Origin of the sequence: Campylobacter sp. RM9333, assembly GCF_020137705.1 — a bacterium.
Classification (GTDB): domain Bacteria; phylum Campylobacterota; class Campylobacteria; order Campylobacterales; family Campylobacteraceae; genus Campylobacter_E.
In genome coordinates this window covers 1-52,157 of sequence record NZ_JACGAY010000011.1, presented here as the reverse complement: position 1 = coordinate 52,157, position 52,157 = coordinate 1, and the positions used below count along the sequence as shown (strand labels likewise).

The following is a 52,157-nucleotide window of genomic DNA, read 5'->3' as shown; positions in this document are numbered from 1 at the left end:
TACAAAGATTATTACAATAGTTTTAAAGGTGCAATGCACCTTTAAAAACGCATTAAAGATTATTGCGTTAATAATAGGAGTTTTTAAGGTGCTATCTTTAGCACCTTTTTTATAAAAATCAAATAAAATCAAAAAACTAGCATAAAAAATATTTATGATTGTTTTAAATTACTACCTTATTAAAAATATTTATCATTTTCTACTTTTTAATTTTGATTTAGATTTAAGATATTGCATAATTTTTGTAAGTGATATTGTTAAATTTGTTATACTTTATCTAGTTAATATATTATGAAGTTTTTTAAATATTATATGAAAAAATAAAGGAGTAAAATACCTATGAAAAAATATCCGTTAAATCAGATTTTATATGGAGCACCAGGGGTTGGTAAGACTTATGATACTATAAAAATAGCTTTAGAGATTTTGGGCGAAGATTTTTCAACTCAAACAAACGAAATTGACACAAGACAAGCAATGCAAAAAAAGTTTAAGGAGTATGTAGAAAACGGACAAATCGTATTTATCACTTTTCATCAAAGTTATGGATATGAAGAATTTGTAGAAGGAATTAGACCTATTTCTGAGAATGGTGAAATAAAATATGTTGTAGCTAATGGTATTTTTAAGAGTTTATGCGAACAAGCCAAAGGTAATACAGAGTTAATCAATAATTTTGATATTTTAATAGAAACATTAAAAGAAAAATCATCAATAGATTTAGCTGACCCTGAAAAGTATTTTAATATTCCAAATACAAAATATCATATTCAGTTTAGAGATGGTATAACTTTTAGAATTAAATTTGATGGTATGAGTGATAAGCATAAAGATTATCCAGTTAATATAGAATCAATAAAAGAGTTATATAAAAATCCAAAATACCAACTTTATAATTCTGCTTATGCTAAAGTAATCATAGATTATTTAAAAACTCTAGGTTTAAAAGAATATGTTGAAAATTCCATAAAAAAGCCTTATATAATCATTATTGATGAGATAAATCGTGGGAATATTAGTAAGATTTTTGGAGAGCTTATCACACTTATTGAACCTAGTAAAAGACTAGGAAATACTGAAGAGCTAGAAGTAGTGTTGCCATATAGTAAAGAGAGTTTTGGTGTGCCAAATAATGTTTATATAATAGGCACTATGAATACAGCTGATAAGAGTATCACTACCCTTGATACGGCATTAAGGCGTAGGTTTGAGTTTAAAAAGATGATGCCTAATAGTTTTCTTTTAAATTCTAATTGCGATGGGATAAATCTTCAAGAATTATTAAATAAAATGAATGAAAGAATTGAATGTTTAATAGGAGATGAAAAGCTTATCGGACATTCGTATTTTATGGGTATAAACAAAATTGATGAGCTTAAAGTTGTGTTTAGAAATAAGATTTTACCACTTTTAGAAGAGTATTTTTATAATGATTATTCGCAGATAAAATCGGTGCTTAATGATAATGAAGAATTGATAGTAAGTAAAAATATGTTAAATCAAGAAGTTTTACGCATAAATAATAAGTTTTTGGATAAATTAACAAAAGATTGGTTTAATAAAATCTATGGCAAATAAAATAGCCCACGAACACGAAATAATAAGCTCACTTGATAACGACGAGTTTTTAAATGAGCTTATGAGTTTTGCTGAAAATAACCCAAAGTTTTTAAAAATAGTCGGTAAAAATAAACTAAAAGCAAGAAATTATGTAGGACTTATAAAGACAAAAAGTGGGGTTTTAGAAATTTATCCTAAGGTTTCAAAACCAAGTAATGAGATAATGCCAAGAATAGATTTAAGCAAGGCTTATGAGCTAAAAGATGAGATGTTTAAGGATTGTAAAGAAAGAGAGTTAAATCCCAAGCAGCTACTTTTAGAACTTTTAAGAACTTTACAAAAAAGTCCGTTTAAAAAATCGCTTAAAGCAACGCTAAAAGATGAAAAAATGTCACTTTTTGAAGTCTTTGTTGAAATGTTTTTAGAAGAACTTTTCGTGCTTTTAAATAAAGGGCTTATGAGTGATTATATAAAAATAGCTGAAAATAGAACAACTTTAAAAGGCAAATTGCTTTTTAATGAGAATTTAAAACATAACTTAATTCATAAAGAGCGATTTTTTACCGAAAATGATGAATATATCATAGACAATGTGATAAATCAAACTATAAAAACTACATTATTTCATTTAAAAAAACTAAGTCAAAATAAAAAGATTTTAAAATATTTAAAGACTTTTGATGATATTAGTTTAATTGATATTAAAAAATGTGAATTTAGTGTAAAAAATAAGCATTATAGTTATTATGAAAACATACTTTTATGGTGTAAGTTATTTTTAAATGGTTTTAGTTTTACACCATTTGCGGGGGATAATAACGCTTATGCTTTGCTTTTTGATATGAATAGACTTTTTGAAGATTATGTAGCTTTTATGCTTAAAAAACACAATCCAAATATAAAAATAAGCACTCAATTATTAAAAAAACACTTAATAAAAGATGGTCAAAATGAGCGTTGTTTAATGCGACCTGATATTTTAATTGAGCTTAAAGATAAAACAATCATCGCTGATACAAAGTATAAAATCATAAATAAGTTAAGTGATATTAGCCAAGCTGATTTATATCAATTATTTGCCTATGCAATAGCTTTTAAAGTTAGTGAAGTTTGGCTTATATATCCACTTTTTGATGGTAGTTTAGGGTATAAAACACTAGAATATAACTTAGATTGCTTTAATACTAAGATAAAATTACAAATTCTTTTTGCTCCTTTAGGTTGATATTTTAGTTGCATTGTGATTTGTTATAATCTTAGGTTTTATGAATTTAAAATATGATTAGATATAAATAAAAAGCTTAATTATTAAGATAATAAATTTCAAGTTTAAAGATAGCTTTTACTATCTTTAAACATAGTTTAAAATTAAATTCCTAGATTTTCTAATGTTTTTTGAGCGTTTAGGAGTTGGGTTTTTACTGCGTTTTCTGATGTTCCACCATAAGAATTTCTTAAATCAACGCAAGTTTTTAAATCAATTGCTTTATAAATATCATCTTCAATTAAATCACACTCAAGCCTTAATTCATCTAAGCTTAATTCATCTAATTTAAGTTTTTTTGAGATTGCATAGCTTACTAATTTTCCCGTAATTTCGTGAGCTTTTCTAAATGGCACACCTTTTTTAGCTAAATAATCAGCCAAATCAGTAGCATTTGAATATCCATTAGCAGCTGCTCTTAGCATATTTTCTTTAATTGGTTTCATTTTTGCAATTAGTTTTGTAATTATTATTAGACTATCTTTTATGGTATCTTGAGTATCATAAACACTTGCTTTATCTTCGCTCATATCGGTATTATAAGCTAGTGGCAAACCTTTCATAATAGTTAGCATTGAGATTAGATTGCCATAAATTCTACCTGTTTTGCCACGCATTTTTTCGCATACATCGGGGTTTTTTTTCTGTGGCATTATGCTTGAACCCGTGCAAAAATCATCACTTAGCTCAATGAATTTATAATCATTTGAATTAAAAATAATTAGCTCTTCACAAAGGCGTGAAAGATGGCTAAAACAAATTGCACTAACACTACAAAACTCAAGCATATAATCTCTATTGCTAACACTATCAATACTATTTTCACTTGGCTTTGCAAAGCCAAGTTCATTTGCGCTAAAAAATCTATCTATATTAAAAGTAGTCCCCGCAAGTGCAGCCGAGCCTAACGGACATTCGTTTAATGAGTTGTATAGATTTAAAAATCTATCATAATCTCTTTTAAACATCCAAAAATACGCCATTATCCAATGCGAATATAAAATCGGTTGAGCGGTTTGAAGATGAGTAAAGCCTGGCATAATTAAGTCTAAATTGGTCTTAGCTTGGTTTAAAATCTCTTGCATTAATTCTTTTAAATTAGCTCTAATTCCTAATACAAATTCTTTCATTTGTAATATTCCATCTAGTGCGGTTTGGTCGTTTCTACTTCTTGCAGTGTGAAGTTTGCCAGCACTTGCACCTATTAAAATACTAAGTCTTTTTTCAATAGCCATATGAATATCTTCATCGCTTATATTAAACTCAAATTTATTTTCTATAAATTCGTTTTGAATAATTTCTAAGCCTTTTAAAATCTCTGCTAATTCTTGAGAGTTTATGATTTTTTGACGCTCAAGCATTTTTGCGTGTGCTATGCTTCCTTTTATATCTATTAAAGCAAGTCTGTTTTCAAGTGGCAAAGTCGCTGTGTAATTTTCTACTAATTTATCCGTAGCTTGGCTAAATCTACCGCCCCATAATTTTTTCATACTATTCTCCTAATAAAATTCCTTCTTTAAGCCCATAAGCTGAAATGATAAATTCAAAATCATCAAATAAAGTATCAATAAAATAAGCCCCGCAAAGCACTGCAAAATCTCTATTAACTCCTAGCATTAAATCTCTTTTTTCGGCATTATTTGTATTAATAAAATCAATTAATTTATATAATTCATCTTTATTTACAATGCTATTATGAAACTCTAAATCATCAATATCTTTATAAGCAATATTTTTTGCAATACTTTTTGCAAATATTCCCGTTTTTGATGCTAGAACAATTGGTCTTGGATAGCTTTTAAGCTCGTTTTTATAAGGGTTTAAAAGTGTATATGCGTAGTCTTTAATATCTAAGTTTTTTTCTTTTACGCTTTTATAAAAAGATAAAAGTCCTATATCAAGTAATAATTTTTTATCATTACTCGTAATTTCTGTTGAATACCCACCAACATCTACTAAAGTAAAATCACCTTGAATTGAAATTCCAACCCCTAATCTAGTAAGCCTTGCTTCTTCGTTTTGGCTTAATATTTTTAATTTAAAGCCATATTTTTGATAAAGCATATTAGCTATTAAATCAGCATTTTTACTTTTTCTAAAAATTGCAGTAGCAACTACTTTTGCCTTGCTTAAATCGTAATTTAGCTCATCAAGTGCATTGATTAAGACCTTAATTCCTTCATCATTTATACACTCGTTTTCATAAAATAGTCCTAAGTTTAAGACCTTTTCGTAGTTTTTTAAAACCTTATCAAATACAGCTATTTTAAGAGTATTTGAGCCTATATCAATTGCTAAATTCATTTAAAGTTGCCTTTATTAGCTTTAATAATTTTTCATTATCAATATCTTTTAAAACCTTTACTAGGTTTAACTTGCTTAAATCAATGCCTATATTCATATTAAGATTTTTATCATATCTTAAGCTTTTGCCCCTTGCTTCGCCACAAGTTTCTATATCTACATAATATTCATCGCTTTTACAAATGCTAGAATCTAGCAAATATGCAATTATTAAAGCATCGTGTATCCAAGTGCCAATGCTATTTCTTGTAAGCTCTGCATAGCTTATCCAAGGCTTAATACTTGTATATAAAAAATCACATAATTTATTATTAATTGCTTTTATTTCTTCTAAATCTTTATGAGTTAGGCTAGTTTGCATTGTGATATTGTAAGGTGCTAGAGTGATTTTTGCCCCACTTCTTAGCACAATCCTAGCAGCTTCTGGGTCAAAACCAAAATTAGTATCTTTAGGGTATTTACTCATATCAAATACCCCGCCCATAATTAAAATCTCTTTTACATTTTTTGCAAACTCATTATCTAAAATACAAGCTTGAGCTATGTTTGTAAGTGGTCCAATAGCACAAACAATAAGCTCATTTTTATAAACTCTTGCTAATTCGCATAATTTATAAACAGCGTTTAATTTGGCGTTTTTATAAATTTTAATAGGTTTAAAATCTTGCCATAAGTGTTCTAATTTAAAATTATAAACACTCTCATCAAGTCTTTTTCTCCACGGCGTTTCATCTTCTAATAAAGCCTTGCTTGAGCCTAAAAATACAGGAATTTTAATCCCTAATTTAGAAATTAAATTCCTTGCGACTGCATAAGCTTTATGATTTATCACATTTCCGCTTAGAGTTGTTATTGCTTTTAAATCAATCTTTTTACTAGCAATTGCAAGTGCTAGGGCTAAGCCATCATCAGTATTAGCCCCACAAATACCATTGCCTATATCAGTGTCAATTACGATTTTCATATAGCATCTTCAATAAGATTTAAATCTCTACCCCTAGTTTCAGGAGCAAAAAATGTAGTAACAAATCCAATTCCTGCCATAAATATAAAATAAGCAGCGATTAAATACCAATTATGAGTTAGATTTATAAAATAAGTTGCTAAAAATGGTGCAGTTCCACCTGATAAAATGCCACCGATTTCTTTAGCTAGTGCCATTTTTGTATAACGATTTTTGCACCCAAACATTTCAACTCCGTAAGCTGCTTGAACTCCAAAAATCCCTAAAGATGCAAGACACATTCCTACGACAATTACACAAATTACTATTATTTCATTTTTGCTATCAAGTAACATAAATGCAGGAACTGCATAAATCATTAATAATAAGCAAAATATCCTATACATAATGCGACGACCAAATTTATCGCTTAGCCATCCAGATAATGGAATAACTAAAAATCCTAAAAATGAAGCTATTAAAACCCCTGTTGTAGCTATTTGTTTATCTAATAATAAAATAGTATAAACATAACCTACTAAAAAGCTTTGAGCTATATAAGATGGGGCGTTTTCTCCCATTCTAAGACCTAGCATAATAAAAAATGATTTGTTTTTTTGCCAAAAAGTTTTGTTTTCGGTTTTGTGAGTTTTTAAATTTTGTTCTCGTTGTTTTTGCATTTGTTCTTTTTGTTTTGCAAATACAGGTGTTTCTCCTACAAAGCGTCTTAGATATAAGGCAAATGCAGCTATTAAAAAGCTAAATATAAATGGCAATCTCCAGCCCCATTCTAAAAAGTCTTTATCATCTAAAAATCCAAGTAAAAACCAAATTCCACTAGCAATTAAAGTCCCACTATTAGAGCCTAGTGCAATGATTGATGATACTAAACCACGATTTTTGCTAGGTGCGTATTCGCCTAACATAATAGCTCCACCGCTAAGCTCAGCTCCTGCTCCAAAACCTTGTAAAAATCTTAAAATTACTAATAATAAAGGTGCTAAAATGCCTATGCTATTATAAGATGGGATAAATCCTATTAAAGTAGTCGCTGCACCCATTAAAAATATAGTTATCATCATAACTTCTTTACGACCATATTTATCTCCTAATCTACCAAAAAAGAAAGCTCCAATAGGTCTAGCAATAAAGCCAACTCCATAGGTTGCAAAACTAAGCATTAGAGCGATTATAGGGGTTTGCTCTGGGTAAAAAACTTTACCAAAAACGGTTGCAGCCGCAAGGCCGTATAAAACAAAATCAGCATATTCCATAGCAGTTCCTAGCCAACAGCTAATGATTGCGTTTTTAAAGGATTTTTTGCCTTCTTTTGTCTTTAAAATATCATCTTGAATTTGATTCATTAAATCTCCTAAAATAAATAATAAAGTAAGCTTAAGAAAAATGCCGAAATTAAAGCACTAGCAGGTAAGGTTATCATCCACGCTAAGCCTATTGGCTTCATCATTTTCCAATTTGCGTTTTTGTTAAATACTCCAATTCCTAATACCGCACCTATTAGAATATGAGTTGAACTGATTGGAATTCCTAGTTGAGTTGCTAGAAGTATTACAATAGCTGAAGCAAACTCGGCACTAAAACCTGTGGTAGGCTTGATTTTTGCTAGGCTTTTGCCAACGGTTTTAATAACGCTTTTGCCTAAAAACCAAAGCCCAGCAACTAGTGAAATGCCAAATACTAACATTACAATAGTAGGCACTGCTGAAGTTGGATTTATTGTATTTGTGTGTAAAATATCTAAAATCGCAGCAAATGGTCCAACTGCGTTTGAAATATCGTTTGCTCCGTGAGAAAAGGCAAATGTGCAAGCAGTAAATATTTGAAACCATGAAAAAATACGATTTACTGCTTTTTTTGGTTCGCCTTTTTTCATAATATTAATAATTCCTACACAAATTATATAAGCACTAATACAAATTAATAAGATGATTAATCCTATACTAAAATGACTAAGTCCTGTATCAACATTATTTAAGGCTTTAAAAAATAACATAGATGAAATTACAAAAGCTATTAAAGTAGCTAAAACAGGTATGCGTTTGCTTAAAAATCCTGCTACATCAACTGCTTTTTCTTTTTTTGTAAATTCTTTTAATTTATTTGCGTATTCGCCTTTTTCGTTAAGCAAAATGCCGTAAAGCTCACTATATTGCTTAGATTTTTCGCTTTGCATAAATTCATCTATATATTGTTTTTTATACTCTGCTTTATCTTTTTTGATTTGCTTTAAAATATTTTCCTTTTCTTTAGTAGGAACTACAATGAATTTATAAACTAACGAATAAACAAAATAACTCAAAACCCCGCCTAATACAGGAGATATAAACCAACTAGCAACAATGGTTCCTATCCCACCCCAGCTAACTTGAGTAGCGTTATTTTCGGCTATGAAACCTAAAGCTAGTGCAGCACCTAAAATTCCGCCTACTATTGAATGAGTTGAACTAACTGGTAAAGATTTATAAGTAGCTATAAAAATCCAAACACTAGCAGCACACAAAGCACTCATCATAACATAAGCAAAGTGCATAGGTTCTATGTTTTCTTTAACGCTTACAATACCACTTCTAATAGTAGCAGTTACTTCAGCACCAGCAAAAAATGCTCCGCTAAATTCAAATATCGCAGCTATTATTAAAGCTTGTTTTATGCTAAGAGTTTTTGCTCCAACACTCGTTCCAAAAGCATTTGCAACATCGTTTGCACCTATATTGAATGCTAAAAATATTCCAAAAATTGCAGCAATTGTAAAGAATATATAATAATTTGTGGTGCTATAACCCCAAAACAAAAAGCCAACACAAACGATAGCAAAAAGTATCGTTATAATAATGTTTTCTCTTGCCATTACCTTTCCTTTTTAAAAAATTGGGCTAATTATAGACTAAAAAAAATTGTTAAGATTTCTACAATGTAAAATCTTTGTAAAATATGCTAAGATACGCAAAATTAAAAGGAGTGTTGATGAAAAAGTTTTTAGTATTGGTATTTTGTGTTAGTGCTTGTTTTGCTAATAATCAAGTAATTTGTAACAATGCGAATGATTGCTATAACATAGGAATTGCTAAGGCAAAAGAAATGCAAATAGCAGAATCTATTAAGTATTTAGAAAAGTCTTGCGAGCTTAATTATATGTCAGCTTGTATGGAATTAGGAACTGCTTATATTTATAGTGCTAAAAGTAAGGAAGAATTTACTAAAGGGATTAATTATTATATGTTAGCTTGTAATAATAATGAGCCTATATCGTGCCACAATATAGCGTATATGTTAGAGCAAAGCCAAAATCCTGCATTAATGAATGAAATAAAGAGTTATTATGAAAAATCTTGTAATTTAAGATATTTAAATGCTTGCACTAATTTAGGAAATATTTATTATACGAAAGAAAACAATAAAGAAAGAGCGAAAATGCTTTATGAAAAAGCTTGTAATTTAGGAGAGGCTATAGCTTGCAATAACTTAGGTAACTTTTATTATTATACCAATAAAAGCTTGGCTAAGGAATATGTAAGAAAAGCTTGTGATTTAGGCTATCAAGTAGCGTGTGAATATAAAATAGATTAAATTATAAAAAGTGCAAAATTAATTTTTCTAGCTAATTCCTTTTATTTTTGATAGTATGAAAATAAAAGGAATTTAAATTGGTAAGATTTTTTAATAAAGTTGATTTTTTTATTTTCGTATTGAGTGTAATTTTTACGCTTATTGTATTTTTGTATTTAAGCATTTAACTAATTTTTCAGCCTTAGATATAACTGCTAATTCTATATTTATTATATTTGCAAATGCTTATTATTTTTATCTGTATTTAAAAGATGAATTGTTATATGATTCGTTTTTTGTATTTATTGGCTCTTCTTTTATTTTAGTAATCTTAATATACGGCTGCATTATTTTATGAAGTATTGGAGTTGGAATTTAAAAGCGAGAATAAATCTCGCTTTTTATTTAACCTTGAATGATTTTTGGCTTAGAAAATGCTCTTAAAGGTCTAATAACACCTTTGAATTTTTCAATCTCTACTAAGGTTGTGTGAGCTGTGTTTGATTGAGCTAGTTTTGATGTTCCTTTATCACGAGTTAGCACATTTACGCATCCGTGCTGACAAAGTGATTTTTTCCCATAAACTTCAGGGTCATACCAAGCACCTTCACAAATTATAATAGTATCAGCCCTTACAATATCACTTACTAATGCACCTGCTAAAATTTCGCCCCTATCATTATATACTCTTACAATATCGCCTGTTTTAATACCTCTTGCTTTTGCAGTATCAGGATGAATTATCATAGGCTCTCTGCCATTTACTTCAGCATAATTTCTAATAAGTGAGTTATTTAGCTGAGAGTGTAGTCTAAATCTAGAATGAGGACTTACAACAGCAATTGGATATTTTTTAATTTGTTCTTTGTTACCAACCCACTCAAATGGTTCAAACCAAGCAGGATGACCTAAACAATCATCATAACCCATTTTTGCAATTGTTGGAGAGAAAATCTCAATCTTTCCACTTGGTGTTCCTAATCTATATTTATGCGGATTGCTTACAAAATCACTAAGTCTTGTGTAATACTCTGTATCTTTATTTACTTTATCAAATCTAACAAATCCTTTATTAAGTGCTTCGTCAAAAGTTGGCATATCATATCCTAATGTTTTTCCTTGTTGTAAAGCGTCGTTATAAATATATTTCATCCAATCAAGCTCGGTTGCTTTTCCTTCTGTAAATATTTCTTCTACTCCCCATCTTTTACAAATTTCTTTACAAATCCAAAAATCGCTTTTACTCTCTCCCATAGGTTCAATTACAGGCTTATTTAAGAAAATATATTCAGAATTTGTACTAGCTTCTATATCATAACGCTCAGGCTCAATAGCAACAGGTAAAACAATATCACTTAATTTTGCTTGTGAAGTCCAAAATGGTTCAGCTGTAATAATCGTATCAACCTTTTTAAATCCTTCAATAGCACGATTTACATCTTGATGGCGAGTAAAAAATGACCCACTAGCATTAAATGCTACTTTAATATGTGGAAGTTTTATTTTTTTACCATTTTGGTCAATTATTTTACCTGGGTTTAGCATAGCGTCAATACTTCTTGAACTTGGAATTGTTATGTTTTCAAATTTTTTCCAAGGACTATTTTCGTCTCCTAAATCATCGCTTGGAATAGATGAAAGTCCTTTTAAAGTAGGTGCTATAAATTTATCAGCACCTTGAGAATAATATCCTAAACTAAACTCAAATCCACAACCCTTGCTTCCTATATGCCCTAACATTGTTGCTAGTATTGTTATCATCCAATGTGCTTGCTCGCCGTGGTCTTGTCTTTGTATTGCACGACCTGCAATAATTATTGATTTATTATCGCATAAATCATCTGCTAATTTTTTTAATGTTGTTGTATCTACTCCACAAATATTGCTAGCCCAAGTTAAATCTTTTTTTATTCCATCATTTTCGCCCATAAAGTATTCTTTAAATTTATTAAAGCCAACCGTATATTTTTTAATAAAATCTTTTGCATATTTTCCACTTTCATATAAATAACAACACATTCCTATCATCATTGCAGTGTCTGTATTAGGGCGAACTGATATTAATTCACTTTCAATATAACGATTTGTATTATTAGCATATACATCTATGCTATAAGTTTTGATTTTTCCTGCTTTACTTAGTTCTTTTAATTTTGTGAAATATTCATAATTAGTGTGAGTTGGTGTGCCAACTGCAATTTGATTTGTTACTAGCGGGTCAGTTCCCCAAAATACAACACTTTTTGCATTTTCTAAAATACTTTTCCAAGTTGTAGGTGCTTCATAAACGGTGTTTGAGCCAAAAATATGTGGTAATATTACCATACCAGCACCGGTTGAATAGTCTCCACTTTCTTCAACATATCCACCTAGGATTTTTAGCATTCTATGAGCTGTGGTTCTTCCCCAGCTAATTTTACCCCAGCCACCCCACCAATAGCATTCGCCATATATAGCTTCAGGGCCATATTTGTCAAAATTTTCTTTAAGCGCTTTTGCTGCTAAATCAAGTGCTGTTTCCCAACTAACTCTTACAAATTCTTCTTCACCCCTTAAATCGTTTTTCTTTTTTCCTTCTAGGTAGCTTTTTCTAACACAAGGATATAAAACACGGCTTTCGTTTTGTGTTCTATCTGGAACACAATTATTCATAGTATTAGGGAATTTATCTCCTTCAAAAGGTGTAACGCTAACGATTTGAGAACTATTAATATTTGCGTAAAAACTACCAAACCTATCAGATACTAAAGCCTTTTTATCATCAAAAATTGTATCTTTGATACCTTCAATTTTGCTAGCTTGTAATCCAACTCCTGCTACTGCACTTAGTTTTAAAAAACTTCTTCTTTTCATATTCTTCTCCTTTATTTAATGTCTTTTGCGTGATTTTGTAAATATTTAATAATTAAGCTTTTTTCATCCTTGCTTAGCTCCACATAACCAGAACTTATCATGCTTTCAAGATTTGAAGGCCATTGATTTACCGAATATTCTTTAGTATCGTGCAACAAATGACAAGGCGAGCAAGTTTGCTCGTAAAAACTTTTTGCATTTTTAAAGATTTCATCTTTGCTAGCTACTAAATCATTTGAATTTACATCAAAAGTTATGCTTACTTTATGCCAATTTTCTCCATATTCATCTTGCAACACTTCAAGCATTTTAATGTATGGATTAGCGTCACCTTTGTATGTTGGATTGTCATTGTTATCGTGAAAACTCATATAATTTTCAATTTGAGAAAAACTTTTAACTATTTCTTCTTGATAATTATCATTAACATATCCAATTAGCTCAACTTTGCTAGTATCGTTATTGCTTGAAATGACTTTTACAGGTGCTAATAAACTAGCAGTTCCTATTATTTTACCATCAAGTTTAATTTCAACATCTTTATTTAAGTACATACTATTTGCTAATGCAAAAGATGATATAAGACAACTTATAAATAACTTTTTCATATAACTCCTTAAAATAAAATTAATTTTTATATTTAATATTTTAAACTAATAAACTTATGAAATTATTAAAAAGAATAATATTTATTATTCATTTTATTATGAGAATTTAAAACTTAATTTGATATATAAAAAATAATTCTTAAAGAATTTAAATTATCATATTATTTAATATTTATTATGATAATTAATTTAAATATAAGTTTGTTTTAATAATATTTATCATTCTCATAAAAAAGGATAAAAATGAATATTAAAACAACAATTTCTTTAAGTTTAGTTGCTGTTTGTGCCAATGCACTTAGTTTAGAACAATCAATAAAAAATGTAGATTTAGATGGGTTTTTAAGGTATCGCTATGATGCTACTAGAGTTAAGGATATTGCTTTAACTCAACCAGCACACAAAATTAGATTAGATTATAAATTAAGCCTAAATTTAGCTGATAATTACAAGGCTAATGCGGTGTTTAGATATGATACAAAATCTTTTAGTTATTCAAATAATGCTTATATTAAAACTAATGATAATTTTCATTTAAAAGAAGCGAATTTAACTTATACTAATTTTAATACAAGCTTTAGTTTTGGTAGATTAAAAGTGCCTAGTATGTTTAATGATGGGGTTTTGGTTACTTCGTTTTTGATTGATAATCATTCTTTAGATAATACAAATATAAATGCGTATTTTGTAGATAATTTTGATTTGAGTGAAAGTAGTTTGATAAACGAAAAAGCAATAAATCAAATATCTTATAAAATACCACTGAAAGCTACAAATCTGCCAAAGAATTTAAAATCACAAATCTATAATCAAAACCTTTATGGGCTAAATATTAATTATCATAATGATTTAATAAATCTTACTTTAGGTGCTGATTATCTTAATGATTTTGCTATTTTCTATGGAGTGGATTTGAAAAGTTATTTAGGAGATAAGAAGAGTTATCATTATTCTTTTAATTCTCAACTAACTAGCACATCATTAAAGCAAAATTACAAAACTTCTCTAAATGCAAGTAATTCTATATTTTATGGCGTTGAAATTCTAGTCGGATTTAAGAATTTTGATTTTGAGTTAGGCTATATAAATTATGGTAAAAAGGATAAAGCAAATTTTGTAACTTGGCATGATAAAGGATTGCTTTTGCATTCGGGAAAAACGATAATAGATGGATTTTATGGTGGAATAGGTAAAAGAGAATATTTGTATTCAAATATATCTTATAAATATGATAATTTTAATTTTTTATTTAGCATAATTGATGGCGGGGTAAAGCTTGATTTAGCTAAATATAAGCAAACAGAATTAATGCCAAAAATTGTTTATAAATATTCTAAGAAATTAAAATTTAGCGCATTTTATGATTATGCGATTACTAAAACCGATATGAAAAATATTAAAACTTATAAAACTAGATTAGAAGCTAAATACTCGTTTTAACTATATTAAGAATTGAATTTAGGAATTTAAAATAAATATATAGTTTTAAATTCCATTTTTTAATTAGTTTTTATATAAATTATATTTTAAGATTTAATGTTTTCTTTGATAGCTGCTTTGATAACTTCTACAAATTCTCTACTATCTAAATAATAGTTAGGATAGGCCTTCCTTAGTGTTTTAATTTTGTCTGATGATACAAGCACTACATCAGTATTGTTTGCATTTTTTGATTTTTGTTCTAAAAAATCATAATATTCTTTAGCTTTTTCAAAATCTGATTTTTTATATCCAGTAATCCTTAAACGCCTTGTATTCATATCAAGGTCTATTACAAAATAATAATGTATCTTTTTTTGAAATTCTTCAATGTTTTTGCTAGATACTAAAAGTCCAGAAAGCATTGCTAATATGTTGTATTTTTTATCTAGTTCTAAAATCTTTTGGCATATTTCTTGTTGTGTAAATTTATTATAATTTTCGTGAATTTTTGTTTGTTCTATCATACAAAACAAAGCACTTGATAATCTAAAAAATTCTTTATATTGTTCTTCCCCTTCACCTTGCTTGATTTTTGATTTACTAGTTATTCCTAAAACTTCCACTGCTGTAGCCCAAAAATGCTGCAATTGTGTTCTAAGTTGTAATTCTAAGGCTCTTTTTGTCGTATCTTGATATTCATAAATCTGATGGATTGAGCGGTATCCATCATCTTTTGGTTTATTGATATAATCACTAGTTCGTAAAAGTTTAAATTTTTTTATACCCTTAAGATAGGTTTGTTCCATAATTTGCTGAAAAGTTTTAGTATTGTCAAGATTGGTAAATACTATCCTAAGTCCTGCAATATCTTGCATTCTATCAAGCTTCATATCTGGAAATCTTTTTAACTTGTATTCAACAGAATTTAGCCTTTTTAATCTTCTTGCTACTACTATAGGGGTAATTTTATTTGTTTTTAGTTTTCTATTAATTGATGTTGCAAAGCTTGACATTATTTGAGCGTGAACACTTCTCCAAAAAGACACTATCTCATAGTCGTTTTCAGTGGCAATACCTATTCTTATATTATCTCCAGCTTTTCTTACTTGTTGTTTGGTTGCAATTATATCGTTTTCGCCCATTTTTACTCCTATTATTGTAATTTTTAATATCAAAATCAATGCTTTTTCGTAGTGTAGTATATCAAAAAGTAATTTAGTTAATATTAGAATTAAACAACATAACGAAATTTAAGACTATTTTGTGGATTTCATTATAGCTTGATTGTAAAAATTAAATAAGAATAAATAATAAATTGTAGGAATTTAAAATAAGAAATTTATTTTAAAATTCCTAATTTAAATTCTTAATACACCACATTACTTCCACCAACAGGAATGTAAATAATATCACTTTTTGAAATATCTGTAAAATTATTATTTGTTTTTGAAATTCTTCCTGTTAGAATTTGTTTTAAAGATTCTAAGCCTAATAATTTATTGCATAATTCACTTCTAGTTTTTAGTTTTTTTACCACTATAAAATAATCATCAGTAGTAACTTCTAAACAATCAGTATTTTTAATAGTAAAATACTTATCATCTTTTAGACTTTGAGAAGTCATATCCTTTAAATTACTGCTAAAATTTGTTTGGGTTGTATAATAAGAGCCTAAATCACTAATTAAAATAGCAAGGTTTTGAGATGATTTTACTATTTCAGCATCATCTCTTGTAGCATTTAGTTTAGGAATTGCAACTGCTGCTAATACACCTAATATTACAATAACAAATATAAGTTCTATCATTGTGAATGCTGTTTTCATTAACTTCCTTAAAGTAACTAACCTAGATTAGTTTCTAGGTTAAAAATTAACATTTCCGCCACCGAGTTTGATTTCATAGGCACTAGCTATTCCTTGATGATTTTTTATATCTTTATTTCCCATAGCTGCTCTTACACTATTAGTTGCGAAGAATGATTTGCAAACACCTTTATCAAAGTCCGGAGAAGCAAAAATTTTAATAGTGCTTCCACTTGATTCTGCATTGATTGTTACACAATTTAAATCTTTAATATACAAATAAGCTGTTGAAGTGTTTGATGTATGTGGTTGCATTACTACATTTGTCATATCTTGTATATTGGTAGCAAAACTTCCTTTAGCTGTGTAATAAGAAGCTATATCACTAAGAAGTGTTGAGAAATTACTAACACCTTTTGTAATTTCAGCGTCATCTCTCGTAGCATTTAGTTTAGGTATCGCGACTGCTGCTAAGATACCTAGAATAACTATTACGAAGATTAGTTCTATCATTGTAAAAGCTTTTTTCATCTTTGTCCTTTAAAATTTAAAAAAAGCTAAGCTTGGATTTTACCAAACTTAGCTTTGTAATATTCATCAAATAAAGTGAAATTAGAAAGAAATATTTCCGCCACCTAGTTTAATTTTATACCCATCACCAGTAGATACATAGGTTGATAATTTAGCATTACCTAGAATAGCAGCTATACTACTAACTTTATCAAATGAATCACAAATTGCATCAGTTATGTTAGCACCAGCTTTAATAACAACTTCACTTCCTGTATCAGGAGCTGTAATTGTTGCGCAAGTTTTACCTTTAATTTGGAATTCTCCATTTGTTCCTAAAGCAACATTAGTCATATCAGATAATTTTTTAGCAAACGAACCTTTAGCTGTGTAATAAGAAGTAATATCGCTTATTGCTGTTGAGAAATTGCTAGCTGCTTTAGCTATCTCTGCGTCATCTCTTGTAGCATTTAGTTTTGGAATTGCAACTGCTGCTAAAATTCCTAAAATTACGATTACGAAAATCAACTCAATCATTGTAAAGCCCTTTTTCATGGCTATCTCCTTAAAAAATAATTTCACTTTATTTACACAAATGTGAAATTAAAATCTATTAGATATATGAAAAATTCCATCGCAAAATCTAGCTAAATTAGACTTAGTTAAAATATTGATTTATTAATTTCGTAAAATAAAATCAAGATTTATAGACAATAAAAGAATTTAAATAGTATTTATTTAAATTCTTTTTAATAATCTTTGGTAAAACTATGTTTTTATCAAAGATTTTATAAAATAAAAAATCTCATTTATAAGCTTTAAGGACTAATATGAAAGATTATTCGCATACTTTATTTGATGTTTTGAGCGAGAGTGATTATGCTAAAAAATTAGCTAAATTTGATGATTTTTACGATGATTTTTTAAGCAATAACCTAGCTTATAATGAATACGAGCCTTTAGTTTTAGAAGAGCCAAGTTATGCAAAAAGCCTTGAGATTATTCACCCAACAAGGATTAAAAGACCAAAAGAACTAAGTTCTGATAATGCTTTAGCAAAGACCTTGCACCAAATAGCTCATATTGAATATTCAGCAATTGACCTTGCATTAGATGCTGCTTATAGATTTTATCATACCGGCGGGCTTTTGTTTGCGAGTGATTTTTTAGAAATAGCTAAAGAAGAATGCTTGCACTTTAGTCTATTAAACGACGCTTTAAATGAGCTAGGATATAAATACGGAGATTTTGGGGTGCATACTAATTTATTTGACGCTATGAGAGCTACTAATTCTAGTTTTAAGGTTAGAATGGGGGTTGTGCATAGGCATTTAGAAGCTTGTGGGCTTGATGCTAATCCTTTTGTGGTTAAAAAAATAAGCAGCACAAAACACCAAATAAAATCAAAATTATTAGAAGTTTTAAAAATCATCTTGCACGATGAAATAAGCCATGTAAATAAAGGCGATAGATGGTATAAAAACGCAGGTGGGACAAATGAGAATTTTTGTGATTTACTCTTAGAATACAAACACCTAATAAGACCTATTAAAAATATGAATGAAAACGCTAGAATTATGGCTGGATATACCCAAGATGAATTAGATGAAATAAAAAAGAATTTTAATTAATATGCTAGAGAAAATATCAAATCAAATATCAATTTTAAAAGACTTAGAACTAATTTATAATAATACTAAAATTAATTTTGCAAAAGGCTTTGAATTCGCCTTAGATTACGATGAATTATTAGCAAAATTAAATGATTATAATTTAGAAGAATTAGAGCAAATCTCAATTAATTTAGAATATTTGCAAAAAAATTATATAAATGAAATATTGTTTTTAGAAAATGCACTTAAGGATAAATAATGTTAATTTATGGATTAGATTATATAAAAAATCAATTTACAGCTTTAGAATTTGAATTAGGACTTAGTGTAAATAATGTAAGTTGTGTAAAATTTAGCGAAGAAATATTAGCAAAGCCAAATATTAAAAGAGCTATATTTTGCGATACTTTAAGTGAAGTTTTGCAATCAAATGCAGCACTTTGTGAATACATTATCCCAAATGCTAAAATCTTAAAAGACAGCGTATTTTTAGCAGAAAAATATTTATTTGATAGCAAGATTTTATCTTTTATAAAAGATACTAGCGATATTGAAAAAGCTGCTTTAATAGGTGTTGATGCGGTGCTTTTTTGCGATTTTAAAGACTGCAAGGATTATTATATTTAATCTAGGAATTTCCTAGATTAATTAGCAAAAATTCTAATCCCGACATCAATTACTACAAGTATTATTAATATACTTAATAAAGTAATTAATGCTGCGTTAGACTTAGGTTTTATCTCGCTTTTAGCTTTTTCAATTTTCTTTAATTTATCATTTAATTGATACTCAAATTTATTTTGCTCTTCGCTTAATTTTTTAATTTGTTCTTTTAACTCTTGATTTCTAGTTTTAAGCAAACTTGAAAGCTCGTTTTCTAATTCGTTGATAGTATTTGCATCAACTTTTATTAATTCTTTACTTGTTTTATCCATTTTAATCTCCTTTAATGTTTTTATTAAATTCTAAACAATGAAAATTATCGCTAAAGCCAAAAAATAGATATTTAATGGCATTTGCGTATTTAATATCGCTAAATTCATCTACTCCAAATTCCATCAAAGCTCTTGATTGTTTTTTAAAGCTATGTTTTAGATTAAGTTTATCAAAATAAAAGCACAATTCATCATAATTTACATTCCAAGTAATATCACAATTTGCAAATAATTCTTCTAAATTAGCGTTAAATGGGTCAATTAATTGATGATTTTTAAATATTCTTAAACTAAACTCATCATTTAAATATGTAGAAAAATAATCAAATGTTAAAAAATAAAATTCCTTACACTTCTTATCTAAAGCACTTAAAAAATCATATATCATAGGAGAAAATTCCAAGCGTTTTTCAAGTTTATCTTGTAAATATTCATAACTATTTTTATGCTCTTTAAAGATTATTTTGCCATTTTCAACGAAGCCAAATTTATGATTATCATAAAGCTCACAAGCAAAAGCGTCAAATAATTCATTTGCGATAAAAAAGGCATTATCACTACTAAAATCATCAAAATAATAATGTTTAAATTCCACATTCAAATTCTTTTTTTGTAAAGCCCTTAGATTGTCGTGTGGCTCTATGATTTTTACATTAATTTGCTTATAAATTTCAGGGCGTTTATCTTTTAAATATGTTAAAAAATCTTTTAATAAATACCCTTCATTTGCACCGATTTCTACTATATCAATAGGTAGTTTTAAAATCTTTTCATCAACTAAAAAAATAAATCTTTTAGCACACAAAAAGCCAAAAAGCTCTCCAACGCTAACAGCTGTATAAAAATCTCCATCTTTACCAACTTTTACACCTTTTTTATAATACTCTTTACTCCAAGTATCAAAATATTTGCTAAAAATCAATTAAAAGCCTTTGCGTTGAATTTATTTACAAAATCAAGTGGATCAACACTAACGCCTTTTATAGCAATTCCAAAATGAAGATGAGGTCCACTAACCCTGCCCGTATCTCCACTAAGTCCTATAATATCTGATTGTTTTACAAAATCACCCACTTTTACATTAATCTTGCTTAAATGATAATATTGCGAATAAACGCCGTATCCATGATCAATCACAACGCTACCACCTGAATAATATCTATCTTTTGCAATAACTACTACTCCATCATTACTAGCTGGAACGCTAACTCCAATTGCTGCTCTAAAATCAGTGCCTGAATGATAACTCTTAAGAGTGTTTTCAAACACCCTAGCACTTCCAAAAGGGCTTGTAATAACGCTATCTAAAGGGATTATGAAAGGCTTATTAATATATACTTTTTCGGTGCTTTTTGCATAGATTTTCACTGCTTCATCGTATTCTTTAGCAATTCTTTCTTGCAGCTTTTTGTTTGGCTTAATAATTGATGGCTTTGCAAGTTTAATTTGCTCTTTTTTATATTCTCCTTCAAGCACTTTAAGGCTATATTCTTGATTGTCTAAAGTAATATTTAAAGTTTTACCACTTGAGCGATAATTTGGGGCTAAAATTAATAAGGTTTTATTATTTATCGGATATTTTGTGTAAGTGATTTCGCTTTTACTAATTATTGGATTTTGAATGCTAATATCAACTTTACCATTTATTAGATTATTTGATAGCAAAAATGTTGTAAAAAATGAGATAAAAAATAATTTTTTCATAAAATTCCTTAGTAATTTAATATAGAAAAGATTAGCAAAATAGCATAAATATTGAGTTTTTGCCACTTTTTGATTATCATTATCTTATATATTTTATTTTATTTTAAGTTTTAGGGACTACAATCATTTTTGAAAACGAAAGGATTTTTAATGGATAAAGCTAAGGTTTTAAGTGAAGTTTTAGAATACATTACAATCACTCATCACACAAGTGGTAGATTAAGACTTGATATATCTAGCAAGATAAGAGAATTAAAAGACTTAGAAAACTACGACATTGATGAAGTTTTTAATCTAAAAGGGATTAATGAAGTTAAAGTTAATAAAATCTTAGGCAAGGTTACTATTTTATATGATGATAAAATCATATCAAAACAAAGCCTTGATAATTTAATCAATGCAAAAAACATTGATGAGATTAACCTAGCTTTAAAGGAGCTTAACATTGCTTGAGCTAAGATTTGAAAACCAAGAGTTTTTGCAAGAACTAGAAAACAGCGATATAAGAAGAGCTTTTGAGCTAGATTTAACTAGCATAAAATTATATGAGTATTATGCTAATTGCTTTAGTGATGGTATTTTAAAAGATATTTTAAATGCAAAAAAGCAATTAAATCAATTGTTAATTAGCGATAATAATGCTTTATTAGTTGAGTGCAGTTTAAATGATGCTTATTTGCTACTTTTAGCAAAAGAATTTGAAATCGTTCAAGCTTATAAAATAGCGGCTAATGTTTGCAAAGATGAAAAGCTAAAAGACCTTATTTTTAGACTTTGGGCTAGTTCGGTTAATGAGTATCAGGTGGCTTTAAGAAAAAGCCTTGCGACTAATGAATTTAATGTAGATTCTTTAGTTAGTAATTTTTTAAAAGATATTTTAAAATAAAGGAAGATTATCATGCCAATTCCATTCATATTAGGTGCAGCATTAGGCGTAGCTGCAGTGACAATTTATAATAAAAAAGATAGTATTAAAAAAAGTATAAGTGAGTTTAATTCTCAAGATTTTGCAAAAAGTGCAGGAAAAATGACAGAAAATGCAATTTTAAAAATCTCAAAACTTAAACCTTGTTGCAAATGCGAGAAAGAAGTAGCTAAAAAAAGCTCTAAGAAGTAAAAATTATGCTTACATCAAATAGGGTTCCGAGTGATCATTTATTAAGCTCTAGTCTTAATAATTTTTTTACAACTCAAGATTTAAAAGCAAGTTTAAAGGTAGGAGTTACTAGCTATTTTGCAATTAAAACAAGCAATGATATAGCTAGGAAAGATTATAAAAACGCAATAGTTTCTGGAATTAGTGGAATTTTAATTAATCAATTTTTAGGAGAAAATAAAATGACAAATAATAATAATCCATATTTAAACAATAATCAAAATTACAATGTTAATCAAGGATATAATAATCAAAATTATTCTTATAATCCATATTTAAATAATGTTTCAAACAATAATTTAAATAATACAGCAAACAATAATCAAAATACAGGCTTTTTAAGTTCGCTAACAACTCAAGGAACAGGGCTTTTTGGCTCTCCTTTAGTAAAAGGAATTTTAATTGGTGCTGCGGTTACTTATTTATTAAGCAATAAAGATGCAAAAGATACTTTAGCAAAAGGTGTTGCAAAAATTCAAAGTTTTGCTAGTGCTGCTATTGAAGAATTTAAAGAGCAAGTAGAAGATGCAAAAGCTTCAATGCAAGAATAATTGTAAGGTTATTCATCACTCTAAAAATCGTCTTAGAATTAGGCTAAATACGCTTAATAATCTAAGCGATAATCATTTATTAGTAAGTGAGTTTAATCTTAATTTTTCTGGTGTTTTTGTAAGTGTTAATAATGCTTCAAAAAGTTTAGTTTTTACAAGTTCAAAAGAAATTGATAATAATTTAGCTCAAAAAATATTAGATTTTTTTAGCACTTATGAAATTAAGCAATTAAAAAAAGCAAAAGAAACTCCAAGTAAGGCTATGATTTATTCATCTATTTTAGCTTTAGCAAATAGCTATAAAACAAGCCCTATTTATGATGGTTTTGTTTCTAGTGCAACTGCATTGCCTTTATTAAAAGAAGGAACTTTAGAACTTATTGAAAATGGTTTAACTTCAAAAGTATTAGAAGCAGCAGCGGTAGGAGTTTCTTTATATAGAAAAGATTATAAAGCAGCAAATAGCACTAATTTAATGCTAAATATTGGCGAATATATTGAAGAAAGCGTAGTGGCAAAAAGTGATGATTTGATAAAAGAACTAGCAAAACCACAAATAACTCACGCTTGGGTAGAAGTTAATCAAGAGCTTGTTAAAAAAAGTGCAAAAGATTTGGTAGTAGGGGATATTGTAGTGGTATCTCAAGGAGATAATATAGCGGTTGATGGTTATATTGTTGATGGGATTGCTAGTATTAATCAAGTTTCTATGACAGGAGAAGCCCAAGCAGTTACTAAAAGTCGTGGAGATAGGGTTTTAAGTGGAACCGTGGTAGTTGAAGGTCGTATTAAAATATGGGCTGAAAGCGTTGGAGAAAATACATCAACGGCTAAGATTTTACATTATATGAAAGATTGCTTAGAAGAAAAATCAAAAATAGGGCAAAAAGCTTATAAATTAGCAGATAGTTTAGTGCCTGTTACTTTAGGACTTGCTGGACTTGCATATTTATATAAAGGAAGTGCAGCGATGGCTAGTGTGCTTCAAGCTGATTATTCTTGTGCTTTAAAATTAGCAACTCCTGTGGCATTTAAAAGTGCTATTTCTTATGCAGGAAGAAGACAGATATTGCTTAAAGGTAGCACTGCTTTAGAGAATTTAAGCTCGGTTGATACTTTTGTATTTGATAAAACAGGCACATTAACTTATGGAGATTTAAAAGTTGAAAGCGTTCATGTATTTAGTCCAAAATATGATGAAAAAACCTTACTAAATCTTAGTGCAAGTGCTGAAGAGCATTATTTTCACCCTGTTGCAGAAGCTATAGTAAAGGCTGCTAAAGAGCGTGGATTTTCTCATATTAATCACGGAGAAGTGGAGTTTATAGTAGCACACGGCGTTAAAACTAGCATTGATAATGAAGAAGTAATAATTGGCTCAAGGCACTTTTTAGAAGATGATGAAGGTGTTGATTTTTCTAGGGCTAATGCAAATATTAAAGAACTTTTAGATAAAGGCTTAACTCTTTTATATGTAGCAAAATCTAAAGAATTATTAGGCGTAATTGCTATGAAAGATGAAATTAGAAGCAATGCTAAAGAAGTCTTAGCAAAGCTTAAGCAAAACGGCGTAAAAGAATTAGTAATGCTAACAGGCGATATTGAAAGTAGGGCTTTAGAAGTTGCAAAAGAACTTGGAATTGATAAGGTTTATGCAGAGCTTTTACCACAAGATAAAGCAAATATTTTAGCAAGTTTAAAAGCACAAGGCAAAAAAGTAGCCTTTATAGGCGATGGTATAAATGACGCTCCGTCGTTAGTTCAGGCTGATGTTGGAATTTCTATGCAAAAAGGTGCTGATTTAGCAAAAGCTAGTGCTGATATTGGATTACTAAGAGATGATTTTGCTTGTATTTTAGAAGCAAAAGTTATAGCTAATGAAACTATGAAAAAAATTGATAAAAACTTTAGCACAACGGTATGGGTTAATTCATTCATATTAGGTGCTGCAACACTTGGTTTATTAAGCCCAGCAGCTACTGCATTTGCTCATAATGGCACAACTATTGGCTTATTGGCTAATGCTATAAAACATAAGCAATTATTTTAAATTATATTAGGAATTTGATTTTAAATTCCTAATTTTTCTTTTTAATTATTCTTTAAAATTTAAATATTTTAATTTTTATAAAACATTAAAATAATTATGTGTAAAATTGGCATTTTAAAGGAGTTAAAATGAAAAACAAATATGTTTGGATTGTTGTAGCGATTTGCTTTTTGCTTTTTGCGAATGTTGTTGGATTTTTGGATTTAGCCATAGTTTTAGCGGCTATATTTTTAGGCGTTAGACTTGGTGGAATTGCGATTGGCTATACTGGTGGGATTGGAGTTATTTTATTAGGTATTTTGTGTGGTATAAAACCAGGCGAAATTCCAACTTCGGTAATTTTAATCATTATGTCAGTAATTGCAGCAATTTCGGCTATGCAATTAGCAGGCGGGCTTGATTATTTGGTGCATATTGCTGAAAAAATACTTAGGAAAAATCCTAAAAAAATCAATTATTTAGCTCCTAGTATTACTTATTTTTTAACTATTTTAGCAGGGACAGGGCATACTGCGTTTTCTATGATACCAGTAATTGTTGAGGTTGCAAAAGAGCAAAATATTAAGCCAAAAGCTCCACTTAGCCTTGCAGTTGTATCAAGTCAAATAGCAATTACTGCAAGTCCTGTTAGTGCAGCTGTTGTTTATCTTAGCGGTGTGCTTGAGCCTTTTGGGTATTCTTATTTAACATTATTAAGCATTTGGATAGGTAGCACTTATTTAGCTTGTATGCTTAGTGCTTTTTTGGTAACTAAGTTTTCAAATCTTGATTTAAGTTCTGATGAGTATTATCAAGAATTACTTAAAAAAGGCGAAATAGCAAAAAACAAAGCACTCAAAAAGAGATTATTAAAGGTGCTAAGACTAGCGTTGTGATTTTTGTTATCGGTGTTTTAGCTGTTGTTTGTTATGCGACTTATATTTCAGGCTTAAAAGCTGATGAGATAATTATTCCAAGAGATAGTGCTATTATGTGCGTAATGCTTAGCATTGCTACTTTTATTGTATTAAGCACTAAAATCAATACTTCAAAAATCATTGAAACAAGTGTATTTAAGAGCGGTATGAATGCTTGTGTTTGTGTTTTAGGTGTTGCGTGGCTAGGAGATACTTATGTAAGCGCTCATAGTAATGAAATAAAAGAATTTGCTAAAGGCTTAGTAGAACAATATCAATTCTTATTAGCTTTTGCCTTTTTCTTTGCTAGTATGCTTTTATATTCTCAAACAGCAACTGCTAAAGCAATAGTTCCATCAGTAATTGTTGCACTTGCATTAAATGAAAACCCAGAAAACGCAAAAATAATCATCGCTTCTTTTGCAGCAGTTTCAGCACTCTTTGTGTTACCAACTTACCCAACATTACTTGGTGCGGTTGGAATGGATGATACAAAAACTACTAGGATAGGAAAGTATGTATTTAACCATTCTTTCTTTATTCCAGGCGTTTTAATGATTGCTTTAAGCGTTGCTTTAGGATTTTTATTTGTGAAATTTATTTAAAAAAAACTTGAAATTATCATTATTTTTTGTATAAAATGTATCCTTTTTCAAAAAAGGATACATTATGAAACGACTTACTTGGAGTAATAGACTTACATATATTTTAACCGTTGCAGGTGCTACTATTGGATTTGGAGCTACTTGGAGATTTCCTTATATGGTAGGAGAAAATGGTGGTGGTGCTTATGTTTTATTATTTATAATAGCTATGTTTTTAGTCGGTGTTCCTATTATCTTAGTGGAAAATATAATAGGCAGAAGAATGCATAAAAATAGCGTTGATTGTTTTAGTAAAAAATGGCAATTTGTTGGGTATTTAGGGCTATTTGGAAGCTATGCGATTATGGCTTATTATATGGTTTTAGGTGCTTGGGTAATTAGCTATATTGTTAATATTATTATGTCTATGTTTAATTTAGGCGGGCTTGATTTAACTTCAGTAATTACAGCAGAGCAAACTAGCTTACATTATCAAAAAAATATAGAAAATGACCCTTTAATGATAGGAATTTATACATTTATTTTTGTATTTATTAATTGGATTATTTTAAGGCGTGGAGTTATTGATGGAATTGAGCGTTCTGTTAAGTATCTAATGCCGCTTTTGTTTTTATGTCTTATTGCTATGGTTATTAGAAATGTTACTTTAGATGGGGCAATTGAAGGGATTAAGTTTTATTTATATCCTGATTTTAGCAAGATTACACCTAGTATATTTTTATATGTTATAGGACAAGTATTTTTTGCTTTATCGCTTGGATTTGGGGTTATGATTACATTATCAAGTTACCTTGATAAAGGCGAGGATTTATTAAAAACAGCAATTATTACAGGTATTGTAAATACTCTTGTAGCGGTTTTAGCAGGATTTATGATATTTCCTTCTTTATTTTCTTTTGGATTAAGTCCTGATGCTGGTCCATCATTAGTATTTAAAACCTTACCAATAGTGTTTTCTCATATGCATTTTGGGGATTTCTTTGCTATAGTGTTTTTTGTTTTATTATTAACAGCTGCACTTACTACGAGTTTGCCTATTTATCAAGTAATTATTTCTGTATTAGAAGAAAAATTTAAAATCTCAAAAAATACAGCGATTAATTTAGTTTTAGGTGGAATTTTTATATTAGGAAATATTCCTGCTTTATTAAGTTATGGAGTGCTTGATAATGTTTTAATTTATGGAAGAAATATTTTTGATACATTTGATTTTATTAGTGGAAATATTTTATTTGTAATTACAGCTTTACTTTGTGTAATTTATGTTGCTTTTGTTTTAGGTAAAGATGAAGCTTTAAGAGAAATTAGCAATAATTATGAACTTAAAAATCCACTTTATAAAGCTTGGTTTTATTATATAAAATATTTTATTCCTATTGTAATTATTGTAATTTTTATAAGTGGTTTTGAGAATTTAAAATCATATATTTTGGGATTTTTTAATTAAATATTTTACGATTTAGCATTAGCTAAATCGTAAGTATAAATTATTTTTTGTTTTCTACTTTTTCTTTTTTGTTGTGTTTTGATTTTTTAGCTTCTTTACTTTTTTTATTTTTCTTAGCTTCTTTTTTTGCCTTTTTAATTTCTTCTTTTGTTTGTTTTACTTCTTCTTTAACTACTTCTTTTTTTTCTTCTACTTTATCGCTAACTTGTTTTACCACTTCTTCTTTAGCTTTTATTTCTTCTACTACCTTTTGCTCACTTTTTTCTAGTATTTTTTCAGCTTTTGCGCCATTGATACATTCAGCACTTTTGCAATCTAAAACATCAACTGCAGGAATTTCAGCAGCACATAAATTAAGGCCTATAAAGGCAACTAATGACAAACATACTTTTTTCATTTTTATCTCCTTTTAAAAAAGTCGCGAAATTGTAGGAGCGAATTATTAAAAATGGTTAATAAGAATAAATTATTTTTATCAACATTAATTCTAATTGATAATAATGAAAAAAATAATAAGTATCATTTAGATTTTATTTATTTATAACTCATACAATAATGAGTAAAATTATTATAAAGGTTATCTTGTGAAAAAAATATTTTTGCTTATTTTTGCTATTTGTATATCTTTAATAGCTAGAGATGATGTTGATTATTTCAAGGAAAAAGATTTAATTATAGAAAAGCTAAATAAAGGTTTAGAAGCCTATAAAAAAGGTGATGCAAAAACTGCAAGACAACTTGCAAGTGAAGCTTATTTTCAACATTTTGAAAATATGGAAGGTCCTATTGGAAGAAATATTGGTAGAAAAGGCTATTTGATGGAGAGAAAATTTACCAATCTTCGTGGTTATTATGGGCGTGGAGAAAATATAGGCAAAATTGAAGCTTTAATAGATGGTTTGATATTTGATTTAGAAGAAGTAACGCCAGTTATACAAAATGGCTTTAAAATAGTTGCAGTAGCGTCTGATCCAAATTATGATAAAGCAAAAGCTGAAATGAATGCAAGAGAGAATTTGTTGAAAACTTGCATTGAAGGTGAGATGATGTTTGGAGCAGATGAAAATAGTGCAAAAACTAAATGTGAAGAACAAAAAGCAGCAGAATTAGCCCATCTTAGCAAAGAAGCAAGTGGAGAAATCACAAAACCAACTATGCAAAAAGAAGTTTATGATAGTTTAGAAGACCTTCAAGCAGCAGCTGCGATTGACCCGAAATTACAATATGTATATGATTTATTAAGTGAGAAATTTGACGAAGCTATTCAATACAATAAGCAAGGAGAATTTACAAAAGCAGCTGATACAATTGGCGTTGCAAGAGAAGAAATATATATAAATACAAATATTGAAATTCTAATAAATGCAACAAAAAATCTTAATATGAGAAGCAAGTTAAGAAGTTTTGGCAGTGATATTCGCGAAGGAAAAGTAACTGAAAGCGATATGAGAGCTAGAAGTGAAGAGATATTAGATTCTATATTTGATGTAATGACTAAAATAGATGCTAGTAATTTAGATAAATTAAAATTAGTTGGATATGTTGATGAGACTAAGAATGTAGATTATACTCAAGTTGCAACTGATATTAAAATAGCTTTAAATAAAATAGTTCAAGACTATGAAACAATGGGAGAAAAAGCAAGTATTGATGCTCTTCAAAATATATATTTAGACATTTTTGAAGCAAAAGGAATGGAGAGTAAAATTGGTGCTGTTAATTCAAATATAAAGCTTGAAATAGAAGCAAAATTTACTAAAGGAACAGCACTAATTAAAAGTAAGGCTTCTAAAGATGAGTTAATTGCTAATTTTGATGAATTAAATAAATTAATTGAAAGTCAGTTAGATAAAATCAATGATACAAGTGTTTGGTTTTTATTTATATCATCACTTACTATTATTTTAAGAGAAGGTTTAGAAGCTTTAATAATAGTAGTTGCAATAATTTCATATATTATTCAAAGCGGTAATAAAGACAGATTAAATATAGCTTATTCAGCACTTGGTAGTGGTGTTGTTTTATCGTTTATCACTGCTTTTATAGTTTCATATTTTATTAAAAATTCAGGACAAAGTAGAGAGCTAATAGAAGGTGTAACAATGCTAATTGCTGTTGTTTTATTATTTTATGTTGGCTTTTGGCTACTTAGTAATGCAAGAAATAAAAAATATGCAAGTAATTTAAAAGAGCAAGCAAGATTAGCTATTACAAATGGCAGTGCTAAAACATTATGGTGGACCGTGTTTTTAGCAGTATTTAGAGAAGGTGCTGAAACAATATTGTTTTATCAAGCATTATTGATTGATTCTGGTTCTAGTGCTGGACTTAGTGCTGTTTTAGGTGGTTTAGCTCTTGGTATTGTTATATTAGTAGTTTTATATTTCTTACTTAAAGCTGGTGCAATTAGAATTCCTATAAAACAATTTTTCTTAATAACCTCAATTATTATTTTTTATATGTGTTTTGCTTTTACAGGCAAAGGGATTATGGAACTTGTTGAGGGCAAGGTCTTAACTCCACATCTCATACCAATGCAATTTGAAAGCATTACTTGGTTAGGATTATATCCTTATTATGAGAGCTTAATTTTACAGGCAATAATCCTCGTCCTATTAATAGGAGGAGTTGTTTATATGCAAATCAAATCAAAGGAGAAACAATGAAAAAATCATTGCTTAGTTTAGTAGCAGGTGCTTTTTTAGCGTCTTCAGTGTTTGCAGGAGAAGTTGAAATTCCTACAATTGATGGTGCAGAAAGCTATAAATTACACGGAATGGAAATAGCAGCTGTGTATCTTCAACCAATTGAAATGGAACCAAGAGGTATTGATTTAGCAGCGTCTTTAGCTGATATTCACTTAGAAGCTGACATTCACGCTCTTAAAGAAAATCCAAATGGTTTTCCTGAAGGTTTTTGGATGCCATATCTTACAATTGGCTATAAATTAACTAACCTTGATAATGGTAAAACAAAAGTTGGAAAACTTATGCCAATGGTAGCTGATGATGGTCCTCACTATGGTGCAAATATTAAAATGGATACAGGAATTGGTAATTATGAATTAGAATTTGTAATTGATAATCCTGAAAAACAAGGTTTTGGTCGCCACGTAGATAAAGAAACAGGTGTTGGCGAGTGGTTTGATACATTTAACGTTAAATACAAATTCAAATACACAGGAACACCTGATAAATAAAACTTAAAATATAGAAAGCTTAGGCTTTCTATAAAAAATATACAAAAATAAGGACAATAATGAGTATATATTTTGTGCATATATTTTTAGAGTGCTTTTTAGTTAGTTTTTTTACAGCTTTTTATGCTAAAAATTCATCATTAAAATTAAATATTATTTTTACTTTAGTTGGTTTTATTTTTGGATATATTTTATTTTATATATTCCACTATGAAAAAGTAGATAGAATAGGGGTATTAACAGCTAATATAATTTTATTAGTTACTTTATTTTTTAGCTTAATTAAATTAGTAATTTTTAAAAATAATTCTTTATTTGCTTATATATTAAGCTTTTTTATATCTTTAGCAGCTTCTTTAAAATACTTTTTATTGTCAGTTGCTTATCCTATATTTTCATCAAGTTTGTTAGATACTCAAGGGATTTTAAATTTTGGCTTTATTTTATTAGCTATTTTTATTTGTATTATTTTTTATATTAATTTTCTTTTTGCTAATTCAAATTCATTTTCAAAATCAAGAATTTGTATTTATGTAATTTTTGCAATTATGTTTTTAAATACTGCTTTTGCTGAGATTATGTATTATTTAATTAGAATTGGAGTTAGTGATAGCTCTATTTTGCTTAGTTATATTACTAAGAGTAGATATTATGCCGAGTTTTATTATTATATCTGCTTGATTTTAGGTATTGTTTATGTTGGCACTTGCTTAAAAAATAGACCAAAATATAGAGAAAAAGCTTGTGATTTTGACATAGAATATAGAAAAAATATCGCAAAAACTTTTAGTATAAATTCTCATTTTACTATTCATTTTATATTAAGTATTAGTGCTGCTTTAGTTATGTTATTTTATGATTTAGTAGATTCTAAACCTATTCAAGTTGATGAGCCAAAAATCATTACTCCTAAAAATAAAGATTATTTTGAATTTGATGCTAAAGATATTCAAGATGGTAAATTGTATCGCTATGCTTATATTTCTAGTTCTGGTAAGGAAATTAGATTTTTTATAATTAATCGCCACGCAGGTAAGCAAACTCCTGTAGTAGTATTTGATGCTTGTAGTATTTGTGGGGATAATGGCTATGTTATGAAAAATAATGAATTATTATGTGTAGCTTGTAATGTTAGGATATTTTTACCTAGCGTAGGTAAAGAAGGTGGTTGCAATCCAATTCCTTTAAAATTTGAAGTTATCAATGATAAGATAATTGTAAAAGTAAAAGATATATTAGGTGGGGAAAACTATTTTAGTAAAGTAGTTGAAATGCAAGTTCAAGACCCAGTAAATAAAGAAAAATTTCTAAACACAAAAGCTAAGAAAACCTATATTTATAATGGTATTAGCTATTATTTTAATTCTGATGAAAGTTATCAAGAATTTAAAAAAGACCCATCAAAATTTGTAAGCTCAAGTGATAAAGCTTTATTTTTGATTGAAAGAAGAAGTTAGGAGTAAAAATGTTTTTAAGAATAGTAAAAAAATCAATTTTAGGCAATCCTATTCAAAAATTATTAAGTTTTGCGACTATTTTTTTAGCTTGTTTGCTCCTTGCTTGTATGCTTAATATAACTCTTGGGGTTGGCAATCAGCTAGGAAAAGAGCTAAGAAATTATGGAGCAAATATTAGTGTTTTACCACAAGGCTCATCTTATAGTATTGAAGTTGGTAATAAAAGCTTTAAATTACAAAGCGAAAGTAAATTCCTAAATCTTGATGATTTGAGAAAAATTAAAGATATTTTCTGGTCAAATAATATAACAGCAATAGCTCCATTTAAACAACGCCAAGTAGAATTTCAAGGCAAAAAAATCAGTATCTTAGGCACATATTTTAATAAAGAATTAGTCATAGAACAAGATAAATTTGGTAATAAAACCGTGGTATTTGATACTGGATTTTTATCTCTTTTACCTTTTTTAAAGACTGATTTAAATTTTGTAAATGATAATAGTTTAGAAAATGAAGTAAATATAAGTGAAAAATTAGCAAATTCTTTAAATCTTAAAGCTAACGATACTTTCAAAGTGCTTATAAATGATAAAGAAGTAGAGTTAAAAGTAGTTGGCATTGTGAGTAATTTGGGTGATTATGAAGATAAAATTTTAATTAACATAGATAGATTAAATGATATTTTAAATGAGCCAAATACTTATGAAAGAGCAGAAGTATCAGCTCTAACAATTCCAGAAAATGACATAGCTCATAGGGCAAGATATGATATAAAGAGTTTAAATCAAGTAGAATTTGATAATTGGTATTGCACAGCTTTTGTAAGCTCTATTGCATATCAAATTGAAGAAAATTATAAAGGAGCAAGTGCAAAAGCTGTTAGTAAAGTAGCAGATGCTGAAAGCTCTATCGTTAAAAAAATTCAAGGTCTAATGGGAATTATTTTTATCATATCTTTAATCGTTGCAAGTATTGCAGAAGCGTCTTTAATAAATAGTGATGTTTATAGAAGAAAAAAAGAAATAGGTTTGTTTAAAGCATTAGGCGCTAGTAATTTACAAGTTTATTTGGTTTTTGCAATTGATTATTTGTTTGTTAGTTTAATTGCTAGTATTTTTGGTGCTGTATTTGGATTTTTTGTAAGTGATATTATATCTTATAGTATTTTTTCTCATAGTATTGAATATAACTTCATAATTATATTTATTTGTATGTTTTTTGCTAGTTTGGTGGCTTTACTTGGCTCATTAATAGCTACTAAGAATTTTGTAAATCTTGAAATAGTTGAGGTGTTATATGAGCGTAAATAACTTTTTTTTCACACAAGTTAAAAAGAGTATAGTTTTTTCAAAACAAAGATTAATAATAGTTTTAATATCAATTTTTATAGGAACTTGCGTTACTAATGCTTTTTTAAATATATATTTTGATATTGACAATAAAATGAGCAAAGAGCTTAAAAGTTACGGAGCTAATATGCTAATTAGTTCTAAAAGTGATGATTATTTAGATATTAAAGAAGCTAATTTGATTAAATCAAAAATTAGTAAAGACAAATTATTGGCTTATTCTCCTTATTTATACTTTAGCCCTGTTTTTTCTACAAGGCAATTAATAGTAGCTGGGGTTGATTTTGATGAATTTAAAAAAATCAATAAGTTTTTATTAGTTAAAAAAGGTAGCCTAAGTCAAAGCGAATATTTAAAAGATAATAGTATTTATTTAGGTATAGACTTAGCAAATACGCTAAAAAAAGACATAAATCAAAAACTACCTTTAACAATAGTAAAAAATGGTATTCCTTATGAGAAAACTTATATTATAAAAGGGATTTTTTCTACTGGAGATGAGATTGATGCTATGGCTTTTATCAATTTAAATTCTGCTAAAGATTTATCAGGTATTAATGATAAATATTCTTATGTATCTTTAATAGTTGATGATGATTTTGAAAACCTATCAGAGCTTAGCAAAATAGCAGTAAGCAATAATGCAGAATTAAAACCAATTTTAAGTGTTAGTTTAAAAGAAGGAGCAATTTTAGAAAAAATAAAAGGTCTTATGTTTTTGATTTCTATTGTTATTTTAATAATTAGCTCAACAAGTGTTAATACAACTCTTAGTTCAATTATTTTTTCAAGAAAAAAAGAAATAGCCTTGCATTTAGCTCTTGGGGCTAGTTTTAAAGATATAGCAAAATTATTTGCTTATGAAGTATTTATTTTAGCTGTTGTTTCATCTTTATTAGGCACTATTGGTGGGTATTTTTTAGCACAGATTTTAGGCAATATTATTTTTAATGCTAGTATAGATTTTAGATTAAGTGCTTTTGTGCTTTCAATTTTTATATCATTATTTTTTGCATCATTTGCTGCGTATTTTCCGATAAAAAAAGCATTGCAAATAGATATAGTAGGTAATTTAAGAGGAGAATAAATGAGTATTATTAAGGTTAGTAATTTACATAAAAGATTTGATAAAGCCCATGTTTTAAAAGGTCTTAATTTTGAATTAAATCAAGGTCGTTGGCTTAGTATTGTAGGTAAGAGTGGTAGTGGAAAAACTACGCTTTTAAATATTTTATCATTGCTTGATAATGCAAGTGAAGGCGAATACTTTTTAGATGGTATTAATGTAACTCATTTAAGTGAAGCTGATAAACAAAGAATAAGAAGAGAAAAAATAGGGCTTATTTTTCAACAATTTCATTTAATACCTTATTTAAGCGTATTAGAAAATGTTATGTTAGCTCAATATTATCATTCAAGTATTGAAGAAAATGATGCTAAGAAAATCTTAGATAAAGTAGGATTGTTAGATAGATTAGAGCATTTACCTAGCGAATTAAGTGGTGGTCAGCAACAACGCCTTTGCATAGCTAGAAGTCTTATTAATAATCCAAATATTTTATTAGCTGATGAGCCTACTGGCAATCTTGATGAAGAAAATGGAGAAATAGTTTTAGATATATTCAAAAAATTAAGAAGCGAAGGCAAGACAATTATATTAATTACTCACAATCCTGACTTGGCTAAAAATGGAGATGAGATAATTACTATTAAAGATGGACTTATAGTGAATGAATAAAATTCTAATAGTTTTAATACTTTTGTTTTTTGTATCTTGCGAAGATAATAAGCTAGTATTAAATAAACAAGCTCCTAATATTCTTGCAAAAACTACAGCTTTAAATAAAATAGAGTTAAAAAGACAAGGTATAGAATTGATAGAATTTTGGCAAAATGGTTGTGCTGCTTGTCTTAAAGTAATGGCTGGATTAAATGAATTTGCGAATGAAAATAATATTAGTATCTATGCAATTAATTCTATTGATGATTTAAATACTATTAAAAAACATGAATTAGAACACCAATATTCAAATATGATTTTTTTAAAAGATGAAGAAGACATTAGCTGGAGCAGGTATGATATTTTTGCTGTGCCGACTTTATTTATTTTAAAAGATGGAGTTTATGTGGATAAAGTATTAGGCGATAGAAGTTTGGAATTTTTAACTAATAAGATTAAGGAATATTTATGAGATTTTTTCTAGCAATTTTCATATTTTTACTTTATGCTTGTAAAGATGAAGCAATGTTAGCTTTAAATTCAAAAGAGCCAATACATTTAAGTTATAGTGCTAAAGAACAAGCGTTAAAGGGATTAAATGAGCCTTTTATGTTGTTTTTTTACACAAAGGATTGCGGTGTATGTGCTAAACAAATTCCTATCTTAAATGAGCTTAGTAAGGATTATAAAATTATTGCTGTATTAGGTGGTATGAGAGATTATGATATGGCAAAAGAAAGCTTAAAAGGTGTTACATTTGCTACTATTTATGAGAGTTTAGATGTTGAGTATTTAAGCAATGTAGTAGGTGGTGTTTGGGGTGTGCCTGCTATGTTTGTTTATGATAAAGATGGAAAAATGGTTAAAAAATTTATATCGCTTACTCCAAAATCTGTCTTAGAAAATGAATTAAATATGTTGATTTAATATTAAAAACGCATAAATAAAACTTAAAATATTTTGCATCTCAAAATAATTAAGAATTTCATTTGATACTTTAATATTTAAAATTAGCAAAACTTTAATTGGTATTACAAAACTAAAAGGTTTAGAGTTTAAGTTACTCTTCCTTTTAGTATAAATTTTATTAATTGTTTTCTAAAATACTTTTAGCTAGGGCTTTTGCTTCTTTATAATCTACCTTTCCACTGCCTAATAATGGAATTTCTTTTATCAAAATATATTTACTAGGTTTATAAATTGCTAGTATTTCGCTTTGTTTTATTAAATCTACAAAATAATCAAATTTTTCTTCACTACATTCAATTAATAAAACTACCATCTCGCCTTTTTTATCATCTTCTAAAGAAGTAGAGCAGATTTTTACTTCATCATTATTAATCACTTTAGCAACTTCGCTTTCAACAAGTCCTAAAGAAATCATCTCTCCACCAATTTTTGCAAACCTTGAATATCTATCTACAATGTATAAAAATCCATCTTCATCTAAATGTCCCTTGTCCCCTGTGTTATACCATCTAATGCCATCTATTTCTTTTATAACTTCGGCAGTTTTTTCGGGATTATTTAAATACCCTTGCATTACTTGGTGTCCGCCTATTAAAATAAGTCCATCTTCGTTTGCTTTTAATTTTTCATAGCTTAGTGGATCAACTATTCTAATAGCAGTGCCAGGTAACGGCATACCTACGCTTTTATCTTTATTTGCTCTATGTAGTTGCCAATATGTGCTATCAAATTTATTAGGTAAATTCACACTTGCAACAGGTGTTGTCTCGGTAGCTCCGTAACCTTCGTAAATATTTTTTTTGAACTTTAGTTCAAAAGCTGATTTAATCTCGGGCTTTAATTTTTCAGCACCTGCAACTACAATTCTAAGGCTATCAAACATAATTTCATCTATTTTTTTATTTCTTGCATAAATTCCTAAAAATGTAGAAGTTGCACACATAATGCTAACATTATTTTTTACTATAGTTTTTGCAACGCCTAAAGCATCGGTAGGGTCAGCACAAGTTGCACTTTTTATCCCTTCTATTAAAGGCATAAAGGTAGTAACGGTTAGTCCAAATGCGTGAAATGGCGGTAAAGATGAGAGTATTACATCATCATCTTTTGCACAAATTATGCTAGAAATTGAAGCAATATTGCTTAAAATATTTTTATGGCTTAACATAACTCCTTTAGGCATTCCTTCGCTACCACTACTAAATAAAATCGCAGCTGTTTTTTCATTGCTTAAATTCTTAGTAAATAAGGCTTGTAGCATAAAGCTAGGTAAGATACTTATTAAAAAGAGTTTAAAGATAATATCTAGCTTTTCTTTTTTTATTGCTTTTATTAAATCTTCTAAATAAATGATATTTACATTTTCTAATTCTAATTTAAAGCCTTTATTTTCTAGCTTTTCTAAGAATTTAGATGATGTATAAATATGCTTTATATTTGCACTTTCTTTTGCTTGATTGATGGCTTTTATTCCTGCGGTGTAATTTAGATTTACTATGGTTTTTCCAGCAAATAAACTAGCTAGATTTACAAGCGTTGAAGCAAATGAAGCAGGTAATAATATGCCTATATTTTCATCGTTAGGGATTTTTTTACTAAGCACTAGGCTTAATGCTAGGAGTTTTTTGTAGCTTATATCTCCTGCTAAAGGGTCGTTTATCGCTATATTTTGTGAGTATTTTTTAGCACTTAGGATAAAGGCTTTTTCTATTGTTTTTAGATTATCGCTTTGAGTTTTTGTAGCTAAGAATGATAGTTCAAACACTTTAGCTTTTACTAATTCTTTACTTGAATGTATGCTAAGGGTTGTTCCGAATGCTATTGCTATTTCTCTTTTACCGATTTTTTTATTTCTTAGATTGTATTCTTCATCACTTCTTGAAAACGAACTACCCCAAAGCCCGTGGATATAAAAAGGAATTATAATCCCATCATCTTCGCTTAAATCCTTGCACGCTAATTCAAATCCGCTTTTAAATTCATTTAAATGTCCGTGTCTTGATAGAGTTCCTTCAGGGAAAATACAAACAATTTCGCCTTTTTTGATATAAGTTGCAATTAATTCTAAGGCTTCTTTACTTGCAGCAGAGCTTACAGGGATTACTCCAAAATGCTTTATAAACATTCTAATATACCATTTTTGATAGTATTTTCTCTCCATTACAAAATGCACTTTTTTAGGGATTGCCATTTGTATAATAGCCCAGTCAATAAAGGAAATATGATTGCCTAATAATAGCACTCCTTTATTTTGTGGAATATTTTCAAACCCTGCTACTAATAATCTATATTTTTGATAAAAAGCAAGGCTTACTATTATTCTTACTAAAGAAAAAGGCAGTTTTATTAATACATAAAAAGAGCCTAAAAAACTCACAACTACAATGAAATAAAACAAATATAAAACATCAATTTCTAAATAAGCAAAAAAAGTAGCAAGTATGACAAAACTTAGCATAAAAATATTTTGAATAAAATTATTTCCTGCTAAGACTATACCTAATTCATTTTCTTTAGCATTAAATTGTATTAAAGAATTAAGAGCGATTGTGAATATTGCCCCAGATATGCCAAATATAAAAAATACAAGTGCAAAGGCAAATAAATTATTAAGAAAGCTTATTAATAATGAGCTTAAAAATAATCCTAAAGCACCAAGCGGGATAAGCCCTAATTCAATGTAGTTTTTAGAAAATCTACCTGCAATTATTGAGCCTACAATAACGCCTATTGCACTAGCTGCCATTACGCCTTGCACATAAAAGGTGTTTAATTCATTTAGATGAAACTTAGCAAATACAGGAAAAGATACTAAATATAATTGAGAAATAGCCCAAAAGAAGGCAATTCCTATTATACATAGCCAAATTACTTTATTTTGAAATATTAAGCTAAGGTTGTTTTTAAGCAAAACTCCTTTTAAATAATCGTTTTTATTGAATGCTAAATTAGAATTTTCGCTTTTAACCTGCGGTAATTTAGACGCTAAAATAAATTCTAAAACACTAAAAGCTACTAGTAATAAGCCTAGTGGAGCTACTTGAGTTAATATATCCTTACTCGTGCTAAACTCGTTTAATAATAATTCAAAACCTAAAGAAAATACAAGCATTCCGCACAAAATAGCCACAATACTAACAGCATTTATAGCACCATTTCCCATAGCAAGTTGCTTGATGCCGACTAGCTCTTTAATATAACCATATTTAGCAGGAGAATATAAGGCTGATTGAATACCCATAATAAGCGTCATTATAAAGGCTAGATAAAAATAACCATTGTAATAACTAAAACAAATGATTGATACTAAAAATATATTTGCTAAAGCAGTTATTTTCATAACCTTATTTTTAGGGTATTTATCAGCTAAAAATCCTGATATTGAAAAGCTAAAAATATAAGGTAATAAAATTAAAGCATTAATAATTGCAGTTAAAAATAATTGCGTGCTGCCATCATAAATCTTATAAACCGTGTTTTGAATAATGATTTTATGTCCTAAATCAACAAAAGCATTCAAAAACCCAACTAATAAAAATGCGATTATTCCATTGATTTTTAAAAAATCGTTTCTCATTTATAACCCCTAAGAAATAATTTATTTAATTATTTTTTATTTTATTGTAAATTAGTTATAACGCTTTATAAGGTGGTTATAAATATGGTTGGTTTGATTATTAATTGTTTTGGAATTTGAAAAATAAATGTATTTATGAGTATTTTTAGTTTTATTAAACGCTTATAATATTTATAGGTAATAAAAGCTTATAATACTAAAAGTAATTTAGCTAGAATTATTTAAAAATCTAAAACTAAACAATAATTAGTGATTTTAAAAGTTATTACATTATTGATTTAGCTAAGGTATTAATTTAAGAATTTTAAATGTATGATTTAATTGCTTATTATTTATATTTTAAGTGATTTTTATACATAGTTAAGATAACTTATTTATTGTTTAAAAGGTTGTTTATATCTGATTTTTCAAGTCTATGTAGTAGCCATTCATCTTTTGTATTAGCTCCTATTTTTTTATAAACTTCAAGACTTGGATAGTTGTCTTTAAGACAAACCCAATCAATTCTTTCGTAATCATTTTGATTGGCTATTTTAGCTAGCTCTTTTATAAGTGCTTTTCCTATTCCTTTATTTCTGTATTCAACATCAACGAATAAATCTTCTAAGTAAATTCCACATTTTCCTAAAAATGTAGAGAAATTATTAAAATACAAAGCAAATCCAACAGGCTTTAAATCATAATAAGCTATTAAAACATAAGCTTTTTGTTTTATAAATAAGTTTTCTTTTAAAAGTTCTTTAGTAGCTACAACGCTACTTGATAAGTTTTCATAATCAGCTAATTTTTTAATAAATTCTAAGATTAAATCTAAATCTTTTTCTGAAGCTTTTTGTATTGTAATCATTCTATAAACGAAATTCTATAAACGGAGAAAAATCTCCGTAATATTAGCGTTTAAGTTCTTTAATTCTTGCAGCTTTACCGCGTAATCTGCGTAGATAGAATAGTCTTGAGCGTCTTACTTTACCATGGCGAACTACCGTAATACTTTCTAGACTATCAGAATAAATTGGGAATATTCTTTCTACTCCAACACCATTTGCACCAATTTTGCGAACCATAAAAGTTTCACCTGTGCCTTGACCACGACGAGCTATACAAATACCTTCAAAATTTTGAACCCTTGACTTATCACCTTCTTTAATATGAATAGCAAGTTTTAATGTATCGCCAGCTCTAAAATCAGGAATATTTTTTCCTTCAATTTGTTTAGCTTCAAACTGCTCAATATATTTATTTCTCATAGTTTTTCCTTAAATTATTGTGCTTAGCAAGTAAATCCGGGCGGTGGAATTTGGTCTTGCAAAACGATAGATGATTTTTTAAAAGGCTAATATTAGCGTGATTACCCTTAACAAAACTTGAAATTGAATAAAATTTCTTAAAAATATTATTTTTTTTATATTCAAATATAAAAGGTTTAGTAAAAGATGGGGCTTCTAATAAATAATTTTCAAAACTTTCTTCTACTAAGCTTTCTTGTTTTATTACTCCATTTATATTTCTAGCAATTGCATCGCACATACAAAGAGCTCCTAATTCCCCGCCCGTTAGGACAAAATCACCTATGCTAAAAACCTCATTAGCATAATTTTCATACACTCTTTCATCAATACCTTCATATCTTCCGCATACAAAAGTAATTTCACTTTTTAAAGCAAGTCTTTTAGCATCAATTTGTTTAAAAGGTTTTCCTGTAGGGCTTAAAAATATAATATGAGAATTTTTATAATTTTCTAAACAATCAAATAAAGGTTGGCAAGCCATAAGCATACCTGCTCCGCCGCTGATTTTCGTATCATCTACTTTATTATGTTTGTTTGTAGAATAATTTCTAGGATTGTCAAAATGTAGTTTTATAAGCTCTTTTTCTCTTGCAATTTTTAAAATGCTTTCATTAAAATAGTTTTCAATTAGATTTGGAAATAAACTTATAAAATTAAATTTCATTACGAATTTTCTAAAATACTTTTAGAATTATTTACCTTGATAATATCACTTACTGAAATTATAAAATTATTGTGAAAAGGTATATAAAAACTCTTAGCTAAGCCTAAATTTACTAATTCATCGCTAGTTTTTATCTCTAATAAATCATTAGCTCCTGTTTCTAAAATATCAACAACGCTACCTAAAAACTCATCATCTTGATATACTTTTAACCCAATAATATCAAAATAAAAATATTCATCTTTTTTAAGCTTAATATTTTTTCTAGTATTTTCAATATTAGAGTAAAGCTCCATATTTACAAGTTCTTTAGCCTTATTTATATCTTCATATCCTACAAATTGCACTAAAGAATTTGAAAAATCAAAAGATTTAATTATGAATTTTTTACCATTTTTATCAAAAAATTCAGCTTTAGGTTTAAATTGTTCGTAAAAATCACTTTTATTATGAAATTTTAAAAAACCAAGTAATCCGTGAGTTTTACCAATTTTAGCAACATAAACTAGATTATTCATCAAAAGTTTTTACCGTGATTTTATAATTTAATTTTTGAGTATTTTTGTGATTAACTGCTATTGTTTTAATTGCGGTTATGATTTTTCCTGATTTTCCAATAAGTCTTCCGGCATCTATTTTAGTAGCCATAATAACAATATCTATTAGGTTATTTTCTTTTTCTTCTACAAAAATTTCTAGCCGCTCAGGATTTGCGGCTATTGTTTTTGCATATGTAAAAATAAATTCTTTTACCATTATTTTGTAATTCTTGCTACACGATCGCTTAATTTAGCGCCTACGCTTTTCCAGTAAGCTAGTCTTTCAGCATCAAATTTGATTGTTTCAGGCTCGCTCATAGGATTGTAATATCCTATACTTTCAATCCAACCGCCATCTCTTCTTTTTCTGCTATCTGTTACTACGATACGATAAAAAGGACGCTTTTTTCTACCCATTCTTGTTAGTCTTACAACTGTCATTATTTTCTCCTTGATTGATTTAAAGATTTTTTATAAACAAAAATTGTCTATAAAAAAGCTTTAAATAAGTTTAAAGCTTTAAAAATTTTTAATTATTTTGGAAAATTTCCTTGATTTAGCATAGAACCTAACCCTTTCATACCACCTTTTGAAAGTTTTTTAGCAATTTTTGATGCATTTTCAAATTGTTTTAAAAATCTATTAACTTCCATTTGAGATAGACCTGCGCCTTTTGCAATTCTTGCTTTTCTAGCATTGTTTAATAGGCTTGGAGTTTCTCTTTCTTTTGGGGTCATTGAGCTAATCATTGCCTTTATATGTATCATTTCTTTAGAGCTTTCTAAATCTATATCTTTTACTTTATTAGCAATGCCACCAAGACCTGGTATCATTCCAACTAATGAACCTAAATTCCCTAATTTTTTAACACTTTCAAGTTGATTTATAAAATCATTGAAATTAAATTCACCTTTTTTGATTTTTTTGCTTAAGATTTTTGCTTCTTTTTCATCAAAAACTGCTGAAGTTTTTTCCATTAAAGTTGCTAAATCGCCTTCTCCCATAATACGACCAACAATTCTTTCTGGAACAAAACTCTCAAAATCTCCTACCTTTTCGCCAATACCTACGAATTTTAAAGGTAGATTTAATAATTTTGCTATACCTAAAGCAACCCCGCCTTTAGTATCTGCATCAAATTTACTTAAAATAACACCACTAATGCCTATTTTTTCATTAAATGTTTCTGCAGTTTTTACACCTTCTTGACCACTCATAGCATCAGCTACATAAAAACTCTCATAAGGATTTATTATATCTTTTACACGAGCTAATTCATTCATTAAAGGCTCATCAATCGCTAAACGACCTGCAGTATCCACTAATAATACATCATATAAGCCATCTTTAGCTTTGTTAAGAGCATTTTTTGCTACTTCGCAAGGGTCTTTGCTATCCATTGAAAATAAATCAATTTCATTAGCTTCACATAATTGTCTTAATTGCTCTACCGCAGCAAGTCTTTGTAAATCACACGCTGCTACTAGAACTTTTTTCTTTCTAAGTTTTAAATAATTTGCTAATTTTATCGTGCTAGTTGTCTTTCCACCACCTTGTAAGCCTATCATCATTACAGATGTTAAACCACTTGGAGAAAATCTAAATTCGCTTATTTTATTTTCTGGTGTTAGTATGTTTGTAAGGTTATTTTTAATTGCATCTAAAAAATGCTTTTGACCGATTCCTTTTGCTTTTACTTCATTTTCTACATTAACTAATAATTCTTTCGTTACCTTAAAATGAACATCAGCCTTTAATAAAGACTTTTTAAGAGTTTCCATAGCGTTTTTTAACGCTTTTTCATCATCTATTGTTTTTAATTTATTTACCGCTTGCTTAAAAGAATCACTAATCAACTCAAACATTAAAAATATCCTTTAATTTAAATTTTAAAAAAGGGGTAATTATAACCCCAAATGCTTTATATTTGTTTAATAAATTATATATCTATATCACAAATAGTAGCAATCATAACAGCTTTTATAGTATGCATTCTATTTTCTGCTTGATTAAAAATTATATCAGCATTATTCTCAAATACATTTTCTGTAATTTCATTACCTTTTACTGCAGGTAAGCAGTGCATTATTATCGTATTTTTTCCAGTTTTTAAAAGCAATTCATCATTTACTTGATAAGGTTTTAAAATATTTATTCTATCTTTTGCTTTTTCTTCTTCTCCCATAGAGCACCAAACATCAGTATATATAATATCAGCACCCTTAATATCTTCAATATTATCGCTGATTTTTATACTTGAGTTATTCGCAAAACTTTTGCAAAGATTTATTAATTCATTATCAGGATGAAGTTCTTTAGGACTAATATTTATGTAATTTAATCCTAATTTAGCGCAGCCTATCATAAGAGAATTTGCCATATTGTTTCTACCATCTCCAATATATGCAAAATTAAGCCTTTCTAGTTTGTTAAAATGCTCGTAAATAGTTAGCATATCGGCTAGAATTTGAGTTGGATGAAATTCGTTTGTCAAACCATTCCAAACAGGAACATCACTATATTTTGCTAAGGTTTCTAAATCACTTTGATTAAAGCCGCGAAACTCAATGCCATCAAACATTCTGCTTAATACCCTAGCGGTATCTTGTATGCTTTCTTTTTTGCCTAATTGTATATCATTAGTACCTAAATATTCAGGATAAGCTTTTTCATCGTTACAAGCTACTACAAATGCACATCTTGTTCTAGTTGATGGTTTTTCAAATATTAAAGCTATGTTTTTTCCTTGCAAATGATTGCCTGTTATACCTTGCTTTTTCTTTTCTTTTAGCTCTTTTGCAAATTTAATAAGTGCTAGGATTTCATCTTTACTAAAATCTTTTAAAGTTAGAAAATCTCTGTTTGTTAGTTTCATTTTTTCTCCTTTTGTTACATTTTTATACTATTTTTTAAATGATTTTAAATTTTTAAAATATATTATATTAAATAATTGATTTTTTGAGTATAATCCTATCAATTTTTTTAAGGAGGACAAATGGAAAAATTACAAATAAATAAATCAAATCTGCGTTAAAACTTATTACTTCTTTTATTCTATTTTTTTTTTTTTTATTTTTTACATTTTTTATTTTTATTAATTTTTAGGAGATTATTATGAAACAAATTTTTATAGCTACATTGCTAGCTTTAGGGCTTTTCGCACAAGAGATTTATAAGGTTGGCACAGGATATGATTATCCACCATTTGATTATATAGAAAATGGTGAAATTGTAGGATTTGAGATTGATTTAGTAAGAGCAGTAGCAAAAGAGTTAAATATTCAGGTTGAGCCTGTTACAATGCCATTTGATGGGCTTATTGCGGCTTTAAAAGTGGGTAAAATTGATATTATTTCAGCAGGTATGAGTTATACTTCACAAAGAGCTAAAAATGCTGAATTTACAAAAAGCATATTTGATAGCAAAAATTATTATTTGAAGTTAAAAGGAAATGATAAAATAAATTCTTTAGATGATTTATCAAATGGTGCAATAATTGGGGCAAAAATAGGCACTCTTCAAGCTGACGAAATAACTAATTTAAAAGGTGTTAAGCCGTATTTAAACGAAGAATATATAGTGCTTATTAATTCTACTTTAAATGGTAAAATTGATGGTTTTGTAATGGAAGAACCAGTCGCTAAAAGTTATATGAAAAAGTATCCAAATTTAGAAGTTTTTGCTACTTCTAGTATTGAAGGAATGAGTCTAGCTTTTAAAAAGGGTAATACAAAATTAAGAGATGATTTTGATAAAACTATTGAGAAATTTAAGCAAGATGGAACTTATTTAAAATTATTAGAAAAATATAATTTAAACTAATCCTTGAAAAGGATTAGTAAATTCTTTCGCCTTTTAGCCAAGTTTGATGAACTTTTATATCTTTTATTTTTGTTTTATCAACACTAAAAATATCATTATCTAAGACAATAAAATCAGCGCTTTTACCATCTTCAATAGTTGTGCAATTTTTTAGCATTAGGATATTTTGTGAGTTTTTAGTTAGCATTAAAATTGCATCTTCAACTGATATTTCTTCATTTTTATTATAGTTTTTGCCGTTAGGATTAGTTCTTACAACAGCTGCATTAATACTTACAAATAAATTAAAAGGCTCGTGATGAATTGTAGCTGGTGCATCACTTGAAATGCTTAAATCTAAATGTTCTTTTAATGTGTTTAAAGCACAAATTGAATTAAATCTATCATTTTCTAACGCATCTTCATAGCTTGTATATTCAGCGTATTGAAATATTGGTTGTGTGCTTATAGCAATTTTTACTTTTAACTTTTTTATTTTTTCAATATGTTTTAAATTTAGCATAGAAGCATGCTCAAATCTAACGCTAGGATAATCTTTTAACCAATTTTCATAGCTTATAAGATTATCAATTACTATATCTATAGCTTTATCTCCCATTAGATGAAAACTTATTTGGCAATTATTATTTTTGGCAAAATCAATGGCTTCTTTAATTTCATTAATATTACATACTAAATCCCCATAATTGTCGCTATTTTTATAAGGTTTATGAGTAAATGCAGTTTGTGATGAAATAGTGCCATCTACAAAGAATTTAATTCCATTAGTTTTAATATCTTCTAGGCTTTTAAATAAGCCAAATTCTTTAGCGTCTTTATAAACTTGATATAAACTAACTCTTTGTTTTAAACCCATATTTTTTGCTAATTTATATAATTCATAAGCTTTTAAAGGTTTAGAATAACACATCATATCGCTAATATTTACTATTCCTAAACTTGCATAAATTTCGCCTAATTTTACTAATTTTTTTGCTTCATCTTCTAAGCTTTCTTTTTCCATTGCATTGCGAATTAACATAGATGCACCTAAATCATACATAATACCATTAGGAGTGCCGTCTTCAAATCTGCCTATTTTTCCACCTTTAGGCTCTTTTGTGTCTTTTGTAATATTTGCTAGTTCTAATGCTTTAGAATTGCAAACGCAAGAATGACAGCAACTTCTTAATATAAAAATTGGTTGTGTTGAGCTTATCAAATCTAAATCTTTTATAGTAGGAGCTCTTTTTTCATCTAGTTTTGATTCATCATAACACCAACCTTTAATCCATTTATTTTCCTTACCATAATTTGGTGAAGTTTTTAAAAATTCTATTAATTGTGGAATATTTGCCACATAAGGTTTAGTGCAAGCTAGACTATCTATTATTTGTGATACATATGTTGGATGCGTGTGAGTATCGCTTAATGCAGGAATAACGCAGGCATTTTTTAAATCTATGATTTTATTGCAATCATTTCTATTTACATTATTGATTTCACAAAATTTAGAGTTTTTTATACTAAATTCGCTTATAAAATCATTTTCGTTTTTACCTGTAAAAACTTTAGCATTAACAAAACCTATTTTCATAATCTATTCCTTTATGTTACATAATGTTACATTTTTTATATTTAATTTAAAATTACACATATTATAATTAACATATTTTACTTTTTTGATTATTATAAGTCATATTTTTAAGGAGGACAAATGGAAAAATTACAAATAAATAAATCAAATCTGCGTTAAAACTTATCACTTCTTTTATTCTATTGTTTTTATTTTTTACATTTTTTATTTTTATTAATTTTTAGGAGATTATTATGAAACAAATTTTTATAGCTACATTGCTAGCTTTAGGGCTTTTTGCACAAGAGATTTATAAAGTTGGTCTATCGCCTGATTTCCCACCATTTGAGTATATGGAAAATGATGAAATTGTGGGGTTTGAGATTGATTTAGTAAGAGAAATTGCTAAGGAGTTAAATATAAAAATTGAGATTATTCCAATGTCTTTTGATGGTTTAATTCTAGCGTTAAAATCAAAAAAGATTGATATTATTGCATCAGGTATGAGTTATACACCTAAAAGAGCTAAAAATGTTGAGTTTTCAAATCCAATAATAGAAAGTGAAAACCACTATATCAAATTAAAAAGTAATAAAAAGCTAAATTCTTTAAAAGACCTTGAAAAAGGAGCTATTTTAGGCGCACAAATAGGAACTTTGCAAGCTGATGAAATATCTAATATTAAAGGTGTAGTTCCGTTTTTAAATTCTGAATACATTCCACTTGTATTATCTACTTTAAATGGCAAAATTGATGGTTTTGTATTAGAAGCTGCTGTTGCTAAGAGTTATACTAAAAATTATGATGATTTTGAAGTATTCGCAAAAACTCCAATAGCTGGAACTTGCATAGCTTTTCAAAAAGGCAATACTAAATTAAGAGATGATTTTAATAATGTAATTAACAAATTTAAAAACGATGGAACTTATTTAAAATTGTTACAAAAATATAATTTAGACTAAATATTTATGCCTAATATTTAGGCATAAATTGAATTTTTTAGATATATTAAAGTCTTAATAAAGGAAAAATATGAAAAAAAGTTATTTTTTAATAAGTATTTTATGTGTAATTTTTATATCTTTAAATCTTAGGGCACCAATTACTGCAATAGGTCCTATAGTTGATAATATTATGAGTTATTATGATTTAAATTCTACGCAAATTGGGATTTTAAGTGCTTTGCCGCTTTTTTGTTTTTTTATTTTTTCTTTAATCGCTCCGATTTTACCAAATACAAAAGCTATGCTTTATGCGATTATTTTAATAATGTTTGGACTATTTGCTAGGGCGTTTTTTAATACTTTTTTCTTGTTTTTTGGGACGATTTTAATAGGTTTAGGTATTGCTATTTTGAATGTTTTAATGCCTAGTTTTGTTAAAAATCACTTTAAAAATATTGGAAAAATTATGGCACTTTATGGAATGTTTTTAAGCATTTCTAGCTTAATAGGAGTTTTTGGGCATTATTTGATTGATTATATTGGACTTAGTGGAGCTTTATTTTGTTGGATTATATTTGCTATTATTGCGTTTTTTTGCTATCTGCCATTTATTAAAAATCATAGGCTTAATAGATATTCTAAAACTCAAAATTTCAGTGATTTTTTAAGTATTTTTAAAAACAAAAACGCTTGGATAATCACTGCTTTTATGGGGCTTCAAAGTTGTGTTTTTTATACGATAATTACTTGGTATCCTAGCATATTAGCTATTAGTATGAATAAAGATTATGCGACTAATATTGTTATATTATTTCAATTTTGTTCTATGTTTTCAGCTTATTTTATACCTAATAAAATGGCTCAGATTGAAAATAAAGCAATGCTTTTAACTTTAGTTTGTATTAGCAATATTCTTGCTTTTTTTATATGTTTATTAAGTTCAAATATTTATATTTTAATAATTTCAGCTTTATTATTTTCTATTCCTGTTGGTGGAATTTTTGGCGTTGCATTGATAATGATTGCTATTAAATCAAAAGATACAAAAACTACAATATATTTAAGTTCAATGTCTCAAAGTATAGGGTATTTAATAGCTACTATTGGGCCAATAATTTTTGGATATTTTAAAGATATTACAAATAGTTTTAATACTTCAATTATTTTTATGATAATTATTAGTTTTTTGTTGCTAATTTTTTCTTTACTTTCAAATAAAATAAGCTATATATAAACTTTATTGTGATAAAATCGGCTCTTCTTTTTTAGAAAATTCAACAAAAAGGAAAGCTTATGCCAAAAATGAAGAGCGTAAAAAGTGCTTCTAAGCGCTTTAGAGTAGGCAAAAATAAAATTAAGCGTGGTTCAGCTTATAGAAGCCACATTTTAACTAAAAAGCCTGCAAAAAGAATGCGTGATTTAAGAACAGCAAAATTTGTTCATGCTACAAATGAAAGCCGTGTTCTTAAAATGCTTTGTATGAAATAAGAGTTTTTGATTTTTAATCATTCGTTACCCCCGTTTAGGGAAAGATTTGCTTTAAGCAAACGCCATTAAAAGGAGAAATTATGGCAAGAGTAAAAACAGGCGTAGTAAGACGCAGAAGACATAAAAGATTATTAAAGTTAGCTAAAGGTTTTTATAGCGGTCGTAGAAAACACTTTAGAAAAGCTAAAGAACAATTAGAAAGAAGCTTGGTATATGCTTACCGCGATAGACGCCGCAAAAAAAGAGATTTCCGTCGTTTATGGATTATTAGAATTAATGCAGCTTGCCGCTTAAATGATTTAAGCTATTCAAGATTTATGAATGGTCTTAAAAAAGCTGGTATTGAACTAGATAGAAAAGTTCTAGCTGATATGGCTATGAATGACGCAGCAGCTTTTGCTAAAGTTGCAGCAGCAGCTAAAAAAGCATTATAATTTCTTTCCTAGCTAAGATTAGCTAGGAATTTCTTTCTTTAACATTTAAATATTTTCCCTAGTAATTTTTATTTTTTTAATATTATTTTAAGAATGGTGGGGGGGGGTATAATCTTTTTTCTTAATTCTCCTGAAGTTAATATTCTAGGAATAGGAGCTTCTAAAAAACTTAAAATTACATCTAAAATAGATGAATTAGAAATATATGAGATTAAACTAAATAAAGGAAATTGCAAACTTCATTATGTTTTATCAAAATCAAATCCTAAAAAATTAAAATACGGACAATCATTTTCACCTATACATTTTTGCGAGAATTTAAAACAAGCAGAAATTAAAACCAATGAAGGTGATTTTACTTATTCTTTTTAAGCTATAGATTTCCTATAGCTTAAAAATAAATATTACTATTTAAAAATATTTCGCTAAAATTACTACCTTAAAAAGGAGTTAGTATGAAAAAATTATTAATTTTATTATTTAGTGTTTGTATTTATGCCGTTGAGTGTGTGAGTTTAGAAGAATGTTTAAAAAATGCTAATTATTATCAGTTTGATAAAAATGATGAAGCAAACGCAGCTTTATATTATAAAGTTTCTTGCGAAGAATATGAAGATTATTTATCTTGCAAGGCTTTAAGTGATATTTATAAATATTCTGACAAATTGGAAAATAAAAAATTAAATAAAAAATACAAAAATTTAGCAATAAAATTGGTTAAACAATCTTGCAAAGATGATGATAATGCAAACGCTTGCTATGATTTTGCAAATTTTTGTGAAGTAAAATATACTCAATGTGATGATTTTGAAAAATTATATGAAAGAGCATTTAATTTATACGAAAAACAATGCAATAATAATGATTATTCATCTTGCTATTTTTTAGCAAATATGTATTTAAATGGAGTTAGCACTGATATTGATGAAGAAAAAGCTTTAGAATTATACAAATACGCTTGCAATAACAATGATAACAAAAGCTGCTATGAAGTATCTCAACTTTATGAAAATAAATCTCTTGAGTATTTAAGAAAATCTTGCGAATTAGAATTTAAATACGCTTGTGAAAAGTTAGATAATATAAAATAATTTTAAAAAGTTCTTATTTTAAGAACTTTTTATTATTTGATATATTTTTAAAAACGAGTAGTTATAAAAGCATATAAATTACAACTATTTAAAATAATTTAAGATTTTTATTATTGTTTTGTCATAATAATCACATTTACTTCAAAGGAATTTTATGAATATAGAAAAACACCAAAATATGATTAATTTTATTTGGAATATCGCAGATTGTCTAAGATATTTTAAGTTAAAATTAGTTTTGTTTTTAATGTGAGAAAGTTTATGGAAA

General features: G+C 28.0%; 53 protein-coding genes and 1 pseudogene. 29 read left to right on the top strand and 25 right to left on the bottom strand.

All coding sequences use genetic code 11. The features are described from left to right. The first annotated feature begins 339 nt into the window (after nucleotides 1-339). Nucleotides 340-1,578, top strand: a complete 1,239-nt coding sequence (locus tag AVBRAN9333_RS05415) for an McrB family protein (protein WP_336609564.1) — start codon at nucleotides 340-342, stop codon at nucleotides 1,576-1,578. Further along, nucleotides 1,568-2,785: an McrC family protein gene (locus AVBRAN9333_RS05410; RefSeq protein ID WP_336609563.1), complete on the top strand. Its 1,218-nt coding sequence runs from the start codon at nucleotides 1,568-1,570 to the stop codon at nucleotides 2,783-2,785. Before AVBRAN9333_RS05415 ends, AVBRAN9333_RS05410 begins: the two co-directional genes overlap by 11 nt. Before the next feature lie 143 nt (nucleotides 2,786-2,928). Here the strand turns inward: AVBRAN9333_RS05410 and argH are convergent, their stop codons facing one another. The 5 genes from argH to AVBRAN9333_RS05385 are packed head-to-tail and all read right to left on the bottom strand — an operon-like array spanning nucleotide 2,929 to nucleotide 8,940. Beyond that, nucleotides 2,929-4,314, bottom strand: coding sequence for an argininosuccinate lyase (gene argH, locus AVBRAN9333_RS05405; protein WP_336609562.1), 1,386 nt, complete (start codon nucleotides 4,312-4,314; stop codon nucleotides 2,929-2,931). A 1-nt stretch (nucleotide 4,315) separates the two neighbouring features. Continuing rightward, nucleotides 4,316-5,128, bottom strand: a complete 813-nt coding sequence (locus tag AVBRAN9333_RS05400) for a Ppx/GppA phosphatase family protein (protein WP_336606769.1) — start codon at nucleotides 5,126-5,128, stop codon at nucleotides 4,316-4,318. Beyond that, the gene (locus AVBRAN9333_RS05395; RefSeq protein WP_336609561.1) at nucleotides 5,112-6,092 is read right to left on the bottom strand and encodes a nucleoside hydrolase; all 981 of its coding nucleotides are present in this window, start codon (nucleotides 6,090-6,092) and stop codon (nucleotides 5,112-5,114) included. Before AVBRAN9333_RS05395 ends, AVBRAN9333_RS05400 begins: the two co-directional genes overlap by 17 nt. Next, nucleotides 6,089-7,450, bottom strand: coding sequence for an MFS transporter (locus AVBRAN9333_RS05390; RefSeq protein ID WP_442862228.1), 1,362 nt, complete (start codon nucleotides 7,448-7,450; stop codon nucleotides 6,089-6,091). The genes AVBRAN9333_RS05395 and AVBRAN9333_RS05390 overlap by 4 nt, the downstream gene beginning before the upstream one ends. Next, a complete protein-coding gene (locus AVBRAN9333_RS05385) occupies nucleotides 7,444-8,940 on the bottom strand; it encodes an inorganic phosphate transporter (protein WP_336609560.1) in 1,497 nt (498 codons plus the stop codon). Before AVBRAN9333_RS05385 ends, AVBRAN9333_RS05390 begins: the two co-directional genes overlap by 7 nt. 116 nt (nucleotides 8,941-9,056) lie before the next feature. Here AVBRAN9333_RS05385 and AVBRAN9333_RS05380 point away from each other — a divergent pair, with 116 nt between their 5' ends. Next, entirely contained in the window at nucleotides 9,057-9,659 is a 603-nt protein-coding gene (locus AVBRAN9333_RS05380; protein WP_336609559.1) for a tetratricopeptide repeat protein, read from the top strand. 384 nt (nucleotides 9,660-10,043) lie between these two features. Here AVBRAN9333_RS05380 and AVBRAN9333_RS05375 read toward each other — a convergent pair whose 3' ends face one another. After that, nucleotides 10,044-12,491, bottom strand: coding sequence for a molybdopterin-dependent oxidoreductase (locus AVBRAN9333_RS05375; protein ID WP_214119483.1), 2,448 nt, complete (start codon nucleotides 12,489-12,491; stop codon nucleotides 10,044-10,046). Between the two features lie 11 nt (nucleotides 12,492-12,502). Then, nucleotides 12,503-13,099 (bottom strand): hypothetical protein, encoded by a 597-nt coding sequence (locus tag AVBRAN9333_RS05370; RefSeq protein WP_336609558.1) that lies wholly within the window; start codon nucleotides 13,097-13,099, stop codon nucleotides 12,503-12,505. 243 nt (nucleotides 13,100-13,342) lie between these two features. On the opposite strand from AVBRAN9333_RS05370, the gene AVBRAN9333_RS05365 reads away from it, so the two are divergent. Next, complete coding sequence (locus tag AVBRAN9333_RS05365) at nucleotides 13,343-14,539, top strand: major outer membrane protein (protein WP_336609557.1); 1,197 nt, start codon at nucleotides 13,343-13,345, stop codon at nucleotides 14,537-14,539. A gap of 86 nt (nucleotides 14,540-14,625) precedes the next feature. On the opposite strand, the gene AVBRAN9333_RS05360 is transcribed toward AVBRAN9333_RS05365, so the two are convergent. From AVBRAN9333_RS05360 to AVBRAN9333_RS05345, 4 genes are all read right to left on the bottom strand, one after another. Beyond that, entirely contained in the window at nucleotides 14,626-15,663 is a 1,038-nt protein-coding gene (locus tag AVBRAN9333_RS05360; protein ID WP_214117823.1) for a hypothetical protein, read from the bottom strand. Between the two features lie 224 nt (nucleotides 15,664-15,887). Continuing rightward, the gene (locus tag AVBRAN9333_RS05355; RefSeq protein ID WP_214119487.1) at nucleotides 15,888-16,346 is read right to left on the bottom strand and encodes a type II secretion system protein; all 459 of its coding nucleotides are present in this window, start codon (nucleotides 16,344-16,346) and stop codon (nucleotides 15,888-15,890) included. 39 nt (nucleotides 16,347-16,385) lie between these two features. Beyond that, nucleotides 16,386-16,856, bottom strand: coding sequence for a type II secretion system protein (locus AVBRAN9333_RS05350; protein ID WP_336609556.1), 471 nt, complete (start codon nucleotides 16,854-16,856; stop codon nucleotides 16,386-16,388). 81 nt (nucleotides 16,857-16,937) lie between these two features. Further along, entirely contained in the window at nucleotides 16,938-17,390 is a 453-nt protein-coding gene (locus tag AVBRAN9333_RS05345; RefSeq protein WP_336609555.1) for a type II secretion system protein, read from the bottom strand. Nucleotides 17,391-17,665: 275 nt separating this feature from the next. Here AVBRAN9333_RS05345 and AVBRAN9333_RS05340 point away from each other — a divergent pair, with 275 nt between their 5' ends. Genes AVBRAN9333_RS05340 through AVBRAN9333_RS05330 form a run of 3 tightly spaced genes read left to right on the top strand, consistent with a single transcriptional unit; the run spans nucleotide 17,666 to nucleotide 19,075 of the window. Then, entirely contained in the window at nucleotides 17,666-18,466 is an 801-nt protein-coding gene (locus AVBRAN9333_RS05340) for a ferritin-like domain-containing protein (protein ID WP_214117820.1), read from the top strand. A gap of 1 nt (nucleotide 18,467) precedes the next feature. Further along, nucleotides 18,468-18,707 carry a hypothetical protein gene (locus AVBRAN9333_RS05335; protein WP_214117819.1) on the top strand — a complete coding sequence of 80 codons (240 nt, stop codon included), beginning with the start codon at nucleotides 18,468-18,470 and terminating at the stop codon, nucleotides 18,705-18,707. Then, nucleotides 18,707-19,075 (top strand): hypothetical protein, encoded by a 369-nt coding sequence (locus tag AVBRAN9333_RS05330; RefSeq protein ID WP_214142722.1) that lies wholly within the window; start codon nucleotides 18,707-18,709, stop codon nucleotides 19,073-19,075. The genes AVBRAN9333_RS05335 and AVBRAN9333_RS05330 overlap by 1 nt, the downstream gene beginning before the upstream one ends. A gap of 17 nt (nucleotides 19,076-19,092) precedes the next feature. Here the strand turns inward: AVBRAN9333_RS05330 and AVBRAN9333_RS05325 are convergent, their stop codons facing one another. From AVBRAN9333_RS05325 to AVBRAN9333_RS05315, 3 genes are read right to left on the bottom strand one after another with little or no spacing between them, the layout of a single operon-like run. After that, complete coding sequence (locus AVBRAN9333_RS05325) at nucleotides 19,093-19,383, bottom strand: hypothetical protein (RefSeq protein WP_214117817.1); 291 nt, start codon at nucleotides 19,381-19,383, stop codon at nucleotides 19,093-19,095. 1 nt (nucleotide 19,384) lies between these two features. Beyond that, a complete protein-coding gene (locus tag AVBRAN9333_RS05320; RefSeq protein WP_214117816.1) occupies nucleotides 19,385-20,305 on the bottom strand; it encodes an SAM-dependent methyltransferase in 921 nt (306 codons plus the stop codon). Continuing rightward, the gene (locus AVBRAN9333_RS05315) at nucleotides 20,302-21,087 is read right to left on the bottom strand and encodes a M23 family metallopeptidase (protein WP_336606761.1); all 786 of its coding nucleotides are present in this window, start codon (nucleotides 21,085-21,087) and stop codon (nucleotides 20,302-20,304) included. The genes AVBRAN9333_RS05320 and AVBRAN9333_RS05315 overlap by 4 nt, the downstream gene beginning before the upstream one ends. A 150-nt stretch (nucleotides 21,088-21,237) precedes the next feature. Here AVBRAN9333_RS05315 and AVBRAN9333_RS05310 point away from each other — a divergent pair, with 150 nt between their 5' ends. The 7 genes and pseudogenes from AVBRAN9333_RS05310 (at nucleotide 21,238) to AVBRAN9333_RS05280 (ending at nucleotide 27,792) form a co-directional block, all read left to right on the top strand. Next, nucleotides 21,238-21,540, top strand: a complete 303-nt coding sequence (locus AVBRAN9333_RS05310; protein ID WP_336609554.1) for an HMA2 domain-containing protein — start codon at nucleotides 21,238-21,240, stop codon at nucleotides 21,538-21,540. Then, on the top strand, nucleotides 21,533-21,973 hold the full coding sequence (locus AVBRAN9333_RS05305; RefSeq protein ID WP_336609553.1) for a hypothetical protein: 441 nt from the start codon (nucleotides 21,533-21,535) through the stop codon (nucleotides 21,971-21,973). The genes AVBRAN9333_RS05310 and AVBRAN9333_RS05305 overlap by 8 nt, the downstream gene beginning before the upstream one ends. A gap of 12 nt (nucleotides 21,974-21,985) precedes the next feature. Then, nucleotides 21,986-22,204, top strand: coding sequence for a hypothetical protein (locus tag AVBRAN9333_RS05300; RefSeq protein WP_214117812.1), 219 nt, complete (start codon nucleotides 21,986-21,988; stop codon nucleotides 22,202-22,204). 5 nt (nucleotides 22,205-22,209) lie between these two features. Beyond that, on the top strand, nucleotides 22,210-22,794 hold the full coding sequence (locus AVBRAN9333_RS05295) for a YtxH domain-containing protein (protein WP_214117811.1): 585 nt from the start codon (nucleotides 22,210-22,212) through the stop codon (nucleotides 22,792-22,794). Next, complete coding sequence (locus AVBRAN9333_RS05290) at nucleotides 22,769-24,844, top strand: heavy metal translocating P-type ATPase (protein ID WP_214117810.1); 2,076 nt, start codon at nucleotides 22,769-22,771, stop codon at nucleotides 24,842-24,844. The genes AVBRAN9333_RS05295 and AVBRAN9333_RS05290 overlap by 26 nt, the downstream gene beginning before the upstream one ends. Before the next feature lie 128 nt (nucleotides 24,845-24,972). Beyond that, nucleotides 24,973-26,345: pseudogene (locus AVBRAN9333_RS05285) on the top strand (anaerobic C4-dicarboxylate transporter). Between the two features lie 64 nt (nucleotides 26,346-26,409). Next, on the top strand, nucleotides 26,410-27,792 hold the full coding sequence (locus AVBRAN9333_RS05280; protein ID WP_214142724.1) for a sodium-dependent transporter: 1,383 nt from the start codon (nucleotides 26,410-26,412) through the stop codon (nucleotides 27,790-27,792). Nucleotides 27,793-27,832: 40 nt separating this feature from the next. On the opposite strand, the gene AVBRAN9333_RS05275 is transcribed toward AVBRAN9333_RS05280, so the two are convergent. After that, complete coding sequence (locus tag AVBRAN9333_RS05275) at nucleotides 27,833-28,189, bottom strand: hypothetical protein (protein WP_336609552.1); 357 nt, start codon at nucleotides 28,187-28,189, stop codon at nucleotides 27,833-27,835. A gap of 187 nt (nucleotides 28,190-28,376) precedes the next feature. On the opposite strand from AVBRAN9333_RS05275, the gene AVBRAN9333_RS05270 reads away from it, so the two are divergent. The 8 genes from AVBRAN9333_RS05270 to AVBRAN9333_RS05235 are packed head-to-tail and all read left to right on the top strand — an operon-like array spanning nucleotide 28,377 to nucleotide 36,444. Beyond that, nucleotides 28,377-30,458 carry an FTR1 family iron permease gene (locus AVBRAN9333_RS05270; protein ID WP_214117806.1) on the top strand — a complete coding sequence of 694 codons (2,082 nt, stop codon included), beginning with the start codon at nucleotides 28,377-28,379 and terminating at the stop codon, nucleotides 30,456-30,458. Beyond that, entirely contained in the window at nucleotides 30,455-30,991 is a 537-nt protein-coding gene (locus AVBRAN9333_RS05265; protein ID WP_214117805.1) for an iron transporter, read from the top strand. Before AVBRAN9333_RS05270 ends, AVBRAN9333_RS05265 begins: the two co-directional genes overlap by 4 nt. 59 nt (nucleotides 30,992-31,050) lie before the next feature. After that, a complete protein-coding gene (locus tag AVBRAN9333_RS05260) occupies nucleotides 31,051-32,448 on the top strand; it encodes a Fe-S-containing protein (protein ID WP_336609551.1) in 1,398 nt (465 codons plus the stop codon). Between the two features lie 8 nt (nucleotides 32,449-32,456). Continuing rightward, nucleotides 32,457-33,758 carry an ABC transporter permease gene (locus AVBRAN9333_RS05255; protein WP_214117803.1) on the top strand — a complete coding sequence of 434 codons (1,302 nt, stop codon included), beginning with the start codon at nucleotides 32,457-32,459 and terminating at the stop codon, nucleotides 33,756-33,758. Then, nucleotides 33,745-34,884, top strand: a complete 1,140-nt coding sequence (locus AVBRAN9333_RS05250; RefSeq protein WP_336606755.1) for an ABC transporter permease — start codon at nucleotides 33,745-33,747, stop codon at nucleotides 34,882-34,884. Before AVBRAN9333_RS05255 ends, AVBRAN9333_RS05250 begins: the two co-directional genes overlap by 14 nt. After that, entirely contained in the window at nucleotides 34,885-35,535 is a 651-nt protein-coding gene (locus AVBRAN9333_RS05245) for an ABC transporter ATP-binding protein (protein ID WP_214117801.1), read from the top strand. Further along, nucleotides 35,528-35,989: a TlpA family protein disulfide reductase gene (locus AVBRAN9333_RS05240; RefSeq protein ID WP_214119523.1), complete on the top strand. Its 462-nt coding sequence runs from the start codon at nucleotides 35,528-35,530 to the stop codon at nucleotides 35,987-35,989. The genes AVBRAN9333_RS05245 and AVBRAN9333_RS05240 overlap by 8 nt, the downstream gene beginning before the upstream one ends. Continuing rightward, the gene (locus tag AVBRAN9333_RS05235) at nucleotides 35,986-36,444 is read left to right on the top strand and encodes a TlpA family protein disulfide reductase (protein WP_336609550.1); all 459 of its coding nucleotides are present in this window, start codon (nucleotides 35,986-35,988) and stop codon (nucleotides 36,442-36,444) included. The genes AVBRAN9333_RS05240 and AVBRAN9333_RS05235 overlap by 4 nt, the downstream gene beginning before the upstream one ends. A 160-nt stretch (nucleotides 36,445-36,604) precedes the next feature. Here the strand turns inward: AVBRAN9333_RS05235 and AVBRAN9333_RS05230 are convergent, their stop codons facing one another. From AVBRAN9333_RS05230 to argF, 9 genes are all read right to left on the bottom strand, one after another. After that, nucleotides 36,605-40,063, bottom strand: coding sequence for an acyl-[ACP]--phospholipid O-acyltransferase (locus tag AVBRAN9333_RS05230; protein WP_336609549.1), 3,459 nt, complete (start codon nucleotides 40,061-40,063; stop codon nucleotides 36,605-36,607). A 370-nt stretch (nucleotides 40,064-40,433) separates the two neighbouring features. Then, on the bottom strand, nucleotides 40,434-40,910 hold the full coding sequence (locus AVBRAN9333_RS05225; protein ID WP_214117797.1) for a GNAT family N-acetyltransferase: 477 nt from the start codon (nucleotides 40,908-40,910) through the stop codon (nucleotides 40,434-40,436). A gap of 43 nt (nucleotides 40,911-40,953) precedes the next feature. After that, nucleotides 40,954-41,310 carry a 50S ribosomal protein L19 gene (rplS, locus tag AVBRAN9333_RS05220; protein WP_214117796.1) on the bottom strand — a complete coding sequence of 119 codons (357 nt, stop codon included), beginning with the start codon at nucleotides 41,308-41,310 and terminating at the stop codon, nucleotides 40,954-40,956. Further along, the gene (gene trmD, locus AVBRAN9333_RS05215; protein ID WP_214119529.1) at nucleotides 41,300-42,016 is read right to left on the bottom strand and encodes a tRNA (guanosine(37)-N1)-methyltransferase TrmD; all 717 of its coding nucleotides are present in this window, start codon (nucleotides 42,014-42,016) and stop codon (nucleotides 41,300-41,302) included. Before trmD ends, rplS begins: the two co-directional genes overlap by 11 nt. Then, nucleotides 42,016-42,534: a ribosome maturation factor RimM gene (gene rimM, locus AVBRAN9333_RS05210; RefSeq protein WP_239803088.1), complete on the bottom strand. Its 519-nt coding sequence runs from the start codon at nucleotides 42,532-42,534 to the stop codon at nucleotides 42,016-42,018. The genes trmD and rimM overlap by 1 nt, the downstream gene beginning before the upstream one ends. Beyond that, nucleotides 42,527-42,772, bottom strand: a complete 246-nt coding sequence (locus AVBRAN9333_RS05205; RefSeq protein WP_214117793.1) for a KH domain-containing protein — start codon at nucleotides 42,770-42,772, stop codon at nucleotides 42,527-42,529. Before AVBRAN9333_RS05205 ends, rimM begins: the two co-directional genes overlap by 8 nt. Next, nucleotides 42,772-42,996 (bottom strand): 30S ribosomal protein S16, encoded by a 225-nt coding sequence (rpsP, locus tag AVBRAN9333_RS05200; protein ID WP_214117792.1) that lies wholly within the window; start codon nucleotides 42,994-42,996, stop codon nucleotides 42,772-42,774. The genes AVBRAN9333_RS05205 and rpsP overlap by 1 nt, the downstream gene beginning before the upstream one ends. A gap of 92 nt (nucleotides 42,997-43,088) precedes the next feature. Further along, the gene (locus tag AVBRAN9333_RS05195) at nucleotides 43,089-44,420 is read right to left on the bottom strand and encodes a signal recognition particle protein (RefSeq protein WP_214117791.1); all 1,332 of its coding nucleotides are present in this window, start codon (nucleotides 44,418-44,420) and stop codon (nucleotides 43,089-43,091) included. Between the two features lie 74 nt (nucleotides 44,421-44,494). Continuing rightward, the gene (argF, locus tag AVBRAN9333_RS05190; RefSeq protein WP_336609547.1) at nucleotides 44,495-45,430 is read right to left on the bottom strand and encodes an ornithine carbamoyltransferase; all 936 of its coding nucleotides are present in this window, start codon (nucleotides 45,428-45,430) and stop codon (nucleotides 44,495-44,497) included. Nucleotides 45,431-45,669: 239 nt separating this feature from the next. Here argF and AVBRAN9333_RS05185 point away from each other — a divergent pair, with 239 nt between their 5' ends. Beyond that, on the top strand, nucleotides 45,670-46,377 hold the full coding sequence (locus tag AVBRAN9333_RS05185) for a substrate-binding periplasmic protein (protein WP_336608339.1): 708 nt from the start codon (nucleotides 45,670-45,672) through the stop codon (nucleotides 46,375-46,377). Nucleotides 46,378-46,390: 13 nt separating this feature from the next. On the opposite strand, the gene AVBRAN9333_RS05180 is transcribed toward AVBRAN9333_RS05185, so the two are convergent. Next, complete coding sequence (locus tag AVBRAN9333_RS05180) at nucleotides 46,391-47,953, bottom strand: amidohydrolase (RefSeq protein ID WP_336609546.1); 1,563 nt, start codon at nucleotides 47,951-47,953, stop codon at nucleotides 46,391-46,393. Nucleotides 47,954-48,186: 233 nt separating this feature from the next. Between AVBRAN9333_RS05180 and AVBRAN9333_RS05175 the strand changes: the two genes are divergently transcribed. From AVBRAN9333_RS05175 to AVBRAN9333_RS05150, 6 genes are all read left to right on the top strand, one after another. Further along, on the top strand, nucleotides 48,187-48,894 hold the full coding sequence (locus AVBRAN9333_RS05175) for a transporter substrate-binding domain-containing protein (RefSeq protein ID WP_214117787.1): 708 nt from the start codon (nucleotides 48,187-48,189) through the stop codon (nucleotides 48,892-48,894). Between the two features lie 70 nt (nucleotides 48,895-48,964). Further along, nucleotides 48,965-50,110 carry an MFS transporter gene (locus tag AVBRAN9333_RS05170; RefSeq protein ID WP_336609545.1) on the top strand — a complete coding sequence of 382 codons (1,146 nt, stop codon included), beginning with the start codon at nucleotides 48,965-48,967 and terminating at the stop codon, nucleotides 50,108-50,110. 59 nt (nucleotides 50,111-50,169) lie between these two features. Continuing rightward, the gene (rpmI, locus tag AVBRAN9333_RS05165; RefSeq protein WP_214117785.1) at nucleotides 50,170-50,364 is read left to right on the top strand and encodes a 50S ribosomal protein L35; all 195 of its coding nucleotides are present in this window, start codon (nucleotides 50,170-50,172) and stop codon (nucleotides 50,362-50,364) included. Nucleotides 50,365-50,444: 80 nt separating this feature from the next. Then, entirely contained in the window at nucleotides 50,445-50,798 is a 354-nt protein-coding gene (gene rplT, locus AVBRAN9333_RS05160; RefSeq protein WP_214117784.1) for a 50S ribosomal protein L20, read from the top strand. Between the two features lie 93 nt (nucleotides 50,799-50,891). Further along, nucleotides 50,892-51,170 (top strand): hypothetical protein, encoded by a 279-nt coding sequence (locus tag AVBRAN9333_RS05155; RefSeq protein WP_336609544.1) that lies wholly within the window; start codon nucleotides 50,892-50,894, stop codon nucleotides 51,168-51,170. Nucleotides 51,171-51,253: 83 nt separating this feature from the next. Next, nucleotides 51,254-51,889, top strand: a complete 636-nt coding sequence (locus tag AVBRAN9333_RS05150) for a tetratricopeptide repeat protein (RefSeq protein WP_214117783.1) — start codon at nucleotides 51,254-51,256, stop codon at nucleotides 51,887-51,889. Nucleotides 51,890-52,157 lie beyond the last annotated feature (268 nt).

Excerpts from the sequence above, each read along its gene's own strand:
- AVBRAN9333_RS05415 (WP_336609564.1), top strand. The coding sequence starts at position 340 with ATGAAAAAATATCCGTTAAATCAGATTTTATATGGAGCACCAGGGGTT.
- AVBRAN9333_RS05410 (WP_336609563.1), top strand. The coding sequence starts at position 1,568 with ATGGCAAATAAAATAGCCCACGAACACGAAATAATAAGCTCACTTGAT.
- argH (WP_336609562.1), bottom strand. The coding sequence starts at position 4,314 with ATGAAAAAATTATGGGGCGGTAGATTTAGCCAAGCTACGGATAAATTA.
- AVBRAN9333_RS05400 (WP_336606769.1), bottom strand. The coding sequence starts at position 5,128 with ATGAATTTAGCAATTGATATAGGCTCAAATACTCTTAAAATAGCTGTA.
- AVBRAN9333_RS05395 (WP_336609561.1), bottom strand. The coding sequence starts at position 6,092 with ATGAAAATCGTAATTGACACTGATATAGGCAATGGTATTTGTGGGGCT.
- AVBRAN9333_RS05385 (WP_336609560.1), bottom strand. The coding sequence starts at position 8,940 with ATGGCAAGAGAAAACATTATTATAACGATACTTTTTGCTATCGTTTGT.
- AVBRAN9333_RS05380 (WP_336609559.1), top strand. The coding sequence starts at position 9,057 with ATGAAAAAGTTTTTAGTATTGGTATTTTGTGTTAGTGCTTGTTTTGCT.
- AVBRAN9333_RS05375 (WP_214119483.1), bottom strand. The coding sequence starts at position 12,491 with ATGAAAAGAAGAAGTTTTTTAAAACTAAGTGCAGTAGCAGGAGTTGGA.
- AVBRAN9333_RS05370 (WP_336609558.1), bottom strand. The coding sequence starts at position 13,099 with ATGAAAAAGTTATTTATAAGTTGTCTTATATCATCTTTTGCATTAGCA.
- AVBRAN9333_RS05365 (WP_336609557.1), top strand. The coding sequence starts at position 13,343 with ATGAATATTAAAACAACAATTTCTTTAAGTTTAGTTGCTGTTTGTGCC.
- AVBRAN9333_RS05360 (WP_214117823.1), bottom strand. The coding sequence starts at position 15,663 with ATGGGCGAAAACGATATAATTGCAACCAAACAACAAGTAAGAAAAGCT.
- AVBRAN9333_RS05355 (WP_214119487.1), bottom strand. The coding sequence starts at position 16,346 with ATGAAAACAGCATTCACAATGATAGAACTTATATTTGTTATTGTAATA.
- AVBRAN9333_RS05350 (WP_336609556.1), bottom strand. The coding sequence starts at position 16,856 with ATGAAAAAAGCTTTTACAATGATAGAACTAATCTTCGTAATAGTTATT.
- AVBRAN9333_RS05345 (WP_336609555.1), bottom strand. The coding sequence starts at position 17,390 with ATGAAAAAGGGCTTTACAATGATTGAGTTGATTTTCGTAATCGTAATT.
- AVBRAN9333_RS05340 (WP_214117820.1), top strand. The coding sequence starts at position 17,666 with ATGAAAGATTATTCGCATACTTTATTTGATGTTTTGAGCGAGAGTGAT.
- AVBRAN9333_RS05335 (WP_214117819.1), top strand. The coding sequence starts at position 18,468 with ATGCTAGAGAAAATATCAAATCAAATATCAATTTTAAAAGACTTAGAA.
- AVBRAN9333_RS05330 (WP_214142722.1), top strand. The coding sequence starts at position 18,707 with ATGTTAATTTATGGATTAGATTATATAAAAAATCAATTTACAGCTTTA.
- AVBRAN9333_RS05325 (WP_214117817.1), bottom strand. The coding sequence starts at position 19,383 with ATGGATAAAACAAGTAAAGAATTAATAAAAGTTGATGCAAATACTATC.
- AVBRAN9333_RS05315 (WP_336606761.1), bottom strand. The coding sequence starts at position 21,087 with ATGAAAAAATTATTTTTTATCTCATTTTTTACAACATTTTTGCTATCA.
- AVBRAN9333_RS05310 (WP_336609554.1), top strand. The coding sequence starts at position 21,238 with ATGGATAAAGCTAAGGTTTTAAGTGAAGTTTTAGAATACATTACAATC.
- AVBRAN9333_RS05300 (WP_214117812.1), top strand. The coding sequence starts at position 21,986 with ATGCCAATTCCATTCATATTAGGTGCAGCATTAGGCGTAGCTGCAGTG.
- AVBRAN9333_RS05295 (WP_214117811.1), top strand. The coding sequence starts at position 22,210 with ATGCTTACATCAAATAGGGTTCCGAGTGATCATTTATTAAGCTCTAGT.
- AVBRAN9333_RS05290 (WP_214117810.1), top strand. The coding sequence starts at position 22,769 with ATGCAAAAGCTTCAATGCAAGAATAATTGTAAGGTTATTCATCACTCT.
- AVBRAN9333_RS05280 (WP_214142724.1), top strand. The coding sequence starts at position 26,410 with ATGAAACGACTTACTTGGAGTAATAGACTTACATATATTTTAACCGTT.
- AVBRAN9333_RS05275 (WP_336609552.1), bottom strand. The coding sequence starts at position 28,189 with ATGAAAAAAGTATGTTTGTCATTAGTTGCCTTTATAGGCCTTAATTTA.
- AVBRAN9333_RS05265 (WP_214117805.1), top strand. The coding sequence starts at position 30,455 with ATGAAAAAATCATTGCTTAGTTTAGTAGCAGGTGCTTTTTTAGCGTCT.
- AVBRAN9333_RS05260 (WP_336609551.1), top strand. The coding sequence starts at position 31,051 with ATGAGTATATATTTTGTGCATATATTTTTAGAGTGCTTTTTAGTTAGT.
- AVBRAN9333_RS05255 (WP_214117803.1), top strand. The coding sequence starts at position 32,457 with ATGTTTTTAAGAATAGTAAAAAAATCAATTTTAGGCAATCCTATTCAA.
- AVBRAN9333_RS05250 (WP_336606755.1), top strand. The coding sequence starts at position 33,745 with ATGAGCGTAAATAACTTTTTTTTCACACAAGTTAAAAAGAGTATAGTT.
- AVBRAN9333_RS05245 (WP_214117801.1), top strand. The coding sequence starts at position 34,885 with ATGAGTATTATTAAGGTTAGTAATTTACATAAAAGATTTGATAAAGCC.
- AVBRAN9333_RS05240 (WP_214119523.1), top strand. The coding sequence starts at position 35,528 with ATGAATAAAATTCTAATAGTTTTAATACTTTTGTTTTTTGTATCTTGC.
- AVBRAN9333_RS05235 (WP_336609550.1), top strand. The coding sequence starts at position 35,986 with ATGAGATTTTTTCTAGCAATTTTCATATTTTTACTTTATGCTTGTAAA.
- AVBRAN9333_RS05230 (WP_336609549.1), bottom strand. The coding sequence starts at position 40,063 with ATGAGAAACGATTTTTTAAAAATCAATGGAATAATCGCATTTTTATTA.
- AVBRAN9333_RS05225 (WP_214117797.1), bottom strand. The coding sequence starts at position 40,910 with ATGATTACAATACAAAAAGCTTCAGAAAAAGATTTAGATTTAATCTTA.
- rplS (WP_214117796.1), bottom strand. The coding sequence starts at position 41,310 with ATGAGAAATAAATATATTGAGCAGTTTGAAGCTAAACAAATTGAAGGA.
- trmD (WP_214119529.1), bottom strand. The coding sequence starts at position 42,016 with ATGAAATTTAATTTTATAAGTTTATTTCCAAATCTAATTGAAAACTAT.
- rimM (WP_239803088.1), bottom strand. The coding sequence starts at position 42,534 with ATGAATAATCTAGTTTATGTTGCTAAAATTGGTAAAACTCACGGATTA.
- AVBRAN9333_RS05205 (WP_214117793.1), bottom strand. The coding sequence starts at position 42,772 with ATGGTAAAAGAATTTATTTTTACATATGCAAAAACAATAGCCGCAAAT.
- rpsP (WP_214117792.1), bottom strand. The coding sequence starts at position 42,996 with ATGACAGTTGTAAGACTAACAAGAATGGGTAGAAAAAAGCGTCCTTTT.
- AVBRAN9333_RS05195 (WP_214117791.1), bottom strand. The coding sequence starts at position 44,420 with ATGTTTGAGTTGATTAGTGATTCTTTTAAGCAAGCGGTAAATAAATTA.
- argF (WP_336609547.1), bottom strand. The coding sequence starts at position 45,430 with ATGAAACTAACAAACAGAGATTTTCTAACTTTAAAAGATTTTAGTAAA.
- AVBRAN9333_RS05185 (WP_336608339.1), top strand. The coding sequence starts at position 45,670 with ATGAAACAAATTTTTATAGCTACATTGCTAGCTTTAGGGCTTTTCGCA.
- AVBRAN9333_RS05180 (WP_336609546.1), bottom strand. The coding sequence starts at position 47,953 with ATGAAAATAGGTTTTGTTAATGCTAAAGTTTTTACAGGTAAAAACGAA.
- AVBRAN9333_RS05175 (WP_214117787.1), top strand. The coding sequence starts at position 48,187 with ATGAAACAAATTTTTATAGCTACATTGCTAGCTTTAGGGCTTTTTGCA.
- AVBRAN9333_RS05170 (WP_336609545.1), top strand. The coding sequence starts at position 48,965 with ATGAAAAAAAGTTATTTTTTAATAAGTATTTTATGTGTAATTTTTATA.
- rpmI (WP_214117785.1), top strand. The coding sequence starts at position 50,170 with ATGCCAAAAATGAAGAGCGTAAAAAGTGCTTCTAAGCGCTTTAGAGTA.
- rplT (WP_214117784.1), top strand. The coding sequence starts at position 50,445 with ATGGCAAGAGTAAAAACAGGCGTAGTAAGACGCAGAAGACATAAAAGA.
- AVBRAN9333_RS05155 (WP_336609544.1), top strand. The coding sequence starts at position 50,892 with ATGGTGGGGGGGGGTATAATCTTTTTTCTTAATTCTCCTGAAGTTAAT.
- AVBRAN9333_RS05150 (WP_214117783.1), top strand. The coding sequence starts at position 51,254 with ATGAAAAAATTATTAATTTTATTATTTAGTGTTTGTATTTATGCCGTT.